This window comes from Roseateles sp. P2_H4 (assembly GCF_056403315.1).
On record NZ_JBFUFR010000040.1, the window covers coordinates 1 to 54,229 of the forward strand.

At 68.2% G+C, this 54,229-nt stretch carries 57 protein-coding genes (1 of these 57 cut by a window edge); 26 read left to right on the forward strand and 31 right to left on the reverse strand.

Annotated elements, in window-relative coordinates:
- Positions 1-58: 58 nt before the first annotated feature.
- From AC1DW3_RS24320 to hisF, 6 genes are all read right to left on the reverse strand, one after another.
- Entirely contained in the window at positions 59-1,393 is a 1,335-nt protein-coding gene (locus AC1DW3_RS24320) for a DUF1501 domain-containing protein (protein WP_477935743.1), read from the reverse strand.
- Positions 1,390-3,126, reverse strand: coding sequence for a DUF1800 domain-containing protein (locus AC1DW3_RS24325; protein ID WP_477935745.1), 1,737 nt, complete (start codon positions 3,124-3,126; stop codon positions 1,390-1,392). Before AC1DW3_RS24325 ends, AC1DW3_RS24320 begins: the two co-directional genes overlap by 4 nt.
- A gap of 77 nt (positions 3,127-3,203) precedes the next feature.
- Positions 3,204-3,461, reverse strand: a complete 258-nt coding sequence (locus AC1DW3_RS24330; protein ID WP_477935747.1) for a YfhL family 4Fe-4S dicluster ferredoxin — start codon at positions 3,459-3,461, stop codon at positions 3,204-3,206.
- 2 nt (positions 3,462-3,463) lie between these two features.
- A complete protein-coding gene (gene coaD, locus AC1DW3_RS24335; protein WP_477935748.1) occupies positions 3,464-3,964 on the reverse strand; it encodes a pantetheine-phosphate adenylyltransferase in 501 nt (166 codons plus the stop codon).
- Positions 3,961-4,509, reverse strand: coding sequence for a 16S rRNA (guanine(966)-N(2))-methyltransferase RsmD (gene rsmD, locus AC1DW3_RS24340; RefSeq protein ID WP_477935750.1), 549 nt, complete (start codon positions 4,507-4,509; stop codon positions 3,961-3,963). Before rsmD ends, coaD begins: the two co-directional genes overlap by 4 nt.
- Entirely contained in the window at positions 4,510-5,271 is a 762-nt protein-coding gene (gene hisF, locus AC1DW3_RS24345; RefSeq protein WP_477935752.1) for an imidazole glycerol phosphate synthase subunit HisF, read from the reverse strand.
- 111 nt (positions 5,272-5,382) lie between these two features.
- On the opposite strand from hisF, the gene AC1DW3_RS24350 reads away from it, so the two are divergent.
- Positions 5,383-5,985 carry a CHRD domain-containing protein gene (locus tag AC1DW3_RS24350; protein ID WP_477935754.1) on the forward strand — a complete coding sequence of 201 codons (603 nt, stop codon included), beginning with the start codon at positions 5,383-5,385 and terminating at the stop codon, positions 5,983-5,985.
- A gap of 4 nt (positions 5,986-5,989) precedes the next feature.
- Here AC1DW3_RS24350 and hisA read toward each other — a convergent pair whose 3' ends face one another.
- From hisA to AC1DW3_RS24385, 7 genes are read right to left on the reverse strand one after another with little or no spacing between them, the layout of a single operon-like run.
- Positions 5,990-6,739: a 1-(5-phosphoribosyl)-5-[(5-phosphoribosylamino)methylideneamino]imidazole-4-carboxamide isomerase gene (gene hisA / locus AC1DW3_RS24355; protein WP_477935756.1), complete on the reverse strand. Its 750-nt coding sequence runs from the start codon at positions 6,737-6,739 to the stop codon at positions 5,990-5,992.
- Positions 6,740-6,799: 60 nt separating this feature from the next.
- Entirely contained in the window at positions 6,800-7,447 is a 648-nt protein-coding gene (hisH, locus tag AC1DW3_RS24360; protein ID WP_477935758.1) for an imidazole glycerol phosphate synthase subunit HisH, read from the reverse strand.
- A complete protein-coding gene (gene hisB, locus AC1DW3_RS24365; protein ID WP_477935759.1) occupies positions 7,444-8,040 on the reverse strand; it encodes an imidazoleglycerol-phosphate dehydratase HisB in 597 nt (198 codons plus the stop codon). Before hisB ends, hisH begins: the two co-directional genes overlap by 4 nt.
- A complete protein-coding gene (gene hisC / locus AC1DW3_RS24370) occupies positions 8,037-9,116 on the reverse strand; it encodes a histidinol-phosphate transaminase (RefSeq protein WP_477935761.1) in 1,080 nt (359 codons plus the stop codon). Before hisC ends, hisB begins: the two co-directional genes overlap by 4 nt.
- Entirely contained in the window at positions 9,113-9,541 is a 429-nt protein-coding gene (locus tag AC1DW3_RS24375) for a PIN domain-containing protein (RefSeq protein WP_477935763.1), read from the reverse strand. The genes hisC and AC1DW3_RS24375 overlap by 4 nt, the downstream gene beginning before the upstream one ends.
- Positions 9,538-9,759, reverse strand: coding sequence for a CopG family transcriptional regulator (locus AC1DW3_RS24380; RefSeq protein WP_477935765.1), 222 nt, complete (start codon positions 9,757-9,759; stop codon positions 9,538-9,540). Before AC1DW3_RS24380 ends, AC1DW3_RS24375 begins: the two co-directional genes overlap by 4 nt.
- Positions 9,760-9,817: 58 nt before the next feature.
- Positions 9,818-10,669: a substrate-binding periplasmic protein gene (locus AC1DW3_RS24385; protein WP_477935766.1), complete on the reverse strand. Its 852-nt coding sequence runs from the start codon at positions 10,667-10,669 to the stop codon at positions 9,818-9,820.
- An 88-nt stretch (positions 10,670-10,757) separates the two neighbouring features.
- Between AC1DW3_RS24385 and AC1DW3_RS24390 the strand changes: the two genes are divergently transcribed.
- Positions 10,758-12,074 (forward strand): GNAT family N-acetyltransferase, encoded by a 1,317-nt coding sequence (locus AC1DW3_RS24390; protein WP_477935768.1) that lies wholly within the window; start codon positions 10,758-10,760, stop codon positions 12,072-12,074.
- Between the two features lie 3 nt (positions 12,075-12,077).
- On the opposite strand, the gene hisD is transcribed toward AC1DW3_RS24390, so the two are convergent.
- The 6 genes from hisD to AC1DW3_RS24420 all read right to left on the reverse strand — a co-directional run bounded on the left by hisD (position 12,078) and on the right by AC1DW3_RS24420 (position 17,824).
- Entirely contained in the window at positions 12,078-13,385 is a 1,308-nt protein-coding gene (gene hisD / locus AC1DW3_RS24395) for a histidinol dehydrogenase (protein WP_477935770.1), read from the reverse strand.
- The gene (gene hisG, locus AC1DW3_RS24400) at positions 13,382-14,050 is read right to left on the reverse strand and encodes an ATP phosphoribosyltransferase (protein WP_477935772.1); all 669 of its coding nucleotides are present in this window, start codon (positions 14,048-14,050) and stop codon (positions 13,382-13,384) included. The genes hisD and hisG overlap by 4 nt, the downstream gene beginning before the upstream one ends.
- The gene (locus AC1DW3_RS24405) at positions 14,047-14,289 is read right to left on the reverse strand and encodes a BolA family protein (protein WP_056193694.1); all 243 of its coding nucleotides are present in this window, start codon (positions 14,287-14,289) and stop codon (positions 14,047-14,049) included. Before AC1DW3_RS24405 ends, hisG begins: the two co-directional genes overlap by 4 nt.
- Positions 14,290-14,426: 137 nt before the next feature.
- The gene (locus AC1DW3_RS24410) at positions 14,427-16,001 is read right to left on the reverse strand and encodes an outer membrane protein assembly factor BamB family protein (RefSeq protein ID WP_477935774.1); all 1,575 of its coding nucleotides are present in this window, start codon (positions 15,999-16,001) and stop codon (positions 14,427-14,429) included.
- Between the two features lie 150 nt (positions 16,002-16,151).
- Positions 16,152-16,907 (reverse strand): ABC transporter permease, encoded by a 756-nt coding sequence (locus AC1DW3_RS24415; RefSeq protein WP_477935776.1) that lies wholly within the window; start codon positions 16,905-16,907, stop codon positions 16,152-16,154.
- Complete coding sequence (locus tag AC1DW3_RS24420) at positions 16,904-17,824, reverse strand: ABC transporter ATP-binding protein (protein ID WP_477935778.1); 921 nt, start codon at positions 17,822-17,824, stop codon at positions 16,904-16,906. Before AC1DW3_RS24420 ends, AC1DW3_RS24415 begins: the two co-directional genes overlap by 4 nt.
- 61 nt (positions 17,825-17,885) lie before the next feature.
- Here AC1DW3_RS24420 and AC1DW3_RS24425 point away from each other — a divergent pair, with 61 nt between their 5' ends.
- From AC1DW3_RS24425 to AC1DW3_RS24440, 4 genes are all read left to right on the forward strand, one after another.
- Positions 17,886-18,539 (forward strand): TetR/AcrR family transcriptional regulator, encoded by a 654-nt coding sequence (locus tag AC1DW3_RS24425; protein ID WP_477935780.1) that lies wholly within the window; start codon positions 17,886-17,888, stop codon positions 18,537-18,539.
- Between the two features lie 10 nt (positions 18,540-18,549).
- Complete coding sequence (locus AC1DW3_RS24430; RefSeq protein ID WP_477935781.1) at positions 18,550-19,323, forward strand: hypothetical protein; 774 nt, start codon at positions 18,550-18,552, stop codon at positions 19,321-19,323.
- Between the two features lie 204 nt (positions 19,324-19,527).
- Entirely contained in the window at positions 19,528-19,869 is a 342-nt protein-coding gene (locus AC1DW3_RS24435; protein ID WP_477935783.1) for a hypothetical protein, read from the forward strand.
- A 192-nt stretch (positions 19,870-20,061) separates the two neighbouring features.
- Entirely contained in the window at positions 20,062-20,415 is a 354-nt protein-coding gene (locus AC1DW3_RS24440; protein ID WP_477935785.1) for a hypothetical protein, read from the forward strand.
- Positions 20,416-20,544: 129 nt separating this feature from the next.
- Here the strand turns inward: AC1DW3_RS24440 and AC1DW3_RS24445 are convergent, their stop codons facing one another.
- The gene (locus AC1DW3_RS24445; protein ID WP_477935787.1) at positions 20,545-21,966 is read right to left on the reverse strand and encodes a wax ester/triacylglycerol synthase family O-acyltransferase; all 1,422 of its coding nucleotides are present in this window, start codon (positions 21,964-21,966) and stop codon (positions 20,545-20,547) included.
- Between the two features lie 98 nt (positions 21,967-22,064).
- On the opposite strand from AC1DW3_RS24445, the gene AC1DW3_RS24450 reads away from it, so the two are divergent.
- A complete protein-coding gene (locus AC1DW3_RS24450) occupies positions 22,065-22,316 on the forward strand; it encodes an acyl-CoA-binding protein (protein WP_477935789.1) in 252 nt (83 codons plus the stop codon).
- 40 nt (positions 22,317-22,356) lie between these two features.
- On the opposite strand, the gene AC1DW3_RS24455 is transcribed toward AC1DW3_RS24450, so the two are convergent.
- Positions 22,357-22,686 carry a polyhydroxyalkanoic acid system family protein gene (locus tag AC1DW3_RS24455; RefSeq protein ID WP_477935791.1) on the reverse strand — a complete coding sequence of 110 codons (330 nt, stop codon included), beginning with the start codon at positions 22,684-22,686 and terminating at the stop codon, positions 22,357-22,359.
- Positions 22,687-22,798: 112 nt separating this feature from the next.
- Between AC1DW3_RS24455 and AC1DW3_RS24460 the strand changes: the two genes are divergently transcribed.
- The 3 genes from AC1DW3_RS24460 to AC1DW3_RS24470 are packed head-to-tail and all read left to right on the forward strand — an operon-like array spanning position 22,799 to position 24,767.
- Positions 22,799-23,566 carry a tetratricopeptide repeat protein gene (locus tag AC1DW3_RS24460; RefSeq protein WP_477935792.1) on the forward strand — a complete coding sequence of 256 codons (768 nt, stop codon included), beginning with the start codon at positions 22,799-22,801 and terminating at the stop codon, positions 23,564-23,566.
- 2 nt (positions 23,567-23,568) lie between these two features.
- A complete protein-coding gene (locus AC1DW3_RS24465) occupies positions 23,569-24,531 on the forward strand; it encodes an aldo/keto reductase (RefSeq protein WP_477935794.1) in 963 nt (320 codons plus the stop codon).
- Positions 24,532-24,557: 26 nt separating this feature from the next.
- Positions 24,558-24,767, forward strand: coding sequence for a hypothetical protein (locus AC1DW3_RS24470; RefSeq protein ID WP_477935796.1), 210 nt, complete (start codon positions 24,558-24,560; stop codon positions 24,765-24,767).
- Positions 24,768-24,781: 14 nt separating this feature from the next.
- On the opposite strand, the gene AC1DW3_RS24475 is transcribed toward AC1DW3_RS24470, so the two are convergent.
- The 6 genes from AC1DW3_RS24475 to AC1DW3_RS24500 form a co-directional block, all read right to left on the reverse strand.
- Positions 24,782-25,315: a GNAT family N-acetyltransferase gene (locus tag AC1DW3_RS24475; RefSeq protein ID WP_477935798.1), complete on the reverse strand. Its 534-nt coding sequence runs from the start codon at positions 25,313-25,315 to the stop codon at positions 24,782-24,784.
- A complete protein-coding gene (locus AC1DW3_RS24480; protein WP_477935800.1) occupies positions 25,281-26,342 on the reverse strand; it encodes an aminopeptidase in 1,062 nt (353 codons plus the stop codon). Before AC1DW3_RS24480 ends, AC1DW3_RS24475 begins: the two co-directional genes overlap by 35 nt.
- 43 nt (positions 26,343-26,385) lie before the next feature.
- Entirely contained in the window at positions 26,386-28,377 is a 1,992-nt protein-coding gene (locus tag AC1DW3_RS24485) for a M30 family zinc metallopeptidase (RefSeq protein WP_477935802.1), read from the reverse strand.
- A gap of 142 nt (positions 28,378-28,519) precedes the next feature.
- Complete coding sequence (locus AC1DW3_RS24490) at positions 28,520-30,517, reverse strand: molybdopterin-containing oxidoreductase family protein (RefSeq protein ID WP_477935804.1); 1,998 nt, start codon at positions 30,515-30,517, stop codon at positions 28,520-28,522.
- Positions 30,518-30,569: 52 nt separating this feature from the next.
- Positions 30,570-31,469 carry an alpha/beta fold hydrolase gene (locus AC1DW3_RS24495; RefSeq protein ID WP_477935806.1) on the reverse strand — a complete coding sequence of 300 codons (900 nt, stop codon included), beginning with the start codon at positions 31,467-31,469 and terminating at the stop codon, positions 30,570-30,572.
- 12 nt (positions 31,470-31,481) lie between these two features.
- Entirely contained in the window at positions 31,482-32,216 is a 735-nt protein-coding gene (locus AC1DW3_RS24500) for an SDR family oxidoreductase (protein WP_477935807.1), read from the reverse strand.
- A gap of 116 nt (positions 32,217-32,332) precedes the next feature.
- On the opposite strand from AC1DW3_RS24500, the gene AC1DW3_RS24505 reads away from it, so the two are divergent.
- The 11 genes from AC1DW3_RS24505 to AC1DW3_RS24555 all read left to right on the forward strand — a co-directional run bounded on the left by AC1DW3_RS24505 (position 32,333) and on the right by AC1DW3_RS24555 (position 43,717).
- On the forward strand, positions 32,333-33,247 hold the full coding sequence (locus AC1DW3_RS24505; RefSeq protein ID WP_477935809.1) for a LysR family transcriptional regulator: 915 nt from the start codon (positions 32,333-32,335) through the stop codon (positions 33,245-33,247).
- A 241-nt stretch (positions 33,248-33,488) separates the two neighbouring features.
- Positions 33,489-34,673, forward strand: a complete 1,185-nt coding sequence (locus AC1DW3_RS24510) for a methyl-accepting chemotaxis protein (RefSeq protein ID WP_477935811.1) — start codon at positions 33,489-33,491, stop codon at positions 34,671-34,673.
- A gap of 23 nt (positions 34,674-34,696) precedes the next feature.
- Positions 34,697-35,065 (forward strand): response regulator, encoded by a 369-nt coding sequence (locus tag AC1DW3_RS24515; RefSeq protein WP_477935813.1) that lies wholly within the window; start codon positions 34,697-34,699, stop codon positions 35,063-35,065.
- 73 nt (positions 35,066-35,138) lie between these two features.
- Positions 35,139-35,459, forward strand: coding sequence for an STAS domain-containing protein (locus tag AC1DW3_RS24520; RefSeq protein ID WP_477935815.1), 321 nt, complete (start codon positions 35,139-35,141; stop codon positions 35,457-35,459).
- Entirely contained in the window at positions 35,449-37,632 is a 2,184-nt protein-coding gene (locus AC1DW3_RS24525; protein WP_477935817.1) for a chemotaxis protein CheA, read from the forward strand. The genes AC1DW3_RS24520 and AC1DW3_RS24525 overlap by 11 nt, the downstream gene beginning before the upstream one ends.
- Positions 37,633-37,657: 25 nt before the next feature.
- Complete coding sequence (locus AC1DW3_RS24530; protein ID WP_477935819.1) at positions 37,658-39,298, forward strand: methyl-accepting chemotaxis protein; 1,641 nt, start codon at positions 37,658-37,660, stop codon at positions 39,296-39,298.
- 19 nt (positions 39,299-39,317) lie between these two features.
- Positions 39,318-39,848, forward strand: coding sequence for a chemotaxis protein CheW (locus AC1DW3_RS24535; RefSeq protein ID WP_477935821.1), 531 nt, complete (start codon positions 39,318-39,320; stop codon positions 39,846-39,848).
- A 234-nt stretch (positions 39,849-40,082) separates the two neighbouring features.
- Complete coding sequence (locus tag AC1DW3_RS24540) at positions 40,083-40,886, forward strand: CheR family methyltransferase (RefSeq protein WP_477935823.1); 804 nt, start codon at positions 40,083-40,085, stop codon at positions 40,884-40,886.
- Between the two features lie 4 nt (positions 40,887-40,890).
- Entirely contained in the window at positions 40,891-41,385 is a 495-nt protein-coding gene (locus tag AC1DW3_RS24545) for a chemotaxis protein CheD (RefSeq protein WP_477935825.1), read from the forward strand.
- Positions 41,382-42,479, forward strand: coding sequence for a protein-glutamate methylesterase/protein-glutamine glutaminase (locus AC1DW3_RS24550; protein WP_477935827.1), 1,098 nt, complete (start codon positions 41,382-41,384; stop codon positions 42,477-42,479). The genes AC1DW3_RS24545 and AC1DW3_RS24550 overlap by 4 nt, the downstream gene beginning before the upstream one ends.
- Entirely contained in the window at positions 42,479-43,717 is a 1,239-nt protein-coding gene (locus tag AC1DW3_RS24555; protein ID WP_477935829.1) for an EAL domain-containing response regulator, read from the forward strand. The genes AC1DW3_RS24550 and AC1DW3_RS24555 overlap by 1 nt, the downstream gene beginning before the upstream one ends.
- 1 nt (position 43,718) lies before the next feature.
- Here AC1DW3_RS24555 and AC1DW3_RS24560 read toward each other — a convergent pair whose 3' ends face one another.
- Positions 43,719-44,168: a carboxymuconolactone decarboxylase family protein gene (locus tag AC1DW3_RS24560; RefSeq protein ID WP_477935831.1), complete on the reverse strand. Its 450-nt coding sequence runs from the start codon at positions 44,166-44,168 to the stop codon at positions 43,719-43,721.
- A gap of 107 nt (positions 44,169-44,275) precedes the next feature.
- On the opposite strand from AC1DW3_RS24560, the gene pdxR reads away from it, so the two are divergent.
- Positions 44,276-45,700 (forward strand): MocR-like pyridoxine biosynthesis transcription factor PdxR, encoded by a 1,425-nt coding sequence (pdxR, locus tag AC1DW3_RS24565; RefSeq protein ID WP_477935833.1) that lies wholly within the window; start codon positions 44,276-44,278, stop codon positions 45,698-45,700.
- On the opposite strand, the gene AC1DW3_RS24570 is transcribed toward pdxR, so the two are convergent.
- On the reverse strand, positions 45,697-47,079 hold the full coding sequence (locus tag AC1DW3_RS24570; protein ID WP_477935835.1) for a sensor histidine kinase: 1,383 nt from the start codon (positions 47,077-47,079) through the stop codon (positions 45,697-45,699). The genes pdxR and AC1DW3_RS24570 overlap by 4 nt on opposite strands.
- Complete coding sequence (locus AC1DW3_RS24575; protein WP_477935837.1) at positions 47,076-47,735, reverse strand: response regulator transcription factor; 660 nt, start codon at positions 47,733-47,735, stop codon at positions 47,076-47,078. The genes AC1DW3_RS24570 and AC1DW3_RS24575 overlap by 4 nt, the downstream gene beginning before the upstream one ends.
- A 76-nt stretch (positions 47,736-47,811) precedes the next feature.
- On the opposite strand from AC1DW3_RS24575, the gene AC1DW3_RS24580 reads away from it, so the two are divergent.
- Positions 47,812-49,056, forward strand: coding sequence for an ABC transporter substrate-binding protein (locus AC1DW3_RS24580; RefSeq protein WP_477935839.1), 1,245 nt, complete (start codon positions 47,812-47,814; stop codon positions 49,054-49,056).
- A complete protein-coding gene (locus AC1DW3_RS24585; protein ID WP_477935841.1) occupies positions 49,053-50,114 on the forward strand; it encodes an ABC transporter ATP-binding protein in 1,062 nt (353 codons plus the stop codon). The genes AC1DW3_RS24580 and AC1DW3_RS24585 overlap by 4 nt, the downstream gene beginning before the upstream one ends.
- Positions 50,115-50,121: 7 nt before the next feature.
- On the opposite strand, the gene AC1DW3_RS24590 is transcribed toward AC1DW3_RS24585, so the two are convergent.
- A complete protein-coding gene (locus tag AC1DW3_RS24590; protein WP_477935843.1) occupies positions 50,122-51,639 on the reverse strand; it encodes a hypothetical protein in 1,518 nt (505 codons plus the stop codon).
- Positions 51,640-51,805: 166 nt separating this feature from the next.
- Between AC1DW3_RS24590 and AC1DW3_RS24595 the strand changes: the two genes are divergently transcribed.
- Both AC1DW3_RS24595 and AC1DW3_RS24600 read left to right on the forward strand, forming a co-directional pair.
- Complete coding sequence (locus AC1DW3_RS24595; RefSeq protein WP_477935845.1) at positions 51,806-52,498, forward strand: energy transducer TonB; 693 nt, start codon at positions 51,806-51,808, stop codon at positions 52,496-52,498.
- Between the two features lie 177 nt (positions 52,499-52,675).
- Positions 52,676-54,229: the 5' portion of a GH39 family glycosyl hydrolase gene (locus AC1DW3_RS24600; protein WP_477935847.1), read on the forward strand. The gene runs 117 nt beyond the window's last position; 1,554 of the gene's 1,671 nt are visible here — the first part of the coding sequence; the start codon lies at positions 52,676-52,678; its stop codon lies beyond the right edge, outside the window.

Genomic DNA, 54,229 nt, shown 5'->3' on the forward strand with positions numbered 1-54,229 from the left:
TGCGGCCTTTCTGGCCACAACCCTTCGGGCAGGCCCATTGCCGTAGCGTTAACAGGCCCTAGGCCCAGCCGGCCAGGCGATCGAAGCCGCTGCCATGCGGCCACACGGCCGCCAGCGTCGTCGCATCGGCGCCGAACCAGCGCGCCAGCTCGGTGCCGAGCTGGTCGGTCGCCGTCGTCGGTAGCCACACGCCCTGGCCGACGTCGTCGGGGCCATTGATCGTCAGGTCGGGCATGCGGCCCAGCAGCTTGCCCCCATTTGACCCACGCGCCGCGCCGCCGACCACGAAGTGGTGGCTGCCCCAGCCATGGTCGGTGCCGGCGCCGTTGCTCGTCAGATTGCGGCCGAAGTCGCTGGCGCTGAAGAGGGTCACGCTGTCGGACAAGCCCTGGGCGGCCATGGCGGCGTTGAAGGCGGTGACGGCACCGTCGATCTCGGTGAAGTTCTCGTTCTGGCGCTGCAACTGGTCGTCGCCATGGGTGTCGAAGCCGCCAATGGACGTGAAGAAGCATTGGCGCGACAGGCCGAGCGCACTGCGCGCCGCGATGAGCTTGGCGGCCATGCCGAGCTGGCGACCCAGGCCGGCATCCGGAAAGGCGGTCGTGACGCTGCTGCTGGCCAGGGCGCCGGCCAGCGTGCGCTGCACCTCCAGGCTGCGGCTCATCATGTTGAGCCAGGTCTGCTCGAAGGGGTGGCTGCGCGCCTCGGCCAGCGTGGCGGCGACGGCAGCCGACAGCGGGTCACCGCCGGCCTTGGCATTGGGGTTGTAGAAGTCGAAGCCAAAGCGGCCCGAGGCCGACACCCGATAGGGCGTCAGCGCCTTGTCGCCGGCTTCCCAGATGTTGCCGCCGGACAGGCTGAGGGCCGCGTAGCCCCGATTCGTCTGGCCCTCGGCCACGGCCCGCTCCAGCAGCCGCCCGCCCCAGCCATTGCGCGGCGGCGCCTCGACGACACCGCTCTGCCAGGCGCCCTGCTGGTCGCTGTGCGAGAACAGGTTGTAGGGCAAGGGCACGCTGCGTGCGTCCCACTGCGCCTTGGTCGTCGGCACCAGCAGCGGGCCAATGTTGGCGATGACGCTGGCCTGGCCACCGTTGACCAGGCCTTGCAGGCCGGTGAAAGCCGGATGCAGGCCCAGGCCGGTAGCGTTGGAGAGTGTCAGCGGCAGCAGCGTGGCGCTGTCCAGCGCAAGGTTGGGCCGGGCGCGCTGGTAGGCGGCGTAGCGCGCGTCGGTCGGCACCAGCAGGTTGTTGCCGTCGTTGCCGCCGAACATGAAGACGCAGACCAGGGCGCGGTAGTCGCCCGCGGCTGGTGCCGTCTGGGCCAGGGCGCGCATCTGGGCCCAGGGGTTGAGCGCCGCGGCCGCGCCCAATTGGAGCAGGTGGCGGCGCTTCATCGTTGGATGACGTGGTCGGGGCTGAGGGCGGTCACGATCAGGGCAGCCTTGACCTTGTCGGTCTTGCCTTTGATCGCACCAACGAGGGTGTTGAGGCGCTCGCGCGTGCTGGCGCTCATGCCGAGGTTGAAGAACAGCAGGTCGAGGCGGTCGATCAGCGCCCCGGCGTCGAGGGCCGCGAGGCTGGCGAGATCGAGCTTGAGGCGGTGCTCCTCGGGCCAGCCATAGCCGCCGCCTTCGACGAGGTCGGCAAAGAAGTTCAGCGAACCGGCCACGGCCGCCTCGCCGCTGATCTGGAACTCGGGCGCCACCCAGCCCTGCGCCGCGATAGGCCCGGCGGGGCGGTAAGCGGGCGAATAGAAATTGAAGACGGAGGGCGCCAGCAACGGGCTCTGGCCGAGGGCGTCGTCGCTGCTGTCGAGGTACTGGATGCGGTTGAGGCCGCTGGCGCTCCTGGCCCCCAGGCCACGCAGCATGTTGGCGAAGCGGATGACGGGCTCGCGCTGCTTGGCGACATGGGCGGCGGGGTTGTCGCCGCGCGCCTCGGCGTCCATCAGCACGGCCCGCACGACCGCCTTCAGATTGCCACGCACGCCCGCGCCGTCGTTGACGAAGACGGCGGCGACGCGGCCCACATAGGCCGCGCTGGGATTGCTCGCCACCAGGCGCTGGATGAGCTGCTTGCTGAAGAAGGGCGGCACATTGGGGTGCTGGAAGATGGCGTCCAGCGCGTCCTTCATGTCCTGCTCGGGCGTCTGGCCGCCAGTCAGCGTCTTGCCGTCCAGCAGCAGCTTGTCACTCGGTGAGTGGTAGTTGGCCCAGGCCTTCATCGGCACCGTCCACAGCGCCTCGATGTTGTCGTCGTGGTTGTGGAACTGCGAGTTCTTGCTGTTGTCCAGCCCACCGAAGCTCCAGCCGCTGAAGGCCTTGGCAAAGCCCTTGACGACGGCCTCGTCATAGGTGGGCTGGCTCTTGCCTGCCGAGTCGAGCTTGGGGGTGCCGTCGGCATTGAGCTGGATGAGGCCGATGGAGAAGAGCTGCAGCACCTCGCGCGCGAAGTTCTCGTTGGGGTGGGTGCCCTTGCTCGCGTTCTCCTTCTCGCTCTCCAGCATGTTCAGGTAGTAGCCCATGGCAGGGTGCAGGGCCACATCCTGCAGCAGCGTGCGCCAGTTGCCGAAGGCGTTGCGGTTGAGCATGTCCAGATAGCTGCTCATGGCCGCGGGGCGGATGTCGGGCGCGATATTGCTGATGACGAAGATCTGCAGCAGGGCCCAGGTGACCCGCGCACGCAGTTGGTCCTCGCCGGTCAGCCATTGCTGCCAGATGGCCTCGTAGCTCATCTCCTCGCTGATCCGCGGCTTCTCGCCGGCGGGCTGGTCGCGGCCGCGCTGGGCGTTCAGATAGTCCAGGTGCAGGGCCGCGGGCCTGGCGAACTGCGCGGTCAGCCAGGCGTCGAAACCCTGGGCGACAAGGGCATCGACTTGGGGCCCGCCGGTCGCGCCGAAGCTCGCCTGGCTCAGGAAGCGGGCGGCGTCGCGCCGGCTGGGTGGCGGCGCGGGCGGTGCGCCCGGCGCGGGGTCGGGCGTGGCCGGCGTGGCGGTTCCGGGACCACCGCCACCGCCTCCGCCGCAGGCGGCCAGCAGCGCTACTGCCGCCAGGGCCGCCGAAGCCGTGCCCGCGCTCGGATCAGGCGGCGCCTGCTCGAGCTCCGTCGTATCTGCGTTGTTGTCCACCACGCTGCCTCCTGCGTCGCGGTGCGACTCTAGGCAGGCACGCCGCTTGCCGGCGTGAGCAATCGTGAGAGATGTTGCTAGGCCGCGGCCGTGCCCGTCAGGCGCTGGTACTTCTGCATCAGCGCCTCACGGCTCTCGATGTGGGCGGGGTTGATCGGGATGCAGGCGACGGGGCAGAGCATCACGCACTGCGGCTCGTCGAAATGGCCGACGCACTCGGTGCATTTGCTCGGCTCGATCTTGTAGAACTCTTCGCCCATCGAGATCGCGTTGTTCGGGCAGGCGGGTTCGCAGACGTCGCAGTTGATGCACTCATCAGTAATCATCAAGGCCATCGTCACTCCCCTTTCTTGCAGCGCTCATTCAAGCGCGCGAGAACTCCGGGCGACACGAACTCCGCCACCTCGCCGCCCAGCGTCGCGATCTCGCGCACGAAGGTGCTGGACGTGTACTGGTGATGTTCGCCTGGCGTCAGGAAGATGGTCTCGACCTCGGGCATGAGCTTGCGGTTCATGCCGGCCATCTGGAACTCGTACTCGAAGTCGCCGCCCGTGCGCAGGCCGCGCACGACGACGCGGCCGGCGTGGGTACGCACGAAATCGCGCAGCAGGCCGTCGAAGGCGATGACCTCGACATTGCCCAGCGGTGCCGCCACCTCCTGGGCCATGGCCAGGCGCTCCTCGAGCGTGAACAGGGTCTTCTTGTGGTGGCCGACAGCCACCGCCAGCACCAGGCGCTCAAACATGCCGGCGGCGCGGCGCATCAGGTCTTCGTGGCCCAGCGTGATGGGATCGAAGGTGCCTGGGTAGATGGCCGTGATGGTGATGCGCGAGGTCATGAGGTCGGATTGTCCTCGCGCCGCAGCAATTGGTAGTGCACGGCGCCGGCACGCCCCTGGCGCCAGGCGGTGAATCCGGCCGGTGCGGCGATCTCGTGGGGCGACTCGACATAGATCAGTCCGTCCTCCGCCAGCAGCGGCTGCGCAGCGGCCAGCGCGCGGCCGAACAGATCGTCCGCGAACGGCGGGTCCAGAAAGATCAGGTCGAAGCGGTCGGCGCTGGCCGTCATCCAGTTCAGCGCATTGGCGCGGTGGATGGTGATGGCCGTGGCCTGAAGGCGCTTCTGGCTGGCGCGCAGCCCGTCCACCAACGCGGCCTCGCGCTCGATCATCACCACCGCAAGCGCCCCTCGCGAGGCGGCCTCGAACCCCAGCGCGCCGCTGCCGGCGAAGGCGTCCAGCACGCGCCAGCCGTCCAGCGTCTGACCCAGCCAGTTGAAGAGGGTTTCACGGATGCGGTCGGCGGTGGGGCGCAGGCCCGGCAGGTCGGGAACCGGCAGCTTGGAGCGCTTCCACTGCCCGCCAATGATGCGAATTTCACCCATCTATTGCCGAACGGGGATGCCGCGAGCCGCCATCAGCGCCTTAGCCTCGCCCACCGTGTGCTCGCCGAAATGGAAGATGCTGGCGGCCAGCACCGCATCGGCACCACCCTTGGTGATGCCGTCGGCCAGGTCTTCCAGCGAGCCGACGCCGCCCGAGGCGATGACGGGCACGGGCACGGCGTCGGACACGGCGCGGGTCAATTCGAGGTCGAAGCCACTCTTGGTGCCGTCACGGTCCATGCTGGTCAGCAGGATCTCGCCGGCGCCGAACTCGGCCATCTTGCGGGCCCACACGACGGCGTCCAGGCCGACGTTCTTGCGGCCGCCATGGGTGTAGACGTCCCAACCCGAACCATCGGCACGGCGCTTGGCGTCGATGGCGACGACGATGCACTGGGCGCCGTATCGGTCGCTGGCAGCGCGGATCAGCTCGGGGTCGGCCACGGCCGCGGAGTTGAAGCTGACCTTGTCGGCACCCGCGTTCAGGAGGCGCCGCACGTCGGCCACGGCGCGCACGCCGCCGCCTACCGTCAACGGGATGAAGACCCGGCTGGCCACGGCTTCGATGATGGGCAGGATGAGATCGCGGCCATCGCTCGTCGCCGTGATGTCGAGGAAGGTCAGCTCGTCGGCGCCCTGCTCGTTGTAGCGGGCGGCGATGTCCACCGGGTCGCCCGCGTCACGCAGGCCGACGAAGTTGACGCCCTTGACCACGCGGCCGGCAGTGACGTCGAGGCAGGGAATGATTCGTTTGGCGAGCATGGGAGGGGGACGGAAAACCAGCCTGGATTATTCCTTTCCTGATTAGGTCTTCGCAGGGGCCGTGAAGCATCGCCCAATCGCGGCTGCTCAACCCACCCCACGGAGACGACGATGAGACTCACCGCCACTGCCCTGCTTGTCGCCGCGCTCGCGCTGGCTTTGCCAGCCGCCGCCCACGACACGGTGTACATCGGCAGCATGACCGGCGCCAAGGAGGCGCCAGCGAATGCGTCGCCCGGCACCGGCATGGCCACCGTCACGTTCAACGACCATGACCTGACGATGCACGTGCAGTTCGACTACACGGGGCTGCTGGGCACGGTGACGGCTGCACACATCCACTGCTGCACGGTGAACGCCGGGGCCGGCACGGCCGGCGTGGCCACCACCACGCCGACCTTCACGGCCATGGTGCTGGGCGGCACGTCTGGCAGCTACGACCACACCTTCGACATGACGCTGGCGGCCAGCTACAACTCCGCCTTCCTGAACAACGCCTCCACCTTCCACGGCGACACGGCGCTGGCCTTTGCCGGCCTGATGTCTGGCCTCGCGGACGGCAAGGCCTACCTGAACATCCATACCACCAACGTGCCCGGCGGCGAGATCCGCACCTTCTTCACGCTGGCCCCGGTGCCCGAACCCGAGACCTATGCGCTGATGCTGGCCGGCCTGGGCCTGCTGGTGCTGCGTCGCCGCAGCCTCCAACGCTGACCGGTCAGCCGGCCGCAGCGATCAACTCGTCCGCCCGCACCTGGGCGGCCGTGAAGTCCAGCGCGCCGGTGTAGATGGAGCGACCGCAGATGACGCCTTCGACGCCGTCGCCCATGACGGCGCACAGGCGTTCGATGTCCGCGATGTCCGAGAGGCCGCCCGAGGCAATCACCGGGATGGTGAGGGCCTGGGCCAGCTTGACCGTGGCCTCGATGTTGATGCCGGTCAGCATGCCGTCGCGGCCGATGTCGGTGTAGATGACGCCTTCGATGCCGTAGTCCTCGAACTTGCGCGCCAGGTCGATGACCTCATGGCCCGTGAGCTTGCTCCAGCCGTCGGTGGCAACCTTGCCGTCCTTGGCGTCCAGGCCCACGATGATGTGGCCGCCGAAGGCGCTGCAGGCGTCCTTCAGGAAGCCGGGGTTCTTGACCGCGGCCGTGCCGATGATGACGTAGGAGAGGCCGTCGTCCAGGTAGCGCTCGATGGTGTCGAGGTCACGGATGCCGCCGCCGAGCTGGATGGGGATCTCGTCCCCGATCTCCTTGATGATGGCCTTGATGGCCGGCTCGTTGACCGGCTTGCCCGCGAAGGCACCGTTCAGGTCCACCAGGTGCAGCCGCCGCGCGCCGGCGTCGAGCCAGCGGCGCGCCATGGCGGCGGGGTCTTCGCCGAAGGTGGTGGAGTCGTTCATGTCGCCTTGCTTGAGGCGGACACAGCGACCGTCTTTCAGGTCGATGGCAGGGATCAGCAGCATGGCCGGGGGCTGAGGGGCTGGAGGGGGAGGAAGGCGGAGGACGAGAAAGCGCAGACCCGTTCAGGGTTTCCAGTGCAGGAAGTTGCGATAGAGGGCGAGGCCCAGCGCGGCACTTTTCTCGGGGTGGAATTGGGTCGCAAAAATGTTATCCCGGGCCACCGCGCAGGTAAAGCGAGTGCCGTAGTCGGTCTCGCCGGCGCTGTGCTGCGGCAACGCGGTGGTCGCGTAGAAGCTATGGACGAAGTAGAACCAGCTCTCGTCCGGAATGCCATCCCACACCGGGTGGGCACGCGGCTGGTGCACGCGGTTCCAGCCCATCTGGGGCACCTTGAAGCGGCTGCCGTCCTCCTGCAGCCGGCCTTCCAGCCGGAAGCGCTGCWCGCGCCCCGGGATCAGGCCCAGGCCGGGGGTGTCCTGCTCCTCGCTGTGGTCCAGCAGCATCTGCATGCCGACGCAGACGCCCAGCAGCGGCTTGGTGGCGGCGGCCTCCAGCACGGCTTCCTTGACGCCCGAATCGGCCAATTCGCGCATGCAGTCGCGCATGGCGCCCTGGCCGGGCAGCACGACACGTTCGGCGGCGCGCACCACGGCGGGGTCGCAGGTGATGGCGACTTCGAAACCCTGGCCTTGGGCCGCATGGATGACGGCCTGGGACACCGAGCGCAGATTGCCCATGCCGTAATCGACGACGGCGACGGTTCGCGTCACAGCGATCCCTTGGTCGACGGGATGACACCCGCCGAGCGCGGGTCAGGCGTCGTCGCCATGCGCAGCGCGCGGCCGAAGGCCTTGAACATGGTCTCGGCCTGGTGGTGGGCGTTGTGGCCCTTCAGGTTGTCGATATGGACCGTGGCCAGCGCGGCGTTGGCGAAGCCCTGGAAGAACTCGAAGGTCAGCTGGGTGTCGAAGGCGCCGATGCTGCCGGCCGTGAACTTGACGTCCATGTGCAGGCCCGGGCGGCCCGACAGGTCGATGACGACGCGCGACAAGGCCTCGTCCAGCGGCACATAGCTGTGGCCGTAGCGCGTCAGGCCGGCCTTGTCACCGACGGCCTTGGCAACCGCCAGGCCCAGCGTGATGCCGACGTCTTCCACCGTGTGATGGCCGTCGATGTGCAGATCGCCTTCGCAGGCGATGTCCAGGTCGATCAGGCCGTGGCGGGCGATCTGGTCGAGCATGTGGTCGAAGAAGCCGATGCCGGTCTGCAGCTTGGACTGGCCCGTGCCGTCGAGGTTGATGCGCGCGGTGATGCGGGTCTCGCGGGTGTTGCGGGTGACTTCGGCGATGCGAGGGGCGTTCATAGACAGCTCGGGAGTTCAGCCAGCAGGCGGGTGTTTTCGTCGGGCGTTCCGACCGTGAGGCGCACACAGTTCGCGAGCAGCGGGTGCATGGCCGAGACGTTCTTGATCAGCACGCCCCGGGCCTTCAGTGCCGCGAAGGTGGCGGCCGCGTCCTGCACCCTCGCAAGGATCATATTGCCCTGGCTTGGCCATGGCGTGACACCGGGCATGGCCTGCAGGGCGCTGTAAAGGCGCTCGCGCTGCTGGCGCAGCTCGGCGGCTTGCGCGGCGTAGACGTCGGCATGCTCGAGCGCAAAGAAGGCGGCTTCCGCATTCAGCACGCTGATGTTGTAGGGCGGGCGCAGCTTCTCGACCTGCTCGACCAGCTCGGGCGCGCCCAGCAGATAGCCGATGCGCACGCCGGCCAGGCCAAACTTGCTCATGGTGCGCATGACCAGCACGTTCTTCTGGCGGGCCATCAGCGCCAGGCTGTCGGCGCTGGCGAAAGGCTGGTAGGCCTCGTCCATGACAACCAGGCCCGGCGCGGCCTGGGCGATGCGCTCGATGACGGCGGCGTCCCACAGCGTGGCGGTCGGGTTGTTGGGATAGGCCAGGTAGATCAGCGCCGGCTGGTGCTTCTCGATGGCCGCAAGCATGGCCACCTCGTCCAGCTCGAAGTCGTCGGCGCGCAGCGGCACGCCAATGAAGTCCAACCGTTGCTGGCGCGCCAGCGCCTCGTACATGACGAAACCGGGCAAGGGGGCCAGCACCGTCGCGCCGGGTTTGGCGACGGCGATGGTCAGCAGGCCGATCAGCTCGTCCGACCCATTGCCCAGGGTGACACCCACGTCGTCACCCACGCCGGCATGACGGGCCAGGGCCCGCGCCAGTTCGGCGGTGCGCTCGGCCGGGTAGCGGTTCAGCGCCAAGGCACCGAGGCGTGCGCCCAGGGCCTGCTGCAGCTCGGGCGGCAGGCGGTAGGGGTTCTCCATCGCGTCCAGCTTCAGCAGGCCGGTGCTGGGCTGCACGGCATAGGCGTGGGCGGCGCGCACGTCGGGGCGGATCCGGGCGAGGGCTTGGTCCAGCGAAGTGGTCATGGCGCGGTGACGAGAGGGTTGAGGACCTGCACGCTGTCGTAGACGGCGTCATGCGGCAGGGCGAGGCTGAGCAGGCGGGTGCAGCCCTGGGCCTTGGCGCTGGCGACGATGAGGGCGTCGGCAAACGGCAGGCCGAAGCGGCTTTCCAGCGACCAGGCGGATTCGACCGTCGCCTGGTCGACGCCCCAGGGCCGCCAATGCTGGTAGCGGCGCACCTCGGCGCGCACATCGCCCTGGGGCATGGGCGGGCTGATCTGGCGTGTGGCCAGCAGGTAGAAGTCGTTCAGCACCTGCACCGACACGCGGCCGGTGCGGGCGGCCCACAGCGACCGCAGCCAGGCCAGCACCTGCTCGCGCTCGGCGGGGCGGGCGCCGTCCTCGCTGAAGAGCAGGACCGAGGTGTCGACGAAGACGGGATCCTTCATCCCAGCACCTGTCTGCCGGGATAGGGATGCCCGTCCGAGGCCCAGGCGCGCTCACGATGCAGCCAGTCCTGCAAGGCGCGTTCATAGGCATCGTCATGCTGCATCTTCTCGGCCAGCAGTTCGCCGAGCAGGCGGGAGACGCTGGTGTTGCGTCGCGCCGCCTCCAGCCGGGCCCATTCGGCCACGGCGTCGTCCATAGACACGGTGACGTTCTTCATGAGCCGGAGATTACACGAAGTTCGTGTTGCACGAACTTCGTGTCCAAATAACCCGCACTTAAGGCCGATACCAGAGCTCGGGCTTGTCGAGTGGCGTCTGCGAAGGCATCAGTGGGTTGCGCAGCTCGATGATCCGCCGCGAGCCGAGCTTGGCGCGGGCCAGGTCTTCGCCGTGGTGTTTCATGAAGAGGCTGTCGAAGGCGCCGCTGGCGCGCAGGCGCTTCAGGCCCAACTCGATGGCGGCGGCCAGTTCGGGCTCCTCGAAGGAGACGAAGTAGTAGATGGCGGCCGGATAGTGCAGCCAGATGTTGGGCACGACGCTCAGGCCCTGGCCGTAGCGCTCCAGCTCCCACCAGACCTCCTCCACGGAGCGCGGGAAGCCGTCGGCGCGCCCCAGGCGCAGCTGCTTGAACATCGCGTCGTAGCTGGGCGACACGATGACGTTGAGGCCGTTGGCCTGCAGGATGCCCGTGTCGGGCCATTCCAGGCCCTGCACCATGGAGAAGCGCCGCAGCTCGTCGAGCGTCTGCACTTCGCCCATGCGTGAGGCCACCTCGGCCGATGCCAGCAACAGCCGCCAGCCGTACAGGCCCTTGAAGATGGGCACGCGGACGGGCTGGGCCTGCTGCTCGCGCTCGACCGAGGTCATGGTCCAGAGCACATCCAGCTGGCGGTGCCGGCCCAGCTCCTGCAGCGCGCGGTTCTGCGGAATCAACCCGGCCGTGGGATTCAGCGTGACCGGCATGCCGGCTGCGGCCAGGGCCTGCTCCAGCAGCACGGCGGCATAGCTGTGCTCCGTCTCGGCTTTGGGCGAGACATGCGGAATGCGCAGGCGACGCGGCGCGCCATGGGCGGCGGCAAGCGGAACGGCGCCCGAAGACAGCAGGAGATCGCGGCGACGCAGAGGCATGCGCCAGCGTAGCCGAATCGACACTGCCTATCCAATCCTGAGATGCCGCCTGCGTTAGCCTTTGCATCCCGTCGTCACCCCTTCATCGATGCCTTTGTCACCTCTCGCCAAGAAGCCCCTGCAAGCCACCGTCGCCAAGCTCAAGCGCACCGGCCGCGCCCTCGGCAAGCTCAAGCCCCAGCAGGTCAATCCCGTCCAGGCCCTGCAGGACATCAAGGCCCGGCGCGTCGCACGGCGCACAGCCTCCGGCCTGCAGCTGGTGCTGGCCGACCGCGTCGACTTCCTGAACCCCGTGCACTGGGACGCGCTGGCCGCGCAGACGGTCTTCCTGTCCCGCGACTATCTCCGCGTGCTGGAGCAGCATGCGCCAGACAACGTCGAGCCGCGCTATGCCATGGCCTATGCCGATGGCGTGCCGGTGGCGGCCCTGTTGCTGCAGCGCGTGGCCGTGGGCGGCGCCCAGTTGCGCAAGCCCGGCAGCAAGAAAAAACTGGTCGATGCACCCATGGCCGGGCTCAAGGAACATCTGCTGGTCTGCGGCAATCTGCTCGTCTGGGGTGCGCGCGCCATGGCGCTGGCGCCGCACGCCGATGAGGGCCAGCTCTGGCATGCGGTCTGCGAAGCCATCTACAGGCTGCGCCGCGCCGACAAGCTGGATGGCCAGTCCGACTTCGCGTTGATCAAAGATCTCGGCATGGCCCTCGAAGAAGTGCCGTCGGCGCTGCGCCTGCTGGGCTATCGCAGCGTCGAGACCGAGCCCGACATGGTGCTGACGCTGCGCCCCGAATGGCGCAGCTGGGACGACTACCTGGCCAGCATGACCTCGGGCTATCGCAGCGCCGCCAAGAAGCTCATCAAGGACTGCGCCGGCGCGGGACTGACGTTGCGGCTGGCGACCGCCGAGGAGATGCTGGCGCGCGCCGACGAGCTGCACGCCCTTTACGGCCAGGTACACCAGGCACAGGGCCTGCGGCTGGCGACGCTGTCACCGCACTACCTGCCAGCGATGGCGAAGGCGCTGGGCACGCGCTTCCGCTGCCGCGTCGCCGAAACGGCCGATGGCCGCTGGCTGGGCTTCGTGACCAGCGTGCATGACGGTGCCACGGCGCTGGGCTACTACATCGGCTACGACCGCGCTGCCAATGTCGATGCGCCCATCTATCTGACGCTGCTGCAATCCACCGTGCAGGACGCCATCGCCTTCGGCTCGGCCCGGCTGAGCCTGGGGCGCACGGCGCTGGAGCCCAAGGCCAAGATGGGCTGCAAGCCCGAGCCGCTGAGCTGCGCGGTGCGGCACCGCGTGTCGGCGCTGAACTGGATCACCACCGCCCTGACCAAGACGGCCGAACACGACGAGCCGCCGGAGCGCAGCCCGTTCAAGGCTGCGCCGAGCGAGTCGTCCTGAGAGTCATTTCAAGCGCATCTCGGCCGCACGTGCATGGGCCTGCAGGCCCTCGCCGTGAGCCAATTCGCTGGCGATACGGCCCAGGGCCTGCGCGCCCTCGGCGCTGACTTCGATAAGGCTGCTGCGCTTCTGGAAGTCGTAGACCCCCAGCGGCGACGAGAAGCGTGCGGTGCCGGCCGTGGGCAGCACATGGTTGGGGCCGGCGCAGTAGTCGCCGAGCGATTCGCTGGTGTAGGCCCCCATGAAGATGGCACCGGCATGGCGCAGCAGCGGCTCCCAGCGCTGCGGTTCGGCGGCGCTGATCTCCAGGTGCTCGGGTGCGATGGCGTTGCTGATCTCGCAGGCCTCTTCCATCGAGCGCGTCAGGATCAACGCGCCGCGGCCGGCCAGCGAGGCGCGGATGACGGCCTCGCGCGGCATCTCTTCGACAAGACGCTCCATGCTGGCGCTGACGGCATCCAGGAAGGCAGCGTCCGGGCTGAGCAAGATGCTTTGGGCCAGCTCGTCATGCTCGGCCTGGCTGAACAGGTCCATGGCCACCCAGTCGGGCGGCGTCGTGCCATCGGCAATGACGAGGATCTCGCTGGGGCCGGCAATCATGTCGATGCCGACCTGGCCAAACACATGCTTCTTGGCCGAGGCGACGTAGGCGTTGCCAGGGCCGGTGATCTTGTCGACGCGCGGGATGGTGGCCGTGCCGTAGGCCAGGGCCGCGACGGCCTGCGCGCCGCCGATGGTGAACACGCGGTGCACGCCGGCCACGGCCGCAGCAGCCAGCACCAGCGGGTTGCGCACGCCGTCAGGCGTGGGCACGACCATGATGATCTCGCCAACGCCCGCGACCTGTGCGGGGATGGCGTTCATCAGCACGCTGCTCGGATAGGCCGCCTTGCCGCCCGGCACATAGATGCCGACGCGGTCAAGCGGCGTGACCTTCTGGCCGAGCAGGTTGCCGTCCTCGTCGCGGTAGCTCCAGCTGCGCCCGCAGGCCTCCATCTGGCGCTCGTGATAGGCCCGCACGCGCTTGGCGGCGGCCTGCAACGCGGTGGCCTGGGCCGGCGTGATCGAGGCCAGCGCGGCCTGCAAATCCGCCTGCGTGATCTCCAGCGCGGCGACCTTGTCGGCCGTCACGCGGTCGAAGCGCGCGGTGTAGTCCAGCACGGCAGCATCACCCCGCTCGCGCACATCGGCCAGGATCTCGGCGACGCGGGCTTCGATGGCGGCATCGTCCGCGGCCGACCAGAAGCGCAGGCGCTCGAACTCGGTCGCGAAGTCGGCATCAGCCGTGGAGAGTTGGCGAACGAGTTTCATGCGATGGCCGAGGCAAAGGCGTCGATCAGCGGACGCAGCGCGTCGCGCTTGAGCTTGAGTGCGGCCTGGTTGACGACGAGGCGGGACGAGATGTCCATGATCTGCTCGACCTCGACGAGCTTGTTCGCCCGCAGCGTGCCGCCGGTGGAGACCAGGTCGACGATGGCCTCGGCCAGCCCCGTCAGCGGGGCCAGCTCCATGGAGCCGTAGAGCTTGATGAGGTCGACGTGCACGCCCTTGTCGGCGAAATGCTGGCGCGCGATCTCGGTGTATTTGGTGGCGACGCGGATGCGCGAGCCCTGCTTGACGGCCGCGGCGTAGTCGAAGTCGGCGCGCGTGGCCACGCTCATGCGGCAGCGGGCGATCTTCAGGTCCAGCGGCTGGTAGAGGCCATGCGAGCCGCCCTGGGCCAGGGCCTGCTCATGCAGCACGTCGCGGCCGGCCACGCCGAGGTCGGCGCCGCCGTATTGCACATAGGTCGGCACATCGCTGGCACGCACCAGCACCACGCGCACGCCGTCTCGGTTGGTCGGCAGGATGAGCTTGCGCGAGGTCTCGGGGTCTTCCAGCACCTCGATGCCGGCGGCGCGCAGCAGCGGCAAGGTCTCTTCGAAGATGCGGCCCTTGGAGAGCGCGAGGGTCAGGCCGCGGTCAACGGCGCTCATTGGGCGCTCCACTCTTCGGGGCTGAGCGTCTTCATCGACAGCGCATGGATCTGCTCGCGCATGCGCTCGCCCAGGGCCGCGTAGACACGCTGGTGGCGCTTGATGCGCGAGAGGCCGTTGAACTCGTCCGACACGATGGTGGCGAAGAAGTGGCGGCCGTCGCCCTCGACTTCCAGATGCGCGCAGGGCAGGCCTGCGGCAATGAAATCGCGCACTTCTTGCGGGGTCGGGTCGGCCATCACGGGTCCTTGGGAGAAACCCGGGATTTTAGAGAGGGTTCGCGCGGCGCCCTTCGGCGCTGCGCAAAGCACCCTTTAGAGAGGGTTCGCGCTGCCCTCTTCGGGCATGCGCAAAGCACCCGTCAGAAACGCCGGCCTCACTGCAGATTGAAGGCCCGCATGCCGCCGTCGAAGTGCCTCTGGACATACAGGGCACCGTTGGGCGACAACGTCATGGGGCCGCCGCCGTTGTCCCGCCAGACTTCCTTGCGCGTCGTCAGGTCGACGGCAAGGGTCCGCCAGAAGTTGGACACGAAGGCGTGCTTGCCGCTGACCACCAGCCCACCCTCGAAGTCACCCAGCCCCGACTCGCCGCTCATCCACGTCCACAGCACTTCTCCGGTGTCCGGTGAACGGGCTTCCAGCCAGGAGCCGTTGACGATGTAGATGGCGTCGTTCCCGACCACGGCATGGCTGCTGAAACGCGAGCCGACCACATTCCACAGCACGCTGCGCTTCACGGTGTCGAAGGCGATCAGCCGGGAAACGAAGGGAGTCCCGCTCCAGGGGGACCACAAGGCGAAGTAGACGCGGCCATTGGGGCCCAGCACGGGCGCCTGCTGCAGAGACGGCGGCACATAGCCTTCGCTGGGTGCTGCGATCCAGAAGAGCCGCACCCCTGTGTCCCGGTCGAAAACCTGCAGGCTGGGCTGCTGGATGAAAAAGCCTGCCTGCTGATAGATGTAGACATGGCGGTCATCCACCGCCGGTGAACACAGCGGGTTGCCGCCAATCCCGTCCAGACTCGCCGTCCACTCCTTCGTCAACGTCTTCGCATCGAAGCGGCTCATCGAGTAGGCGGACTCGCATACGTAGACCTTGCCGTCGCGAACGACTGGGTTGGCGCTGGTCGACACACGGTCTCTCAACTGGACCTGAGCCAGCGGCTGGCCCGACGTGACGTCGAAGCTGCGCAAGGTGCTGACGGCGGGAGACTCGCGCGAGGTGGTGATCATGAACACGCGATCTCCGGCCCAGGTGGGGCCAGTGACTGGCGCGTCCTCAAAATTGCGCTGCCAGGTCTGCGTGCCGTCGCGCTCGCTGTACGCCGTCAGCGTCGTCCAGCCCGTGACAAACAGCTGGCCGCCGCCCGCAGCCGAAGGCAGGCTGGCAAAGGCATTCGCATTGCTCCAGCGCCTGTTGAAGCGGGAGGGGTCGAGCACGGCGCTCGACAGGGCGTTGTGACCGGCGCTGCCGAAGTGGTTGCTCGAGTCCGGCAGGGGAGCCAGCACATGCGCATCCGTCTCGGGCCGCACCGTGAAGCTGTAGCTCAGGTTCCAGGGGGAACCGGCGACGGGCCTGGCGCAGGTGCGGGGGTCGTCCAGACAGGCGCGCACGACGATGGCGCCCTTGTGCACGCCGGCACCCAGGGTCGGCGCCACCTTGAGCGTGGCCTTGAACGTCGTGCTGCTGGTTTGCATGATCTGCGCGTCGGGCTGCAACACGCCGGTCGCGTCGACCACACCGACATTGACCTGGCTGCCCGGGTCCGGCAGCACGCCCCCAGCGGTTGCGGCAACCTCGAAGGTCGGCCCTTCGCCTTGGTAGAAGCTCGCTTCGAGCGTCCCCGGCGTGAAAGCCAATTGCATGCCTTGCGGCGCTGGCGTCGACCCCGAGCCGCCACCGCCGCAGCCGACCAACACCAGGCCCAGCAGGGCATATCCAAGCTTCAATCCCACAGTCCTCCCTCGCGCGCCGGCAGCGTCATGCGGTGCCGAGTCAGCGCTGATCTTTTTGGTGAATCCGAAATCGTAGGGGCGGCAGCCCGGCGAAATGGCCGCGGCGCACCGATACGAGGGCCCCTCAGTCGAGGGTCTCGCCCCTCATGACCTGATCTTGTAGCCCCGCTTCAGCAGCGACAAGGCCAGCCCGGCGGTGACCGCGAAGCTCACGCCGACGACGCCCAGGCTCAGCCACGGCGACACATCGCTGACCCCGAAAAAGCCGCGACGGAAGCCGTCGATCATGTAGAAGAAGGGGTTCAGGTGGCTGATGCCCTGCCAGAAGCCGGGCAGCGAATGCACCGAGTAGAAGACGCCCGACAGGAACGTCATCGGCATGATGATGAAGTTCTGGAAGGCCGCGAGCTGATCGAACTTCTCGGCCCAGAGGCCGGCGATGAGCCCAAGCGTGCCCATCAGGCCGGCGCCCAGCACCGTGAAGGTCAGCACCCACAGGACGTTGTCCAGGCCCGGCGGCGCGAACCAGGCCGTCACCAGCAGCACGCCCGCCCCCACCGCCAGGCCGCGCACGACGGCGGCGCCCACGTAGGCGACGAACCAGGCCGAAGGCGACAGCGGCGTCAGCAGCAGGAAGATCAGGTTGCCGGTGATCTTGCTCTGGATCAGGCTGGACGAGCTGTTGGCGAAGGCGTTCTGCAGCACGCTCATCATCACCAGGCCGGGGATCAGGAACTGCGTGTAGCCGACGCTGTCGTAGACCTTCACATGGTCTTCCAGCGTGTGGCCGAAGACGAGCAGGTACATGACGGCCGTCAGCACCGGGGCGCAGACGGTCTGGAAGGCAACCTTCCAGAAGCGCAGCACTTCCTTCTTGAAGAGGGTGGAGGCGCCATTCATGCGTGTTCTCCCTGCATGATTTCAAGGAACACGTCTTCGAGGTCGGCACGGCCGATCTCCAGGTCTTCGACGGGCACGCCCGCGGCGCGCAGCGCGGCCAGCGTGGTCTCGACCTCGGCGGCGTCATGCGCCGTCACCTGCACGATGCGGCCCGTCACCCGGGCGCGCGCCGCAATGTCCGGCGGTAGCGCCGCATCGGTCTTGAAGCGCAGCATCGTCGATGCGGTGCCGGCCAGCAGCTGCGAGGTGCGGTCCAGCGCGACGATGCGGCCGTTCTTCAGCATGCCGATGCGCTGGCACAGGGCCTCGGCTTCTTCGAGGTAGTGCGTCGTCAGCAGCACCGTGTGGCCTTCCTTGTTGAGGCGGGCGATGAACTGCCACAACGTCTGGCGCAACTCGACGTCGACACCGGCCGTCGGCTCGTCCAGCACGATGACGGGCGGGCGGTGCACGAGGGCCTGAGCCACCAGCACGCGGCGCTTCATGCCACCCGACAGCTGGCGCATGTTGGCGTTGGCCTTGTCGGTCAGGCCCAGGTTGTGCAGCAGCTCGTCGATCCAGTCGTCGTTGCCATGCACGCCGAAATAGCCGCTCTGGATGCGCAGCGACTCGCGCACGCTGAAGAAGGGGTCGAACACCAGTTCCTGCGGCACCACGCCCAGGGCCTTGCGGGCAGCGGCGTAGTCGTCGACCACATCGTGGCCCATCACGCGCACACGGCCCTCGGTGGCCTTGGCCAGGCCGGCCAGCACGCTGATCAGCGTCGTCTTGCCGGCGCCGTTGGGCCCCAGCAGGCCGAAGAATTCACCGCAATGGATGTCGAAGCTGACGCCGTCCAGCGCCTTCACCTGCCCTCCCCGGTATGTTTTCTTGACGTTCTCGAAGGAGATGGCGGGCGGGGAGGCTGAATTCGGCATGGGGCGCGATTCTAAAAGTCGTCCCTATTTCGGTGCTGATCGCTGCCAGAATGCCCTGAGCATGCCGACCCCCAAACGCCCCCGCCGCACCGCCGAACGCATCCTGGAGGTCACCCTGGAGCTCTTCAACAGCTTCGGTGAGCCCAATGTATCGACGACGCTGATCTCGGCCGAACTGAAGATCAGCCCGGGCAATCTCTACTACCACTACCCGGCCAAGGACGAGCTCGTCAATGCGCTGTTCGGCCGCTACGAGGCCGAGCTCAACGAGTTGCTGGCCGCCGCCGACAACGTGCGCAATGTGGAGGACGCCTGGCTGTTCTTCCACATGCTGTTCGAGCTGATCTGGAAGCACCGCTTCCTCTACCGCGACCTGAACGACCTGCTGTTCAAGAACCGCCGACTGGAGACGCACTTCCAGACGCTGCTCGCAGGCAAGGAGCAGGCCATGCGCCATGTGCTGTCGGGCCTGCACCTGGGCGGCGCGCTGAAGATGGACCTGCGCGAAGCCGCACCAACGGCCAACGCCATGGTTGTCGTCGTCAGCTACTGGCTGAGCTACGAATACGTGCGCGACCCGCGCCGTGCACTGGAGCCCGACCGCGCGGGCGCCGCACTGATGCGCGGCGCCTTCCACGCGCTGAGCCTGCTGCTACCCTACCTTGAGCCCGCATCCAAGGATCATCTGTTCAAGCTCGCCGGCAACTACCAATAGGAGACAAGCCATGGCCAAATGGACCGCCTTTCCCTACGACAACAGCGCCTTCGTCTACACCCCAGCCACGCTGAAGAAGCACTGGGCGCGCCTGCATGCCGGCGATGCCGAGCCCTTCCCCAAGGACGCAGTCGTCGTGCAGGCCTGGATCCATTTCCACGCCGGTGAATTCCAGGCTGCCTATGACGCGGGCCTGGCCGCCGGTGGCGCCGGCATCACGGTCGCCAACAAGGCCCAGGGCATCTACGCCAACTACCTCGAGAAGAAGGAGAAGGTGAAGCTGGAGATGTTCCTGGAGATCGCCGAGCGTGCCGAAGCGCAGCAAGGCGAGGAGCCCAAGAATCCCAACGCTTACTACTGGCAGGCCTATGCGATCGGTCGCTACGGCCAGGGCATCAGCGTCGCCAAGGCGCTGGCCCAGGGCCTGGGCAGCAAGGTCAAGAACGCGCTCGAAACCACCATCGAGCTCGCACCCAAGCATGCCGACGCCCACATCGCGTTGGGCGCCTTCCACGCCGAGGTCATCGACAAGGTCGGCAAGCTGCTGGGCCGCACCCAGGGTGCCGACACGGCCACCGGCCTGAAGATGTTCGAGCAGGCCATCAAGCTCAACCCGACCAGCGCCATCGCGATGATCGAGCGCGCCAACGGCCTCGTCATGCTGGAGGGCGACAAGCGCATGAAGGAAGCCGAAAAGCTGTACGCCGACGCGGCCGGCTGCGACGCGATGGACGCAATGGAGCTGCTCGACATCGAGCTCGCGAAGGAAGAACTCGAGGAGTGAGCGCGGACCGAGGACAGGACCTGCGTCCTGTCCGACGCCTCGCGAACGCCCGCTTCTTTGCAAAGAAGCGGGCATAAGTCACGATGCCGACAACCGGTCGTGAACTCCGTCACAACCCGATCTCCCGCGCCTCCGGGGGTGCAAGTCTGCGCACGGCGGCGTAAGCTTCGTCTCCATCAGCCACCCCCCAAACGAGACCGCACCATGAAGTTCCTGATCCCCGCTTTCGCTGCCGTCACCGTCTTTGCCGCCCAGGCCGCCAACAACGCGACCCCCGAGCAAGCCGAGCTGCGCGCCGAGTGCGCCAAGAGCTACACCGACACCAGCAGCATCGGCACGCCGGTCTCGTCCAACGAATACCAGTTCGTCTACGCCAACGGCAAGTACAAGGGCGAAGCCAAGCCCGGCAAGCTGCTGGCTTGCACCGAAGGCCAGTACGCCGCCTACCTGGACAAGGCCGATCCGGCCAAGGTGATGGCTGCCTACCCGACCGCCGCCGGCCGCCCGACCGCGCCCAAGAAGAAGGCCGAGCCCTTCCGTCTGTGATTCGCTCGTGAATCGCTGCTGATCGTTTAGACCCTTCGGCAAAACAAGGCGCTCTTCGGAGCGCCTTTTGTTTTTTGCGGCGCGTCCCCCGACAAGCTGCGAGCCGTTGAGAACGGGGGGCACAGCACGCGTGCATTTGCGGCCGGCTAGGCGTAATCTCCCACCACTGCCTCTGGCAGTTTGGAGGTCGCCATGAGAACCCTCGCAGCCGCAATTGCCGCTCTGGTGTCTGCCCTCCCCGCCTTTGCCGACACGCCTGCCGACTACGCGCAGGCGACGTTGCGCGAAGGCTGCGCGCAGAGCTACGCCAGCTACAGCGCCTACTACCCGACCGGCAGCCCCGCCCCGGCGTTCAGCGGTGAACGCTACAAGGGCGACAACCGCTACTACAACAACGCCCAGCCCTGCGACGAAGCGCAGTACGCCGCCTACCTCGAGAAGGCGGACCCGGCCACGGTGACGATGGCCTACCCGACCGGGGCCGGCAAGAAGGCCAAGGCGAAGAAGCCCGGCGCCGCGGCGTCTGGGCCCGTGAAGGCCAAGTGAGTTTGCCCCCCGGGCCGAGCGCCGGGCCGCTCCCTAGCCGGCCCGCCACGGCGATGTGCGTGTCGGTCGATCCGACACGCATCGCCGTCACCTCGGGGGACCGGCCAAGGTACTCCTTGGACGAGGGGCTCAGGCTTCCCAGGGCATCATCAGCGACAGCATCAGCAGCTTCTCGAACTCCGGTGCGAAGTTGGCGATGATGGCCTCGGGGTCGGGGCACAGGCCGGTGTCGGTGATGAGGCCGAACTGAACGCGGCCGGCATAGGTCAGGATGCTGACCCCCATGCCGATGTCGCCGGACTGCGGCACCCAGAACATCACCTTCTCGACCGTCGAGCCGCAGAACTTCAGCGCCTCGGCCGGGCCGGGCACATTGGTCATGACCGCCGTCGCCTTCTTGGCGAAGAGGTTGAGCATCGCGTGCTGCACCGGCTTGATCAGCAGGCCGGCCACCGACAGCAGCCCGAAGGCCATCACCGGCTGGAAGCTGCCCTTCAGCTCGCTCATGCGTGCCCGCACCGCGAACAGCCGCTCGATGGGGTTGGCGATGCCGATGGGCAGCACCAGCGGCACGAGGCCGAAACGGTTGCCGAGCTGCCAGGCCTGCTCCAGCGGGCGCAGGTTGACCGGCACCATGGCGCGGATCTCCTTGCCCGCCGGGTCCTCGCCCTTGTCGGCGAGATAGCGGCCGATGGCGCCGGCCGCGCAGGCCAGCAGCACGTCGTTGATGGACGCGCCCAGCGCCTTGCCGACGGCCTTGACCTCGTCCAGCGCCAAGCTGTCGTCCCAGGCCACCGTCTTGGTGGTGCCGGGCTTGCCCTTGAGGCGCGTCGGCGAGTCGTCGGGCATCAACGCAAAGGCCGCCACGTCGGACACGGCCTGGTAGCCCATGCGGGCCATCTCCAGCGATGAATCCATCGGCGTGTCACCGCGCATGGCCAGGTCCACCCCTTTGGCCACGCCCTTGCCCGTCATGCCGATGGCCTTGACGGTCAGGTTGCTCATGGGGCGCAGGAAGGCGTCCAGCAGCCAGTCGGCTTCTTCCGGCTCCTTCGCCGCGCGCTTGGGCGGCGCCTTGCCGCCGTCGGTGATGGACAGCATGACGGCGATCAGCGCAATGCCGTCGGCGATGCAGTGATGGATGCGGGCGATCAGCGCGCTGGTGCCGTCACCCATGTCCTCGATGAGCTGGAACTGCCACAGCGGGTGAGCCGGGTCCAGTGCTTCAGAGCACAGCTCGCCCACGCGCTCACGCAGCACCTCGTCGCGGCTCTGGCCGCGCAGCGGCAGCGGCACCTCGGCGACGACATGGCGGGCGATGTCGAAGTCGCGGTCCGTCACCCATTGGGCACCGAGCAGGGCGTCCTCGACGACCCTCTGCCGGAAGCGCGGGTACTGCAAGAGCCGCTCGGCCACCCGCTCGCGCAGGGCGGCCAAAGTGATGCCGGGGCGGATGGACCAGACCCCGACGATCATCATCAGATTGGCCTCGGTGTCCATGCGCAGCCAGGCGGTATCCACCTTGGACATGCGTTCGCTGCTGGGGCCCATGCGTCTCCTCGGAATCGTTATTGGCCGGGCCTAAACTCGGCGGCCCGTCGTTCGATTGTGACCAAGTCGAACCCCGCGAATCAGCCTGGAGAACCCCCGTGAGCCTGAAAGACCAATTCGAAGCCGCCGTTGCCGGCTCCAAGGACCTGCCCGAGCGGCCGGACAACATGACGCTGCTGAAGCTCTATGCCCTCTACAAGCAGGGCAGCGCCGGCGACGTCGACGGCAAGCGCCCCGGCTTCACCGACATGGTCGGTCGCGCCAAGTGGGACGCCTGGAACGAACTCAAGGGCACGTCGACCGATGACGCGATGCAGCAGTACGTCGATCTCATCGAATCTCTGAAGTAAGCGGCTCCACCGCCTCACCAGGAACCGGCCGGGCGTTTGCTCAGGCCGGTTTCTTTTTGGCCGCCGCCTTTTTCTTGGCCCCGGCCGCCAGCAGCGCGTCGAGTTCCTTCTCGATCTCGCCCTCGATGGTCTTCTTGAAGGCCCCGAGCAGGAAGCCGAGCTGGGCGACCAGGTCGAAATGATCGGCCGCCACGGTCAATTCGCCCTTCACGCCGGAGCGCGTGAACTCCACGGTGTCGCCGTCGTCGCCCTCGTGCACCGTGCATTCCATGTCGAACTTCTCTTCGACCTGCTCGGCCCACTTCCAGGCAATCTCGCGGGCCTTCTTCAGGCCCAGCTCGTGGTCTCGGTGGATGCGGATCTCAGCCATCGGCGGCTCTCCTTGTCTCGTGCCGCGCACTCTACCGCCGGCGTCGCATTTGCACGCATACTTCGCCGCCTAAAAGCCTGGCGCCAAGCCAGCTGAAGTCCAGGGAGGATCCATGCGCCTTGCCGACCCCGACCCGCTCGTCCAGGACCCGCTCATCGAGGGGCTGGTGCATTTCCGCGCGGCCGAGCCCGATCACGAGCAGGCCGTCTACTGGTTCCGCGTCGCCGCCGATGCGGGCGACGCCGAAGGCATGGCGCTGCTCGCCCTTTGCCAGCTCGAGGGCACGGGCCTGCCGCGCGACCCCGCCAAGGCTCGCGAGGGCATGGAGAACGCGTCCAGGGAAGGCAGCCTGACGGCCAAGTTCCACCTGGGCCGCATCCTCGTTGCCGGCTGGGGAGGCGACCCGGACGCGCCGCGCGGCGTGGCCCTGTACACCGCCGCCGCGGCCATGGGCCATGCCGACGCCACCTTCAACCTCGCCAGCTGCCTGGACGCCGGCTGGGGTTGCCAACCGGACAAGCTGGCTGCCAAGGCCTTGTTCATGCGCGCCCGCGCCATGGGCAGCCCGCTGAAGGCGCCGGGCCTGCGCATCCGGGAGCGCGAACTGGACGCCGTGCGCGAACTCGCGCGCCGCCTCGAGGTGGGCAGCGAACTGGGCCGCATCATCGAAGAGCGCCAGCACGAGATCGCGCTGATTCACGACCTCTCCGGCAACCCGGCACGCAAGGCCATGCTGAACGCCCGCCAGCGCCGCCGCCTGCTGCACCTCGCCAGCATCACGGCCGTCATCGCCGGCCTGGCTGCCGCGCTGGCTGGCCTGTTCGGCTGGCGTAACAACCAACCGCTGGGCCATGATTCCGGTCCCACCTCCATCGCCTGAACATGACCCGCCCCCTGCCCCTGAACGCCCACCTAATTGACGTYGGCCCCCTCGTCTACGGCTGCATGGCCCTGGGCGGTGACTGGGGCGGCGGCCCCATCACCGAGGCCGATGTTGCCCAGGCCCACGAAGCCGTCGAGGCGGCTCTGGAGATCGGCGTCAAGCTTTTCGACCACGCCGACATCTACCGGCGCGGCAAGGCCGAGGCCGTGTTCGGCGAACTGCTCAAGCGCGATCCGGGTCTGCGCGCCAGGATCAGGCTGCAAAGCAAATGCGGTATCCGCTTCGCCGACGACAGCAACCCCGGCCGCTATGACCTCAGCGCCGACTACATCGAGTACAGCGTCGACGGCATCCTGAAGCGCCTGGCCGTCGAGCGCATCGACATCCTGCTGCTGCACCGCCCCGACGCGCTGATGGAACCCGCCGAGGTCGCGCGCGCCTTCGGTCGCCTCAAGGCCGCGGGCAAGGTCGGCCACCTGGGCGTCTCGAACATGCACGCCGGCCAGATGCGCTGGCTGCAGACGGCGCTGGCCGAGCCCATCGTCGCCAACCAGTTGGAGCTGAGCCTGGCCAAGCTCGATGCCATCGACGTCGGCACCACCTTCAACGACCCGCAGGCCGCGACGCGGCCCGGTGGCATCGCCTGGGGCGGCACGCTGGAATATGCGCAGCAGCACGGCGTGCAGCTGCAGGCCTGGGGCTCGCTGGCCCAGGGACGCTTCAACGATCCGGCAGCGTCGACCGCGGCCAAGGTCGTGCATGAGATTGCCGAGGCGCACAGCACGACGGCCAATGCCGTGCTGCTGGCCTGGCTGCTGCGCCATCCGGCGGGCATTCAGCCGGTCATCGGCAGCGGCAATGCGGAACGCATCCGCGCTTGCGGCGACGCAACCAAGATTCAGCTGAGCCGGGACGAGTGGTATCGGCTGTACGTGACGGCGCGGGGGCAGGCGCTGCCTTGAGCGCGCTGGCAGACCCAGTCATTCGCATGCTTCGTCACCTGGTCATCGCCATCGTGGCTCTGGTTGGCTACCCCACCTGGGGGCGCCCAAGTCTCTGTGTGGGCATTGCAGCCGTCTTGCTTGCAATCTCGTATTGGCTGGCGCTGCCCACCGAACTGCCGACCTGGCCGATCTATGTCACGCTAGGCGTCGCTGCAGGCATCGGATTCATCTGGGATCACCGCTCGAATTCTTAGCAGCTTCCAATGTCTCAAGCCGTCGAGGTGCGCACCAGCGGCTGCCTCGGATGCAGCCTCGCCATCGCCAGCGCGTCCACGTAGACACCATCACGCAAGGCATAGGCCTTGAGCCGCCCCTCGTGCTCGAAGCCATGGCGTTCGTACAGCCGGATCGCGCGCTCGTTGTCGCTGAACACCGTCAGCTCGACGCGCAAGACCTGGGCCCAGTTGTCGGCGTAGTCCAGCAGCGCCTTCATCAACGCGCTGGCCACGCCCTGGCCCTGGGCTTCCGACAGCACCGAGATACCCATCATCATGGCGTGACGCCGGCGCAGCTGGGTGGCCGCGGGATGCAGGCCGGCGCTGCCGATGACGCGGCCTTCGCGTTCGGCGACGAGGAAGAGCTCGGGCGAGCCCGCCACGGGCGGCGTCTTGAGCCTTTGCTCCCACAGCTCCACATGCGCAAAAGGCACTTGCAGCAGGCCGGGAAAGATGTCGGGCGCGGCCAGTTGCTCCGCCACGGCCTGCGCGTCAGTGGGCCGTGCGCGTCTGAGGATCAGGGACATCAGGACCTCCTTGGCTGCGCAATGTAGCCCGACGCTCCTCACGCGGCAGCGGTTTCAGCCGCTCGACGGCAGCGTGAAACTTCACCCAGTCCCGCCCTTCGCGCTCGAACAGCCGCATGAAGGCCGGTACCAGTTCGTCATAGGCCGACAGGATGGCAAAACTGGCGTTGTTGGCGCGCTGGAACCAGGCCTCGTAGCCCGGCGCTTCCTTGGGCGCGCGTTCGCGCAGCTCGGCCATGACGGCGGCCTTGCCCGTGGCGCGGGACTCGGCCGGGCCGGCGTAGACGGCCTTGAGCTTGTCCCGCCCTTCGCGCGCCAATGCGAGGAAGCGTGCCCGCCGCGCACGGCCGGCCTCGAAGGCGGCCAGCGCCTCGGGCTTGGCGGCCAGCCATTGGCGCGCGCCGAGCATCTCGACGGCGCTGGCATAGGCCTCGTTGAAGCCTGTGTCGTCGCTGGTGTAGACGCGCTGGTGGGTGAGCTCGTGGAAGATCATGGCCGCCAACTCACCCTCGGGGTAGCGGATGAAGGTGTTGAGCAGCGGGTCGCCGCCGAGCCAGCGGCTCCAGCCCAGCGTCGAGTAGGCGGGAATGGGTTGCACCTGCACCTCCCAGCCCTCGGCCTTGAGTTCGTCGGCATGGGCCTGGGCGGCATCGCGGTCGAACCAGCCCTGGTAGCCGGCGCAGCCCATGATGGGATAGCACCAGGTCTTGAGCTGGAAGCCGAACTCGGGGGCGGCGACGATGTTCCAGACGACGGCCGGCCGCTTGAGGTCGGCGTAGCGGCGGTAGCTGTTGTTCTCCGGCAGGGCCAGCTGGCTGCTGGCGTAGTCGCGCATCTGCTGCGACAGTTTGAGACGCTCCGCCAGCTCGGGTGGTGTTGCCGGGTCGGCCAGCCACTCCTCGACCGGCTTGGCCGCGCGCACGATGCCCAGATGACCACCGGCCGCCTGGCCCCAGTGGCCGACGGCGCTGCAGCCACTCAAGGCCAGCACGGCGGCGGCGGCGAGCAAGGCGCGGGAAAACGTCATGCGCCCAAGGTTACCGTCAGTCCACCACGCCAGGCTCATCCCCTCAGCGCAGCACCACCGTCAGCACGGTGCCCGCGGGCACGCGCACGCCACGGCGCACATAGCGCGTGGCGCCCACCGGCACGCTGTCGTCCAGATAGGTGTGGCCGGTGCTGCCGAAGCGTGTCAGGCCGTCCAGGGGCGCGGCCTTGCGGCTGTTGGCCTGTTGTGCGGTGTCGGCGCCCATCAGCCAGAAGCCGTCCCATTGCACCTGCGGGAAGCCATAGCCCCAGGGTGCATGGCGCTGGGGCATGCCACCGAACACGCTGCTGCCCAGGCGCTCCCACTCGTCGGCGAGGCCATCGCTGCCGGCGCGCTTGAGCAGCGTGTCCAGGCAGGTGTAGCTGGTGGCGCTGCTGCCGCAATCGGTCACCAGTTGCCGCGCCCAGATGCTGCCGTAGCGGCGGTTCAGGAAGGCTGCCAGGCTGCCGCCGACGCCGTAGTTCACGGTGTCCGCGCTGTCCAGCCAGTCGATCATGGACGTGCTGCCACCCGAACGCAGATAGCTGGGCAGTCGAGAGCCGACGATCTTGTTCACACCCGGCGTGACGGTCTCGGCCAGCAGGTCCTCGGTGGCCATGGCCGAGGTTTCCTCCAGCCAGGTGTCGTGGGCGACGCCGCGCTGGATCGAGCGCTGGTGGTAGTTCACCATGTGTGTCAGCTCGTGCACCAGMGTGGAGGTGTAGAAGGTCGGGTTGCTGGCCAGGCCGGTGCCGCTCATGAAGAAGGCCAGCGCCTCGTTGGAATTCGCATAGCGGCTGCTGCGCCAGCGATAGGAGTTGTTGAGGCCGTAGAAGTAGCCGGCGGCGCCACTGTCGGCACCCATGTGGTTGGTGATGACGATGTTCATGTCCTGGGGCTGTGCGGCGCTTTCCTGCACCAGCCAGGGCCGGTTGGCCACCTCGCTGCCGCCCCACACATCGCCGAGCAAGGCAATGACGCGCGCATAGCCGCCCTGGTCGCCGCAGAAGCTGCGCTTGAGCGGCTCGACCTGTGCAGCCTCGATGGTGCGGGCCGAGGTCAGTTCCTGATCCACCCAGAAGACGAGGCGGCGGCTACCGCCTGCGCCTCCGGTGCTGCAGGTGCTCAGCACGCTGGCCGTGAAGGGCACTGGCTTGGCGGGGTCGTCGTAGAGGTCGTTCCAGACCCGCGTGCTGCCCACCTCGGTGGCCGCCAGCGCACGGCGGCGCGGCTCGCCGGCCGGCGGGGCCTGCGGCGGCCGAAGCTGGTCCTGCTGGTCGTCAAGCCACTGCTGGCGCATCTGGCTGAGCATGCGGGCGTGCCTGGCGTCATGGCGGGCCTCGCCGGCCTGCGCGCCGTCCGAATCAAGCGCCGCCAGCGTGCGGGCGCCCGGCACTGCGCTCAGGCCGGCCAAAGCGATGCTGCCACCCTTGGGCAGCTCGGTGGCATCACTGGTGCGGCCGTTGCTGAAGACCAGCGTCACGGCCTGCCCGGCCTTCACATTGGCGATGTCCACGTCGACCAACTGCGACGTGGTGCCGGCATTGCGCAGACGCCAGACGCCCGTGCCGCTGCCGGCATAGCGCCCATCGGCTGCGACCGCGCAGTGCAGGCCGCTGCAGCCCGGCAGCACCGCGCCGTCGGCGCGCGCCAGCTTCGCGGGTGCCGCCTCGACCTGCACGGTGGTGCTGGCCCGCACCGTCGTGCCGGCACTGTTCTGACCCACGGCCGTGGCGGTGAAGCTGCCCGCCTGGGCGAAGCGCCGCTCCACGACCAGGCCATCGGCCACGCCACCATCGCTGAATTCCCAGCGCCAGCTGACGCCGGACTGGACGTCGCCGGCGGTGAACTGCACATACTCACCCGCATAGAGCTGGCTGGCCGAGGCACTGGGGCGCACGACCGGGTCGGGCACGACCGGCGCGGGGGGCGTCGGCGTGCCGCCTCCGCCACCACCACCGCCACAGGCGGCAAGCAACACCAGCCCACAGGCCGCCAGCGCATGGCGCAGCCCACCGTTGAAACGGCTCTTCATGGTTCTCCCTGTCTTTTTCATTCCTGCGCCGCACCCTTGTGCGCACGCCGCGGCGCGCATTGTGCGGGAGCCACCCTGGCGTCAAACCGTTAGCCGCCCCTAGCCCGGGCGTTAAGAATCACCAAAAAAATGGAGTAGGCGTTCAGGCCGCTTCGACCTGCACCAGGCAGTCGTAGAAGGCCGGCGCATTGCCCATGTCGGTCAGGCGCTGGTGCGTGACCTCGTTGACATTGCTGCCCTGCACGCCCAGCTTGCGCCACCACACGCCCAGGCCGTTGACGACGCCGGGGCGGGCGCGCTTGCTGACCTTGAGCGTGGCCACATAACGGCCGCGGTCGTTGAAGGCTGAGACCAGCGCGCCATCGGCCAGGCCGCGCGCCGTGGCGTCGTCGGCATGCATCTCGATGATGGGCTCGCCCTCGATGTCGCGCAGGCTCTTCACGTTCACGAAACTGCTGTTCAGGAAGTTGCGCGCCGGCGGCGAGATCATGGCCAGCGGGTAGCGTGCGGCCAGCTCCGGTGAGCTTTGCGCACTCTCATAGTTCGGCACGAAATCCGCACCCGCCGCCTGGGCGCGGCCATTGGGGGTGCGGAAACCGCCTTGCGCAAACGGGGCCTCGGCAATGGGCAGCGGCTGCCAGCCCTGGCTGCGCAGCAAGTCCATGTCGATGTCGGACGTGAAGGCCTGGGCGGCCAGGTCCTCGTCGCTGTCCATGAAGCAGGGATCGGTCAGGCCCATCGCCGCGGCCAGCTCGCGGAAGATCTGCGTGTTGGTCTTGGCCTCGCCGAGCGGCGCTATGGCCGCCTGGTTCATCAGCACATCGGTGTGGCCGTAGGAGGTGTGCACGTCCAGATGCTCGAGCTGGGTCGTGGCCGGCAGCACATAGTCGGCCAGGTCGGCCGTGTCGGTCATGAAGTGCTCGAGGACGACTGTGAACAGGTCTTCGCGCTGGAAGCCCTTGATGACCTTGGGCGACTCGGGCGCCACGGCGGCCGGGTTGCTGTTGTAGACGATCAGCGCCGCTATGGGCGGGTCGGCCTGCAGCAGTGCGTCGCCGATGGTGCTCATGTTGACCATGCGCGGGTTGCGGCCGGCGAGCAGGTCGGGCCGCTCCAGATTCGCGTTCTTGTAGGGCGCGTTCCAGCCCGAGGCCGACAACAGCACGCCGCCGCTCTGGTGGCGCCAGGCACCGGTCAGGCAGGGCAGCAGCGCGATCAGGCGCACCGCATTGCCACCGCCACGCACGCGCTGCAGGCCGTAGTTCATGCGGATGGCAGCGGGCTTGGTGGTGGCGTAGTCGCGGGCCAGGGCGCGCACTTCGTCAGCTGTGATGCCACAGGTCTCGGCCACACGCTCCGGCGGCCAGGCCAGGGCCTTGGCGCGCAGCTCGTCCCAGCCGTCCACGTAGTTGTTTATGTAGTCATGGTCCAGCCAGTCGTTCTGGATCAGCTCGTGCATCAGGCCCAGGGCCAGCGCGCCATCGGTGCCAGGCAGCACGGCGATGTGCTGGTGGCATTTGTCGGCCGTCTCGGTCTTGCGCGGGTCGATGCAGATCAGCTTGGCGCCTTCGCGCTTGGCCTGGTTGGCATAGGTCCAGAAATGCAGATTGGACGCAATGCTGTTGCTGCCCCAGATGACGATGAGCTTGGCGCCCGCGAAGTGCCGCGTGTGCATGCCCAGCTTGTGGCCATAGGTGGCGGCCAGGCCGGCGCCGCCGGCGGAGGCGCAGATGGTCCGGTCCAGGCGCGCGGCGCCCAAAGCGTTCCACAACCGGCCGGCCATCGCCTCGCCCTGGATCAGGCCCATGGTGCCGGCATAGCTGTAAGGCTGGATGGTCTGCGGGTCTTTCACTGCCTTGAGCCGCGCGGCGATGTCGGCGATGGCCTCGGCCCAGCTGACCTGCACGAAGGCCGGCGCCTCGGTCTTCTTGCTGACGCGCTTGAGAGGGTGCAGCAGGCGCTCGGCGTGATAGGTGCGTTCGGGGTAGCGCGAGACCTTGGTGCACAGCGCGCCATGGGTGTTGGGATGGTCGGCGCGGCCCTGCACCTTGATGACGCGTTCGTTCTCGACGGTGATCTGCATCGCGCAGGTGTCGGGGCAGTCGTGAGGGCAGGCGCCGAAGACGGTACGGGTGGTCATGGCAATCGAGATTCAGGCAGAACCTCGATTGTCGCAACCCGCACCGCCAAGGTCAGCGGCGGTTCAGGAAGTCCACCAGCCTGGGTATGACTTGCGCCGGCGCTTCCTCCATCAACCAGTGGCCCGAGCCCTGGATGACGACGCCTTCGACCTTGTCATCCACCAGCTTGGCCTGCTCGATCAGGAAGCTGCCCGAGGCCTTCTCGCCGGTCAGCACCAGCATGGGCTGCTGCAGCTTGACTTTTGCGAAGCCGGCGAAGTCGGCCGCATCCTGCTCGAAAGCCTTGAAGTAGCCGAAGCCCGCCTTCATGCCGCCCGGTTGGGCATAGGCTGCCGTGTAGAACTGCCGGTCGGCCTCGGACAGCGAGCGCGTCTTGTCGGCCGCGAAGTCGTTCCAGAAATGCTCGAAGTAGATGCGCTCGCGGCCCGCCACCAGCTGCAGCGCGGTGTCGCCGTGGAAGTGGAAATGCCACAGGTCGCGAAGCAGCCAGACGTTCTTCCAGTCGCCCACGCCAGGCAGGAAGGCGTCCATCAGCACGATGCTTTCCACCTCGTCCGGGAACTGCGCCGCGTAGGCATAGGCCACCATCAGGCCGATGTCGTGGCCCACCACCTTGACCTTGCGATGGCCCAGGCCCTTGACGAGGGCGTGCACGTCCTGCGCCAAGGTCTTCTTGTCGTAGACGCCGTCGGGCTTGGCCGAGCCACCAGCGCCGCGCAGGTCGGGTGCGATGACGATGCGGCGGTCGGCCAGCTTGTCGATCAGCGGCCGCCACATATGGCTGGTCTCGGTGTAGCCGTGCAGCAGCACGACCGGCGTCTCGCTGCCGGCACCGGCCTGCAGATAGCGCAGTTGCACGCCGTTGGCGGTGGCGCTGCGGTCTTCGATGGTGGCGGCATGCACGCCTGCTGCGAACAGCAAGGCGGCGATGGTGGAGATGAAGCGCTTCATGGCTCTCGCTCCTTAAAGTTGGCTCATGCCGCCGTCGACAATGATTTCCGTGCCGACGATGAAGGCCGATTCGGGCGCGGCCAGATGCAGCACGGTGGACGCGATCTCATCCGGTGTACCGAAGCGGCCCAGCGGCACCTGACTCTGGATCTGCGCGGCGACCTGCGTCAGCGTGTCGGCGTCAAAGCCCAGCTTGCCGTACAGCGGCGTGGTCACCGGGCCGGGGCTGATGACGTTGACGCGGGCGCCTTGGGGCAGCAACTCGGCCGACAGCGTCTTGGCCATGGAGATCAGCGCGGCCTTGCTGGCGGCGTAGATGGCCGAGTTGGGCATGCCGATGTGGGCATTGATGGAGCCGTTCAGCACGATGGACGCGCCCCTGGCCAGCACCGGGCGCAGTGCCTGGATCAGGAAGAAGGCGCCCTTGGCATTGGTGTTGAACGTGCGGTCCCACAGGTCTTCGCTGGCATCGGCCAGGGAGGCGAACTCGGCGATGCCGGCGTTGACGAAGACGGCATCCAGCTGACGGCCGGCGGCGGCGAGGTGGGCACCCAGCGCGCGGGCGCCGAGCACGTCAGACGCATCCAGCGCCACCAGCTCGAAGCCTTCGGCCTCGTGCTGCTTGCCCGGGCGGGCGGTGACGATGACATGGGCGCCTTCGGTCTTGAAGGCGCGAGCGGCGGCCAGGCCGATGCCGGAGGTGCCGCCGGTGACGAGGACGGTCTTGTGGGTGAAGCGTGTCGACATGATGGTTTCCTTTGGGTTTGCGGTTGAGCGGCTTGTCTGCCGTGGACTCGATACTCGGCCGCGCACCCTTTTTTGACGTCCGGCCGCGTTGGTCAACACGTGCAAGGCTTTCGAACATGCTCAGCGACGACGAGATCCAGTTGATGGAGGCCATCCTTGCCAGCGGCAGCCTGACGCGCGCCGCGGCCAGCCTGGGCAAGGCCCCGTCGACCGTCTCGTACACGCTGCGCCAGATCGAAGGCCGCTTCGACGCCCTGCTCTTCGACCGCCGCCGCTACCGGCTGCAGCTCACGCCCGCCGGCGCCCTGCTGGTGCGCGAGGCCACGCGGCTGCGCGACGACATGCAGCGCCTGACGCGGCGCGTCACCCAGGTGGCCAAGGGCTGGGAGGACCGGCTGTGGATCGTCACCGACGAGCTGATCGAGTTCGACAGCCTGCTGCCCGTCATTCGCGACTTCGATGCGCTCGACTCCGGCGTCAGCCTGCGCATCACTCACGAGGTGCTGGGCGGCACCTGGGAGGCTCTGGCCGAGGGTCGGGCCGACCTCGTCATCGGCGCCACCAACGAGCCGCCGGCCGGCATGAGCGTGCAATGGCGCGAGCTGGGCTCCCTGCGCTGGGTCTACGCCGTGGCGCCGCGTCACCCCCTGGCCAAGGCGCGCGAGCCGCTGAGCGCCGAGCAGATGCAGTCCCACCGCGCCGTCGTCGTGGCCGACACCTCACGCCGCAACGACGGCCGGGCCTATGGTCACGGCGCCGGCCAGGCCCGGCTGGCCTTGCCCAGCATGGCCGCCAAGATCGCCGCCCAGCGTGCGGGCCTGGGCGTGGGTTGGCTGCCCGAGGCGCGCGTGGCCTCGCTGCTCAAGCGCGGCGAGCTGGTGCAAAAGCAGGTGGCCGTGCCGCGCGAGCCCAACACGCTTTACGTCGGCTGGCGAGCCAGCGACGGTCGCGCCCTGGCCTGGTGGCTGGAGAAGCTGACCGACGCGCGGCTGTGCCAGCGCCTGGTCGATGGCCTGGACGCCCACGCCTGAAACCCTGCGCGAGCGCCGGATGGCGCCACGCACAGTGACGTTTGGCACGCCCGCTTCAAGAGAGCAGGCTCAGCAAGGGATTCCCTGGGGAAGGATTCGCCCCGCCGGGGGACCGGCAGGGGTAAATTGCCGGCTTGCCAGGGCCTCGAAAGGGACCGAGGCAGGTCGAAACAATGCGATCCAGCTCAAGGCCGCCCGGCGCTGATACCCCCGGACGGGAGAAGCCAACGGGAGACAGCGCATGCGAGTTCACGACAGCTCGGCCAGCACCTCGGCCCCGGCCGCCTGGCAGCGCTTTGCGCCATTGGGCCTGGGGTTGGCCGCGGCCCTGGCGGTGCTGGGCTGTGGCGGCCTCGGCCCGCTGCCCATCATCCTGGCCCTGGCCCTGGCAGCCGCCGGCCTTGCGCTGACGAGCAGCCTCGGCCGCTGGCAGGCGGGTCAGCGCGCCGACGTCCAGGCTTATCTGGACGGCGAACGGCAGCTGGGCGAGACGCTGTTACCGGTCTGGAGCGGCCACATCGAATCCACCCGCGGCCAGGTCGAGACGGCCATCTCGGCCCTGGCCGAGCGCTTCGCCGGCATCGTCCAGCAGCTGGACCAGACTGCACGCCTGTCTGACATGGCGGCCGACTCCATCGCCAACGGCGAGGGTGGCCTGGTGGCGGTGTTCGCCCAGGGCGAGCGTGATCTCGGCCAGGTCGTGAAGTCGCTGGAAGAGGCCATGGGTGGCAAGGCCGAGATGCTGGCCAAGATCCAGGCGCTGGAGCAATACATCCGCGAGCTGCAGGACATGGCGGCGGCCGTGGCCCGCATCGCCCAGCAGACCAATCTGCTGGCGCTGAACGCCGCCATCGAGGCCGCGCGCGCCGGCGAGCAGGGACGCAGTTTCGCCGTCGTGGCCCAGGAGGTCAGGCAGCTGTCGCAGATGTCGGCCGACACCGGCCGCAACATCGCCGCCAAGGTGACGATGATCAGCGAGGCGATCGCGGCCACCAGCGCCGCTGCCGCCAAGTCACGGGTCCAGGACGACGCCGCCACCACCCATTCGGCCCAGATCATCGACACCGTGCTGCAGCAGTTCCGACGCTCCACCGACGCACTCGTCGAGTCCGGCAGCCACCTGAAGAGCGGCCGCGACTATCTGCAACAGGAGATCAGCGAGGCCCTGGTGCACCTGCAGTTCCAGGACCGCATCAGCCAGGTCATGAGCCATGTGCGCGACAGCATCGACGCGGTACCGCCAGCCATGCGCGCCTTGCAGGACGAGTACGAGAGCCAGGGCCGGTTGCGCCCGCTGGATGCAAAAAGTCTGCTGGCCTCCCTTGAGAAAACCTATGCAATGGCCGATGAACGCAAGGTGCACCGCGGCGGCGCCAGCGCCAGCGCGCCCGCCCCGGCCGCTGCAGACGAGATCACTTTCTTCTAGGCCCTCTTCTAGGAACAACCAGCATGAGCAAGACAATCCTGGTGGTGGACGACTCCGCCTCGCTGCGACAGGTCGTGGGCATCGCTCTCAAGGGTGCGGGCTACACCGTCATCGAGGGTTGCGATGGCCGTGACGCGCTGACCAAGCTCAACGGCCAGAAGATCCACCTCGTCATCAGCGACGTGAACATGCCCAATATGGACGGCATCAGCTTCGTCAAGGCCATGAAGGCCATGCCGGCCTACCGCTTCACACCGGTCATCATGCTGACGACCGAGTCCGCAGAGTCCAAGAAGGCGGAGGGGCAGGCTGCGGGCGCCAAGGCCTGGGTGGTCAAGCCCTTCCGGCCCGAGGTCATGCTCAACGCCGTGCAGAAGCTGGTGCTGCCGTGAGCGCCGCGCCGGGCCGCCCCAAGCAAGCTCGCTCCCGCTCGGCGGGACAGCGCGCAGCGCGAAGGGTGCACCAGTGAGTGCCGCGCCCCTGCGCCTGGACGGCGAGCTCAGTATCTACCGTGCAGCCGAACTCAAGCCCGTGCTGCTACAGGCGCTCGGGGCGGCCGAAGGCGGGCTGGAGATTGACCTGTCCGCCGTCACCGAATTCGACACGGCCGGCCTGCAGCTGCTGATGCTGGCCAAGCAGCAGGCGCGTGCGCTTCAGCGCGAGCTGCGCCTGGTGGGCCACAGCCCGGCCGTGCTGGAGGTGTTCGAGTTGCTCAACGTGGCCGCCTATTTCGGCGACCCGCTGATCGTGGCCGCGCCAGCCGCCGGAGGTCGCCATGGATCTTGATGCCGCCCTGCAGACCTTCATCGCCGAATGCCGCGAACTGCTGGCCGACATGGAGACCGCCCTGCTCGGCATCGAACAGGCCAGCCAACCGGAGGAGGCGGTCAATGCCATCTTCCGCGCCGCCCACACCATCAAGGGCTCGGCCGGCCTGTTCGGCCTGGACCATTTCGTCAGCTTCACCCATGTGGTGGAGAGCCTGCTGGATCAGGTCCGCGATGGCAAGCTGGCCATAGGCGACGAACTCGTCGTGCTGCTGCTGTCCTGCTGCGACCACCTGACCGTGCTGACCGACCGGCTGGAGGCCGGCCAGACCGAAGAGGATGCCGCCAGCGCGCGCAATGCCGAGCTGCTCATCGCGCAGCTGAGCCGCTGGCTGGAGTCCGGCTCCTCGGCCCTGGCCGTGCCGGAGGTGCCGCTGGCCGAGGTGGAGAGGATCGCCCGCCAGGACGAGGCTGGCACGACGGAGGAACTGTGGCATCTGTCGCTGCGCTTCAGCCGCGACGTGCTGCGCATCGGCATGGACCCGCTGTCCTTCATCCGCTACCTGGGCCAGATCGGCCGCGTCGCCGCGCTGGTGACGCTGGCCGACGCCCTGCCCGCGGATGCCGACGACATGGACCCGGAAAGCTGCTATCTCGGCTTCGAGATCGCGCTGCAGAGCAAAGCCGACAAGGCCACCATCGAAGGCGTGTTCGAGTTCGTGCAGGACGACTGCAGCCTGCGCATCCTGCCGCCGAACAGCCGCGTCGAAGACTATGTGGCCCTCATCAAGGGCCTGCCCGAGGAGCCCGCGCGCCTGGGCGAGATCCTGATCAACTGCGGCAGCGTCACCGCGCGCGAGCTCGAGGCCGCGCTGGCCGCCCAGGCCGAGAGCGGCGCTGCTGGCGGCGTGGAACAAAAGCTCGGCGCCATCCTCATCGAGCAGCAGGCCGTGCCGCCGGCCGTCGTGGATGCCGCCCTGGCCAAGCAGCGCCAGAGCAGCGAGACGCGCAGCCAGGAAAACCGCTCCATCCGCGTCGATGCCGACCGGCTGGACCATCTCATCAACCTGGTCGGCGAGCTCATCATCGCCGGCGCCAGCGCCGACCTGCTGGCCCGCCAGGTGCGCAACCCCGAACTGCAGGAGGCCACCTCGCGCATGGCGGGCCTGGTGCAGGAGGTGCGCGACGGCGCGCTGCAGCTGCGCATGGTCAAGATCGGCGCCACCTTCAACAAGTTCCAGCGCGTCGTGCACGACGTGTCGCGCGAGATCGGCAAGGACATCGCGCTGCAGGTCAGCGGCGAGGACGCCGAGCTGGACAAGACCGTCGTCGAGAAGATCGGCGACCCGCTGCTGCACCTGGTGCGCAACGCCATCGACCACGGCATCGAGCCGGCCGAGGCCCGCCTGGCGCGCGGCAAGGCAGCCAAGGGCCTGGTCAAGCTCAACGCCTTTCACGACTCGGGCAGCATCGTCATCGAGGTCAGCGACGATGGTGGCGGCCTCAAGCGCGAGCGCATCCTGGCCAAGGCCATCGAGCGCGGCCTCGTCGATGCCGAGGCGCGGCTGAGCGACGCCGAGGTCTACGAACTGATCTTCGAACCGGGCTTCTCGACGGCGGAACAGGTCACCAATTTGTCCGGCCGCGGCGTCGGCATGGACGTCGTCAAACGCAACATCACCGCGCTGCGCGGCACCGTGGGCATACGCAGCGCCGAGGGCCAGGGCACCACCGTCAGCGTGCGACTGCCGCTGACGCTGGCCATCATCGACGGCTTCCTCGTCAAGGTCGGCGACTCCGTCTTCGTCGTGCCGCTGGACCTGATCGAGGAATGCATCGAATTCAGCACCGAGTCCGGCCACGACTATTGCAATCTGCGCGGCGAGGTGCTGCCTTTCGTGAAGCTGCGCGAGTTCTTCGACATCGACGCCGCGCCGGCACGGCGCGAGAGCGTCGTCGTCATCCAGCACGCCGGCCAGCGCGCCGGCCTGGTGGTCGACGCGCTGCTGGGTGAGTTCCAGACTGTCATCAAGCCGCTGAGCCGGGTCTTCCAGCAGGTCAAGTGCATCAGCGGTTCGACCATCCTCGGCAGCGGCGCCGTCGCGCTGATCCTGGATGTCGCCGCGCTGCTGCACCAGACCAGCCAGCGTCACCAGCTCGCCAACATCGCTCACGCCGCACGAGCCCATTGAGTCCGCCCCTTCGAAAGGAAGAACCATGCTCAACAAGATGACCGTCGCGATGCGACTGGGCCTGCTGGTCGCCGTGATGGCGATTGCAATGCTGCTGATCGGCTTTGCCGGCCTGCGTGGCATGCAGTTCAGCAACGACAAGCTCAAGACGGTCTACGAAGACCGCACGATCGCGCTGGTCCAGCTCAGCAAGATTGCCGATGCCGCCTATCAGATCCGGATCAACACGCAGAAGTCTGCCGAGGCCGACAAGGCGCAGGAAGCCGAACCCTTCATGCAGACCATCGTCAAGCAGGAAGAGATCTTCAACGGCCAGATGAAGGCCTATCTGGCCACCACTCTGACGCCCGAGGAGAAGCGGCTGGCCGACGAGCTGCAGCAGAGCTGGGGGGCCTACACCGAGGCACGCGGGCAGGTTCTGTCGCTGGTCAGAGCCGGCAACCTGAAGGCTGCGGTGGAGAAGGTGCCGGGCAGCGAGTCCCCGTTTCGCACCGCCCGCACCGCCTTGTCCAAGCTGCGCGAGCTGCAGGAAAACGTCGCCAAGCAGGAGTACGAGGAGGCGACCGCGCAGGCCGCTGCAACCTTCAAGGTCAACATCGCCCTGATCGTTGGCGGTTTGGTGCTCGGCGCGCTGTTTGCGTTCGTCATCATCCGCAATCTGATGGCACAGCTCGGTGGCGAGCCCGGCTACGCGGCGGCCATGGTGAGTGAGGTGGCGGCCGGCAACCTGACCGTCGACATCCAGACCAAGCCGGGCGACACCAGGAGCCTGCTGGCTGCCATGAAGACCATGGTCGAGAAGCTCAGCCAGGTCGTCTCCGAAGTGAGCAGCGGCGCCGAGGGCATCACCGGCGCCGCCGAGCAGGTCAGCGCGACGGCCCAGTCGCTGTCGCAGGCGACCAGCGAGCAGGCCGCCGGCGTCGAGGAGACCAGCGCCTCGGTCGAGCAGATGACCGCCTCCATCGCCCAGAACACCGAGAACGCCAAGGTCACCGATGCAATGGCCAGCAAGGCCGCCACCGAGGCGGCCGAAGGTGGCGACGCGGTCAAGTCCACCGTTGCAGCCATGAAGCAGATCGCCAAGAAGATCGTCATCATCGACGACATCGCCTACCAGACCAATCTGCTGGCGCTGAACGCGGCCATCGAGGCGGCGCGCGCCGGCGAGCATGGCAAGGGCTTCGCTGTCGTCGCTGCCGAGGTGCGCAAGCTGGCCGAGCGCAGCCAGGTCGCGGCCCAGGAGATCGGCGAGGTCGCCAGCAGCAGTGTCGAACTCGCCGAGCGGGCCGGCACGCTGCTGGACGCCATCGTGCCCAACATCAGGAAGACCTCCGACCTGGTGCAGGAAATCACCGCCGCTTCCGAGGAACAGTCCAGCGGCGTCGCCCAGATCAATTCGGCCGTCAGCCAGCTCAGCCAGACCACGCAACAGAATGCAGCCGGCTCCGAGCAGCTCGCCGCCACGGCCGAGGAGATGAGCAGCCAGGCCGAGGAGCTGCAAGCCACCATCGCCTTCTTCAAGGTAGACGGCGGCGGGCGTTCGATGCCGCTGCGCCGCCGCCCTGCTGCACCAGGCAAGCGACCGATCGCTCGCGCCGGCCTGGCCGACACCCGCGCCGGCTTCTCCGACGTCGAGCCGGACGAGTCGCAGTTCGTCAAGTACTGAGCCCCGAGGACCCGGTCCCATGAACGCCCTCGTCACCCAGGCCGGCGGCCGTCAGCTCGCGGCGGGCGCCGCCGCCGAACCCCAGCAATACCTCACCTTCATGCTCGGCGGCGAGGTCTTCGCCATCGGCATCCTGGCCATCAAGGAGATCATCGAATACGGCGGCCTGACGCCCGTGCCGATGATGCCGAGCACGATACGCGGCGTCATCAACCTGCGCGGCGCCGTCGTGCCCGTCATGGACCTGGCGGCGCGCTTCGGCCGGCCCAGCTCCGAGCCCAGCAAGCGCACTTGCATCGTCATCGTCGAGCTGCGCGCCCAGGAGGAGCAGCAGGTCATCGGCGTCATCGTGGACTCGGTCAACGCGGTGCAGGAGATTGGCCCCGCCGACATCGAGCCGGCGCCGGGCTTTGGCATGCGCATCGCGCCGCATTTCATCGCCGGCATGGGCAAGGTCAACGGCAAGTTCGTCATCCTGCTGGACATCGAACAGGTGCTGTCCATGCACGAGATGGACCAGCTGCAGGCGCTCAAGCCCGCGGAAACATGAGCCCCTCGTCCAAGGATTACCTTGGCCGGTCTTGCAGACCGCGCTGCGGCTTGAGCCGCAGCCCTTCGGCAGGCACGTCACGCCCACCGGGCGTAACGTGTCCGGCCTCAGCCCCCGCGGGGACGGCGATGCTTGCGGCATTGAGCCGCAAGCACATCGCCAGCGCGGGCCGGCTAGGGAGCGGCCCGGCGCCTGGCCCGCAAACTCCATGCGACGCGCGGTGGGGCGCCTGATGTGATCGAGCTCGGCGACAAGGAGTTCACACGCTTCCAGGCCTTCATCTACGAAGCGGCCGGCATCAGCCTGTCCGACAGCAAGAAGGTGCTGGTCAGCGGCCGCCTCGAAAAGCGCCTGCGCCACCACCACCTGAACAGCTACGGCGACTATCTGGCCCTGCTCAGCCAGCCGGGCCAGGCGGCGGAGCGCCAGATCGCCATCGACCAGCTGACCACCAACGAGACCTATTTCTTCCGCGAGCCGCGTCATTTCGAGCTGCTGCGCGAATGGGCCCTGGCGGCACGCGACGCGGGCCGCGGCCTGCGCGTCTGGAGCGCCGCCTGCTCCAGCGGTGAGGAGGCGTACAGCATTGCCATGGTGCTGGCCGACTGCCTGGGCGAGCACCGGCCCTGGGAGGTCGTGGCCTCGGACATCAGCAGCCGCGTGCTGCAAAGGGCGCGTTATGGTCACTACCCGGTCGAGCGCACGACGCAGATCCCGCTCGGCTATTTGCAACGCTTTTGCCTGCGCGGCACCGGCGAGCAGGCCGGCACCCTGCTGGTTCAGCGCACACTTCGGCAGCGCGTGCAGTTCACGCAGATCAACCTCGACCAGACGCTGCCGCCCCAGGCCGCCTTCGACGTGATCTTCCTGCGCAACGTGATGATCTATTTCAGCAACGACACCAAGCGTCGCGTCGTGGCCCGGCTGGTGGGCCAGCTGCGGCCGGGCGGCCACCTGCTGATCGGGCATTCCGAGACGCTCAACGACATCAACAGCCAGGTGCGGCCGCTGATGCCATCGGTCTACTGCAAACCTTGACGCCATGGCTGCCGCCAAGACCATCGTGCTGCTGCCCGGCGAACACTTTGCCGGCGACGAGAGGTTTCGCGTGCGCACCCTGCTGGGCTCCTGCGTGTCCATCGTGCTGTGGCAACCGCACAGGCGCATCGGCGCGATGTCGCATTTCGTGCTGGCCGGCGGCAGCGCCGTGAACGACGGCGAGCTCAACGGCCGCTACGGCAACGAGGCGCTGGCCCTGATGCTGGCCGACCTGCGCGAGCTGGGCGTCGCGCCGGCCGACTGCCAGGCCAAGGTGTTCGGCGGCGGCGCGATGTTTGAGACCGGTACCAAGCTGCCCGACGTCGGCCGCAAAAACGGCGAAGCGGCCCGCGAACTGCTGCTTCAGCAAGGCATCCCCAWCGTGTCGGAGAGCTTGTTCGGCGAGGGTCACCGGCAGATCATCTTCAGCATCCGCACCGGCGAGGTCTGGATGCGCCATGGCCATCAGGGCGCCGGCGCCGCCAGGAGCCCGGCATGAGCATCAAGGTGATGGTGGTTGACGATTCGGCGGTGGTGCGCCAGGTGCTGTCCGGCCTGCTCAATGCCGCGTCGGGCATCGAGGTGCTGAATGCCGTGTCGGACCCGCTGCTGGCCATGGAGCGCATGAAGACGGCCTGGCCCGACGTCATCGTGCTGGACGTGGAGATGCCGCGCATGGACGGCATCACCTTCCTGCGCAAGATCATGGCCGAGCGGCCCACGCCGGTGGTGATCTGCTCGACGCTGACCGAAAAGGGCGCGCAGACTTCGATGGACGCGCTGGCGGCCGGCGCCGTGGCCATCGTCACCAAGCCCAAGCTCGACCTGAAGAACTTCCTGCAGTCCAACGCGGCCGAGCTGGTCGCGGCCGTGCGGGCCGCGGCGGGTGCAAACGTGGCCCGGCTGGCTCCGCGCGCTGGCCCCGCCCCAGTGGCGCGCGCCAAGCTGACGGCCGATGCCATGCTGCCACCCGCCGAAGGCCGCGCCATGGCCCAGACCACCGAGCAGGTCGTGGCCATCGGCACGTCGACCGGCGGCACCCAGGCCTTGGAGGAGGTGCTGACGGCCCTGCCACGGGTCTGCCCCGGCATCGTCGTCGTGCAGCACATGCCCGAGAAGTTCACGGCCGCGTTCGCCGCTCGGCTCAACACCTTGTCCGAGATCGAGGTCAAGGAGGCCGCCAACAACGACCGCGTGCTGCCGGGCCGAGCCCTGATCGCACCGGGTGGCAAGCACATGCTGCTGCGCCGCAATGGTGCGCAGTATTTCGTCGAGGTCACCGACGGACCCCTCGTCAACCGCCACCGGCCGTCGGTGGACGTGCTGTTCCGCTCGGTCAGCCGCTGCGCCGGTGCCAATGCGCTGGGCATCATCATGACCGGCATGGGCGACGACGGCGCGGCCGGGCTGCTGGAGATGCGCCAGGCCGGTGCCCGCACCCTGGGCCAGGACGAACGCAGCTGCGTCGTCTACGGCATGCCCAAGGAGGCGGTCAAGCGCGGCGCCGTCGAGCGCAGCTTGCCGCTGGGCAGCATCGCCGCCGAGATCGTGCAGCAGATGTCGCGTGGCGGCGGCATTCGGGGAGAGTCCTGATGACGGACGAGGCCATGAGCCAATTGGTCGCCCTCGTCGTCGAGGACAGCGCCGTGCAGCGCAACCATCTGGTGTCGCTGGTGCAGGAGCTCAAGATCGGCACGGTGCTGCAAGCCGCCGATGGCCTGGAGGCCCTGCGCATGCTGGAGCAGCAGCCGCAGCAGCGCATCTTCCTCGTCATCACCGACATCGACATGCCGGGCATGGACGGCATCGAGCTGATCGGCCGCCTCGCCGAGGGCCGCCAGGTGGACAACCTCATCGTCACCAGCGCGCGCGACCCGCGCCTGCTGGAGACCGTCGAGAGCATGGGCGCTGGCGACGCGCGCCTGAAGCTGCTGGGCACCCTGCCCAAACCGGTCACGGCCGCTGCGCTGGCGCGCATGCTGGACCATGCCCGCCCCCGCAAGGGTGGCGCGGGTCTGCGCCCGCAGTTCGAACCCAGTCAGGAGGAGATCGGCCGGGGCCTGGACGCCGGGGAATTCATCCCCTTCTTCCAGCCCAAGGTCAGCATCGCGACCGGGTTGATCAAGGGCGTCGAGGCGTTGGCCCGCTGGCAGCACCCGCAGCATGGCCTGCTCAGCCCCGCCACCTTCATCGCCCGCATCGAGGGCACGCCGTTGATGGCGCGTTTCACGCTGTCCATGGTCGAACAGGCCCTGCGTCAACTGCAGGAATGGGCACGTTCGCTGCCGGCACTGACGCTGTCACTGAACCTGTCGGCCGATGACCTGGCCGACCGCGACTTCATCGATCACCTGACCGCCCTGGTCGTCCAGCACGGCGCGGCGCCCGCGTCGGTGATCTGGGAGGTGACCGAGACCATGATCATGAACAGCCAGGCCATGGCCAACCTGGCGCGCCTGGGGCTGAAGGGCTTCGGTCTGTCGATGGACGACTACGGCATCGGTTATTCGTCTATGCAGACGCTGTCGCGCAGCCCCTTCACGGAGCTGAAGATCGACCGCATCTTCGTCAACGGCGCCAGCGAGCGCAGCAACCGCCGCGCCATCCTGAACAGCTCGCTGGACATGGGCCGGCGCCTGGGCGTGTGCACCGTGGCCGAAGGCGTGGAGACCGTGGAGGACTGGCGGCTGCTGGCCGAGCTGGGCTGCGACGTCGCCCAGGGCTATCTGATCGCGCGGCCCATGCCGGCCGCGGAACTGATCGGCTGGTACCGCGGCGAGCGCGCCCGGCTGCGCGCCCTCGCGGCCGGCGCCGTGGCGCCGCGCGCCTGATTCATTGCTCGGCGGGAAGCTGGCTGCGAAAGCCGATGGCGAAGCGGTTCCAGGCGTTGATGGTGACGATGGCCAGCGTCAGGTTCACGAGCTCCGCTTCGCTGAACTCGGCCTTGGCGAACTCGTAGTCGGCGTCGCTGGCATGACCCTGCGTCACCAAGGTCAGCGCCTCGGTCCAGGCGAGAGCCGCCTGCTCGCGCGGCGTGAACAGCGTAGTCTCGCGCCAGGCCGGCAGCACGTAGAGGCGCCGCTCGCTCTCGCCGGCCTTGCGCGCGTCGCGGCTGTGCATGTCCAGGCAGAAGGCGCAGCCGTTGATCTGCGAAGTGCGCATCTTCACCAGCTCGATCAGGCTGGCCTCCAGGCCCAGCTTGCCGATACTGCCCTCCAGGGTCAGCATGGCCTTGATGGCGGCGGGCGAGGCGCTGTAGAAGTCGATGCGGGGGGTGGTCATGAGATGCTCCAGAAGCTGGTGTTGGGGTGAGCAAATGGTGAACGCGCCCCGGCGCCGCGAGCAGTCCAATCCCGACCAAATCAACCAGTCCACCGCCGTCCCGTCGCATGGATCTCCACATCGTCATCGACCGCGACCAGCCGCTGGGCGAGCAGCTGCTGCGCCAGCTGCGCGGCCTGATCCGCAGCGGGCGGCTGGCCACCGGCGCCCAGCTGCCGCCGACGCGCCTGCTGGCCGAGCAACTGGGCCTGGCGCGCCAGACCGTGGCCGAGGCCTATGAGCGGCTGACGCTGGAGCAGCTCATCGAGGCGCGGCGCGGGCGCGGCAGCTTTGTGCGAGCGCTGCCGGCGGCCGAGGCCGAACGGCCCGTGGCAACCACCGTGCGCCTCGCCAGCGCCGAACGCATCGCCGCCTTCCAGGCCCTGCCGGTGCCGCTGCTGCGCTTTGCCGACAACCCGCTGGCGCGCTGGGATTTCATCGGCGGCTCGCCCGAGCCCGCCCTCTTCCCGCACGAGGACTGGCGGCGCCACCTGCACGCGGCGCAGCGCCAGCTCGGCCAGGGCGGCGCGCATGCCCCGCCGGCCGGGCTGGCCGCGCTGCGCGAGGCGATTGCCGAACACCTGGCCTATGCCCGCGGCGTGCGCTGCTCGGCGGCGGATGTCATCGTCACGCAGGGCGCGCAACAGGCGTTTGACCTGCTCATCCGCGTGCTGGTCGGGCCGGGCGATGTGGCGGCCATCGAGTCGCCAGGCTACCCGCCCATCATCGGGCTGCTGCAGGCGCAGGGCGCGCGCATTGCGCCCGTGCCGGTGGACGAACAGGGGCTGGTGACCGACGCGCTGCCGCCCGACGCCAAGCTCGTCTACACGACGCCGGCCCACCAGTTCCCGCTGGGCGTGGCGATGAGCGCGTCGCGGCGGCGCGCGCTGCTGGCCCGGGCCGCGCGCACCGGCGCCGTCGTCATCGAGGACGACTACGACAGCGAGTTCCGCTTCGAAGGCCAGCCGCGCGACAGCCTGCAGGGGCTGGACACGGACGGCCGCGTGGCCTTTGTCGGCAGCTTTTCCAAGACGCTGGCGCCGTCGCTGCGGCTGGGCTATGTCATCGCGCCGCCGGCCTTGCGCGACGCCCTCTTGCACGCCAAGCACCTGACGGACGTGCACGGCCCCAGCCTGCTGCAGAACGTGCTGGCCCGCTTCATGGCCGAGGGCAACTACCGCAAGCACTTGCGCCGCTGCGTGGCCGAGTACGCGCTGCGGCGCGAGCGACTGATGGCGGGCTTTGCCGGGCCACTGGCGCCGTGGCTGACGCTGCTGCCCGCGGAGGCTGGCTTCCACCAGGCGGCGCTGTTCAAGCCGGGCGTTGCCATCGACGCACCGCAGCTCGCGGCGCTGGCGCGCCGGGTGGATGTCGGCCTGTATCCGCTGCAGGCATTTGCGGCCGGGCGGGATGGCTTGCTGATGGGCTTTGGGCGCGTCCCGCCCGAGGGCATAGCCGAGGCACTGGGCCGCGTCGCCGAGCTGCTGGCCTAAGCCGCCGGCAACGTCAGCCGCGCGATGCAGCCCTGTGGCGCCGCCGGCAGCAGCTCGGCGCTGCCGCCATGGCGCTCGGCAATCTCGCGGACGATGGCCAGGCCCAGGCCGCAGCCCTCGCCGGTCGTCGCGCCGCGCACGAAACGCTCGAAGGCGCGCTCGCGCAGCTCGGGCGCGAGGCCGGGGCCGTTGTCTTCGACGTCCAGCCACACGTCGTCCCCCGCGCGGCGCAGCTTGACGGTAATGGCCGCACCCCGGCCGGCATAGCGCACCGCGTTGTCGATCAGGTTGACCAGGGCCTCGCGCAGCAGCAGCTCAACGCCCTGCACTTGCAAGCCCTCGTTGACGATGTCCACGCCCAGGTCGCAACCCGCGGCCAGCGCGCGCGGCACGCTCTCCGTCGTCACCTCGTGCACCAGCCGGTCGCAGTCCACGGTCGCCCAGCCTTGAGCCGCGACCGCCTCGGGCTCGGCGCGGGCCAGCACCAGCAGCTGCGACACCAGCCGTGCGCCACGCACGGCGCTCTCGTGCACGCGCTCCAGGCGCTGGCGCAGGGCCGGGTCGGTGTTGGCCTCCAGCGCCAGCTCGGTCTGGCTCTTCAGCCCGGCCAGCGGCGTGCGCAGCTGATGCGCCGCGTCGCTGATGAAACGGCGCTGCGTGGCCAGGCTGTGCTGCACCTGGCCGAGCAACTCGTTGACGGCGCCGGCCAGCGCGCTGACCTCGGGCGGCGCGGCGCGCAGCTGCACCGGGTCCAGCGCATCGGCGCGCCGGCCTTCCACCTGCTGCTGCAGTTCGGCCAGCGCCTTGAGCCCCTTGCGGATGCCGGCCCACACCACCATGCTCATCAGCGCGATCAGCAGCGACAGCGGCAGCGCCGTGTCCAGCAGCATGCGCCGCGCCAGCAGATCACGCGGCGCGCTGGAGCGGGCGATCTGCACGCGCAGCGCCGAGTCCGCCGCGCCGGCCGCACCCAGGTGCAGGTCCAGCGACACGACGCGCATCGCCTCGGGCACGGTGGCGTCGTAGAACAGCGGCTCGTTCAGCGCCGGCAGCCCCGGCGGCGGCGGCATGCGCGCGTCGCCCAGCAGCAATTGGCCCGGCGGCGAGCTGACCATGTACATGACCCGGTCGTCGGGGTCGGCAGCCAGGATGTCCTGGGCCGAGCGCGGCAGGTCGACGAAGAGGCCGCTGGCGGTGGGCTTGATCTGGCGCGCCAGCGCGCGGGCGGCCTGCAGCAGGCTGGCGTCGACCAGCTCGTCGGCATGGCGGGTGGCGAGGCGGTAGGCCCCGAAGGCGGCGACGAGCCACAGCACGATCTGCGGCAGCAGCAGCCACAGCAGCAGTTGCCGGTGCAGGGAACGACCGGCCGGCGCGCTCACGGTGACGCGGTGGCTTCGAGCAGATAGCCCAGGCCGCGCACGGTGCGCACGGCCAGGCCCGAGCCTTCGAGCTTCTTGCGCAGGCGGTGGATGTAGACCTCGATGGAACCGCCCTCGTCGGCACCCCAGGCGTCGACGATCTGCTGCTTGGTGACGACGCGGTCGCGCTCGGTCAGCAGCAGGTCCAGCAGCGTCCACTCGCGCGGGCTCAACTCCAGCGCCTCACCGCCGATGCTGGCGCGGCGTGCGGCGCGGTCAACGCTGAGGCGGCGCAGCTGCTGGGTCTGCGAGGCCGGCCGGCCGCGGCGCAGCAGGGCATGCAGGCGGGCCTCCAGCTCGGGGAAGTCGAAGGGCTTGGTGAGGTAGTCATCGGCACCGGCCTGCAGGCCGGCGACGCGGTGCTCCAGCGCGTCCAGCGCCGTCAGCACCAGGATGGGCAGGGTGCGGCCGGCCTCGCGCACGCGCTTGAGCACCGTGAGGCCATCCACCAGCGGCAGGCCGAGGTCGAGGATGGCGACGTCGAAATCCTGCTTGCGCAGCAGGTACTCGGCCACGGCGCCGTTCTCGGCCCACTCGACCTTGAACGAGGCGTTCAACAACTGCTGCTGCAGCGCGTCGGCCAGCAGGGGGTCGTCTTCGGCGAGCAGCAGGTTCATGGGCCGGACTTTAGTCGCGCAGAGCCTCATGGTTAATACGATATTAAGTTTCTTAATTGTCGGTAATGATGCCGGCATGCTGCGCGCTTTGCTCCGTGTCGCCCCTGCCTTGCTTGCCGCCACGGCCCAGGCCGGTACGCCAACGGACGTCGTGCATTGGTGGACCTCGCCCGGCGAGATCGCCGCCAAGCAGGCCCTCGCCGAGTCCTATCGCGCCGCCGGCGGCCAATGGCGCGAACTGGGCGTCGGGGCTTCGGAGCAGGCCCGCACGGTCGTTTTCGCGCGCATCGCCGCGGGCAACCCGCCGCTGGCCGCACAGTTCAACCCTTCCCGGGCGCTGGCGCGGCTGGCGCGCGAAGGCCGGCTCAACGCCATCGACGACGTGGCGGCCCAGGGCCGCTGGGCCGAGGTGCTGCCCGCCGTGCTGCTGGACGCCGTGAAGGTGGACGGCCATGTCTATGCCGCCCCCGTCAGCATCCACATGCCGATATGGCTGTGGAGCTCCAAGGCGGCGCTGGCCAAGGCCGGCGTCAAGGCCGAGCCGCGCAGCATGGACGAGCTCTTCGCCACGCTGGACAGGCTGCAGGCCGCCGGCCTGATCCCGCTGGCCCATGGCGGCCAGCCCTGGCAGGACTTGAACCTCTTCATCGCGCTGCTGGCCAACCAGGGCGGGCGCGACCTGTATCTGGCCGTGCTGCGCAACCGCGATGCGACGGCCGTGCAGGGCGGCGCGTTGCGCCAGGTGCTGTTGAGCTACAAGAAGCTGCGCCGCTATGTCGACCCCGCCTCCCCCGGGCGCAGCTGGGCCGACACGACAGCCCTGCTCGTCAGCGGCCGCGCCGGCCTGCAGTTCATGGGTGACTGGTCCAAGGGCGAGTTCACGCAGGCCGGCCAGCAGCCGGGCCGCGACTTCGGCTGCATGCCCGGCCTGGGCCCGCGCTCGCCCTATATCGTCAGCGGCGACGTGCTCGTCTTCCCGAAGGACAAGGACGGCAGCGCCCGGCCCGCTCAAGCCTTGCTCGCCCGCGCGGCGACGGCGCCCACCACCCAGCTGGCCTTCAGCGCCCGCAAGGGCTCGGTGCCGGTGCGCACCGACATCGACACCCGCACGCTGGACGCCTGCGCCCAGGCCGGCGCCGCCGCCCTGCGCGATGCCGGCCGGCTGGTGGGCAACACCGAATTGCTGCTCGCGCCCGAGCAATTGACGGCGCTCGAACGTGCCGTCAGCGACTATTGGAACCGCGACATCCCCGTGCAGACGGTGCAGCAGACCCTCGCCAAGATCTTGCAAGACAACACAGACAACAGGAGACAGCCTTGACCCGCGTACACATCCAGGACCTCAGCATCCGCTTCGGCAACCACGAGGTCATCAAGGGTCTGGACCTCGACGTCAACAGCGGCGAGTTCCTCGTGCTGCTCGGCCCCTCGGGCTGCGGCAAGTCGACGCTGCTGCACACCATCGCGGGGCTCAACCAGGTCAGCGGCGGCAGCATCCACATCGGCGAGCAGGACATGACGCGCGCCGAGCCCAGCCAGCGCGGCGTCGGCATGGTGTTCCAGAGCTATGCGCTGTACCCGACGATGACGGTGAAGGAGAACCTCGCCTTCCCGCTGAAGATGGCCAAGACGCCCAAGGCCGAGCTGGAAAAGCGTGTCGCCGCGGCCGCCGACATGCTGCAGCTGACCGCGCTGCTGGAGCGCCGCCCCGGCCAGCTCTCCGGCGGCCAGCGCCAGCGCGTCGCCATCGGCCGCGCCGTCGTGCGCGAGGCCAAGGTGCTGCTGCTGGACGAGCCGCTGTCCAACCTCGACGCCAAGCTGCGCACCGACCTGCGCCGCGAGCTCAAGCTGCTGCACAGCCGCCTGGGCAACACCATGATCTATGTGACCCATGACCAGGTCGAGGCGATGACGCTGGCGACGCGCATCGTCGTCATGCACCAGGGCGTCATCCAGCAGATCGGCACGCCGGCCGAGGTCTACGAGAAGCCGAAGAACCTGCGCGTGGCGGGCTTCGTGGGCTCGCCGGCCATCAACCGTGTCGAAGGCCAGGTGGGCGAAGGCGGTGTGTTCGCGTCTCCCGCCTTCAGCGTGCCGCTGCCCGCCGTGCTCGCGGCGCGCCCGCAAGGCGAGGTGCTGACGCTGGCCATCCGGCCGGAGAACGTTCGCGTCGGTGCCGGCGAGTCCTTCGAGGCCGAGGTCCAACTCGTCGAGCCGCTGGGCAACCAGCATGTCGTCTGGCTGAGCTGTGCCGGCTCGACCATCTCCGCCGTGTTGCCGGGTCAACCGGAAGTGCAGGAAGGCGCCAAGGTGCGCTTGGGCTTCGATGCCGGCAAGACGATGTGGTTCGACGCGGCCGGAGACCGCATCGAGGTGTGAGGGTCTGTTAACGCGTCGGGATCGAGAACCGGTAGTCCAGCCCCAGCGCCAGGTTGTCGGCCTTGAACCGGCCGCCGCCAGCGCTGCGCGCCTCGATGCGGCCGACGCTGAAGTTCAGCGCCAGGCGTTCATCCAGCAGCCAGCGCACACCCGCACTGGCCTTGGCGGACTTGCCGTGCACATTGGCGCCAGCCATCAGCTGGCCGAAGGCCTGCAGGCGCTCACCGGGCCCCGCCAGCGTCTGCACGCCCAGGCCGCCGAGGATTTCGGCATAGCCCGGGTAGCCCAGGTAGGCGTTGTAGGCCGCCGAGGCCTGCAGCGGCAGATACCAGCGCTGGCCAACGGGGATGTCGAGCTGCAGGCCCAGCATCTGCACGGAGGGGCGGTCGGTCTCCCGGTAGCTCAGGTGCAGGTCCGTCTGGTGCAGCACCGACAGGCGCAGGCCCTGGTAGCGGGCCGGATCGGTCGCCTCGGCGCTGCGACCGGAACGCAGATGATGCGTCAGGCTCAGGCCCCAGGTCTGGTTGCGCGAACTGCCCTTGGGCGCCGTCATATAGCCCAGCGACAACGCCAGCCCCAGGTCGCGCGTCAGCGAATATTCGGCGGCCAGCCTGGGATACACGAGCAGGCCGGAGCTGGTGTCGATCACATCCGACGAATAGCCCCCCGAACCGAAACCGAGCTGCCCGTACAGCGTGAGTTCGGGCGTGAGGCGCCAGCGCTGGCCCACGCCGCCCAACAGCTGGTTGTACAGCGGCAGGCCGCTGTAGCCCATGCCGAGAGCGGCGAACCAATAGCTGTCGGCGGCGAAGAAATGGGCGTACTGCAGGTCGGCCAGCCGCACCGTGTTCCTGTTCGAACCCTGGGGATCCTGCTGCCGATAGTTGTCCAGGGACAGCGTCAACATGTTCTCGCCCATCTCCAGCCCGGCGCGGCGATCGTCCGCGGCCGGCAAGGGCTGGCCGTGGCCGGAGAACGGCCCCGTGAGGTAGCTGAAGGGCACCTCCAGCAGCAGGCTGGCCTGGGTACCGTCGATGATGGCCTGGCGGAACTTCAGCCGCGAGACGGTGGCGCCCAAGGTGAACTCGCCGAAGTCATAGCCGAGGCCGGCATAGCCCTTGGCAAAGCCGCCGCTGCCCGACAGCAGCTTGCTGTGCTCGACGCTGCGCCCGCCGCCGCCACCGCCGGCCGACAGGCCCGCCATCGCGAATACCGGCCCGGCCAACGGGCGCCTGAAGTGCAGACCCAGGTCCGCGGCCACGAAGCCGCCATAGGCACCCCTGACAAGCGGCGCATAGAAGCCGCCGCCCACATAGACGCCGTCGAGCAGCTTGCGGTAGGCGTGAAAGCCCAGCAGGTCGATGGACTGGTCGCCTGGCACCTTGACGGTCTGGTATTCCAGCGTCAGCAGCGCGTCATTGCGGCGCAGCTCGGTGGGTTCGGCCGGGGGCTGCGCCTGTGCGGCGGCGCACAGCGCGATGCCGAGGCTGGCAAGGGTGAAGAGGCGCAACGGGAGACGAAACATGCGAGGCGGCGTGAACGGCCGGGCATGCTCTCACGGACTGCGCCTCGTCCAGCGCCACGCGGACTGTGAGCTTGGGGGTGCCGCCGGCACGCGGCTTGCATGGGTCAACCACCCGAAGTTGTCACGAAGACCTGCTGCAATCGGCGCCCCGCCGCTCGACACCGCCATGCCCGAACGCTCTAACCTTTCAAGCCTGCTGACCGCGCTGGCCCTGGCGCTGCCCCTGCTGGCCGCCGCCCAGACCAGCCCGCCTCCCCTGACCGCTGCCGAGCGCGCACAGCGCGAGGCCGACCGCGTGTTCAGCGTCATCAAGTTCCACACCATCCGCAGCAAGCCGGCGGCCGAAACGACCAGCAAGCCGGCGCGCGCGCCTGCGCCCGCCGCACATCGCCCCGCGCCGAGCCCGGTCAACGCCACGGCGCCGGCTGCCGAGCCCACCGAGACCAACCCCGTCGTCAGCACGGGCGCGGCGCAAGCCAGCCCCCTGACCGCGGCCACCTCGCCCACGCCTGCTGCCGCCCCGTCGGTTCCAGATCAGGCCGATGAGCCGGCCGGCGCAGCGCCGACGATGGAGCCGGCGCCGGAAGCGGATGAACCGGAGGAGGTGCCGCTGCGCATGCAGAACTTCGTGGCCCCGGTCCTCACGCCTGCGGTGCAGGCCACGCTGGGCGCTGGCACGCGGCATATCCGGGTGCGGCTCACGGTCGAGGCCGACGGCACGGTCCGGCAGGCGGAGGCCGCGGCCAATGTGCCGCGCCGCCTGGCCAAGCCCGCAACCGACGCCATCCTGCAATGGCGGTTCGCGCCGCTGCCTCAGGCGCGCACGGCCGACGTCGAGATCGCCTTCCTGCGCGACTGACGCAGCGTTCATTGCAGCGCCGATATCCATTTCGGCATCGAAGCGCTTGGAAAAGTGACTGGCTTTCCAGCGGCGTCCACGCCTATCGTCCGCGCTCGGTGTGCAGGCACATCGATATTCGCGATGCCTTGGGTGATATCTCGGCAACGCCACCCCAAGCACAACGATAGAAGAGACATGAAAACCCATATTCTTTCGGCCTGCCTGCTGCTCGCCTCAACGCTTTGTTTTTCCCAAACCCCGAGCGTCAATTTGCAGGTCGACTTGAATATCGACAAGGGGCCGCTCAAGCCGATGTGGGCCTGGTTCGGCTATGACGAGCCGAATTACACCTATATGAAGGACGGCAAGAAGCTGCTGACCGAACTGGCTGCCCTCAGCCCGGTACCCGTGTATGTCCGCGCCCACAATCTGATGACCTCGGGCGATGGCACGGCGGCGCTCAAATGGGGTTCGACCGGCATGTACAGCGAGGATTCAAACGGCAAGCCGATCTATAACTGGACGATCGTCGACAAGATTTTCGACAGCTATATTGAACGCGGCATGAAACCGCTGGCCCAGATCGGCTTCATGCCGGAGGCGCTTTCGGTAAAACCCCAGCCCTATCAGCACCACTGGGCGCCGGGCACGCCCTATCCGGAAATCATGACCGGCTGGGCCTACCCGCCGAGCGACTACCAGAAGTGGTCGGAGCTGATCTATCAGTGGGTCAGGCACAGCGTCGAGCGCTACGGCCAGAAGGAAGTGGAAAGCTGGTATTGGGAGCTTTGGAATGAACCCGACGGCTTCTATCTGATCGCGCCGAATGTCGAGCAGGAATACTTCAAGATGTACGACTACGCCGCCGACGCGGTGAAACGCGCCCTGCCGACCGCGCGCATGGGCGGCCCGCACACGGCCCATGGCGGCAAGTTCTTCGATCACTTCATCCAGCATTGCCTGAACGACACGAACCACGCCACCGGTGCAAAAGGCGCGCCCGTCGATTTCCTGGCCTATCACGCCAAGGGGCGGCCGACGGTGGTCAATGGCGTGGTGCAGATGAGCATGAAGACGCATTTCAAGAATCTCGATGACGGCATGGCCATCGTGGCGTCCTACCCTCAGCTCAAGGGGATTCCCGTCATCATCGGAGAATCCGACCCGGAAGGTTGCGCGGCCTGCGGCATGGCTACCAACCCGGAAAATGCCTATCGCAACGGCACCCYGTATGCCAGCTACACGGCGGCATCGATCGCACGCGAATACGACCTGGCTGCCGCCCGCGAGGTGAATCTGCTCGGCGTGGTGAACTGGTCGTTCGAGTTTGAAGACCAGCCCTGGTTTGCCGGCTTTCGCGATCTGGCCACCAACGGCGTGGACAAACCCGTGCTGAATGTGTTTCGCATGCTGGGCATGATGACGGGCAACCGGGTTGGCGTCGCGGGCGACGGGGCCTACGACGCCGCGTCCATCCTCAAGTCAGGCGTGCTGGGCGAGCGCACCGACATCAATGCGCTGGCGGCAAAGAGCGGCAAGGGTGCGACCGTGCTGGTCTGGAATTACCACGACAAGGACATCATCGACGCCGGGTCGCCGGTCGGCATCACCATCAAGGGCATCCGTGCCAAGAAGGTGGTGGTGACGCACTACCGCATCGACCAGGAACACAGCAATTCCTACGCGGCCTGGAAAAAGATGGGCTCGCCCGCCGCCCCCAGTCCGGCACAGATTGCAGAGCTGGAGAAG

Bases quoted from the DNA above. Each gene is read 5' to 3' on its own strand.
- AC1DW3_RS24320 (WP_477935743.1), bottom strand. From the start codon at position 1,393: ATGAAGCGCCGCCACCTGCTCCAATTGGGCGCGGCCGCGGCGCTCAAC.
- AC1DW3_RS24330 (WP_477935747.1), bottom strand. From the start codon at position 3,461: ATGGCCTTGATGATTACTGATGAGTGCATCAACTGCGACGTCTGCGAA.
- coaD (WP_477935748.1), bottom strand. From the start codon at position 3,964: ATGACCTCGCGCATCACCATCACGGCCATCTACCCAGGCACCTTCGAT.
- rsmD (WP_477935750.1), bottom strand. From the start codon at position 4,509: ATGGGTGAAATTCGCATCATTGGCGGGCAGTGGAAGCGCTCCAAGCTG.
- hisF (WP_477935752.1), bottom strand. From the start codon at position 5,271: ATGCTCGCCAAACGAATCATTCCCTGCCTCGACGTCACTGCCGGCCGC.
- AC1DW3_RS24350 (WP_477935754.1), top strand. From the start codon at position 5,383: ATGAGACTCACCGCCACTGCCCTGCTTGTCGCCGCGCTCGCGCTGGCT.
- hisA (WP_477935756.1), bottom strand. From the start codon at position 6,739: ATGCTGCTGATCCCTGCCATCGACCTGAAAGACGGTCGCTGTGTCCGC.
- hisB (WP_477935759.1), bottom strand. From the start codon at position 8,040: ATGAACGCCCCTCGCATCGCCGAAGTCACCCGCAACACCCGCGAGACC.
- hisC (WP_477935761.1), bottom strand. From the start codon at position 9,116: ATGACCACTTCGCTGGACCAAGCCCTCGCCCGGATCCGCCCCGACGTG.
- AC1DW3_RS24375 (WP_477935763.1), bottom strand. From the start codon at position 9,541: ATGAAGGATCCCGTCTTCGTCGACACCTCGGTCCTGCTCTTCAGCGAG.
- AC1DW3_RS24380 (WP_477935765.1), bottom strand. From the start codon at position 9,759: ATGAAGAACGTCACCGTGTCTATGGACGACGCCGTGGCCGAATGGGCC.
- AC1DW3_RS24385 (WP_477935766.1), bottom strand. From the start codon at position 10,669: ATGCCTCTGCGTCGCCGCGATCTCCTGCTGTCTTCGGGCGCCGTTCCG.
- AC1DW3_RS24390 (WP_477935768.1), top strand. From the start codon at position 10,758: ATGCCTTTGTCACCTCTCGCCAAGAAGCCCCTGCAAGCCACCGTCGCC.
- hisD (WP_477935770.1), bottom strand. From the start codon at position 13,385: ATGAAACTCGTTCGCCAACTCTCCACGGCTGATGCCGACTTCGCGACC.
- hisG (WP_477935772.1), bottom strand. From the start codon at position 14,050: ATGAGCGCCGTTGACCGCGGCCTGACCCTCGCGCTCTCCAAGGGCCGC.
- AC1DW3_RS24405 (WP_056193694.1), bottom strand. From the start codon at position 14,289: ATGGCCGACCCGACCCCGCAAGAAGTGCGCGATTTCATTGCCGCAGGC.
- AC1DW3_RS24415 (WP_477935776.1), bottom strand. From the start codon at position 16,907: ATGAATGGCGCCTCCACCCTCTTCAAGAAGGAAGTGCTGCGCTTCTGG.
- AC1DW3_RS24420 (WP_477935778.1), bottom strand. From the start codon at position 17,824: ATGCCGAATTCAGCCTCCCCGCCCGCCATCTCCTTCGAGAACGTCAAG.
- AC1DW3_RS24425 (WP_477935780.1), top strand. From the start codon at position 17,886: ATGCCGACCCCCAAACGCCCCCGCCGCACCGCCGAACGCATCCTGGAG.
- AC1DW3_RS24430 (WP_477935781.1), top strand. From the start codon at position 18,550: ATGGCCAAATGGACCGCCTTTCCCTACGACAACAGCGCCTTCGTCTAC.
- AC1DW3_RS24435 (WP_477935783.1), top strand. From the start codon at position 19,528: ATGAAGTTCCTGATCCCCGCTTTCGCTGCCGTCACCGTCTTTGCCGCC.
- AC1DW3_RS24440 (WP_477935785.1), top strand. From the start codon at position 20,062: ATGAGAACCCTCGCAGCCGCAATTGCCGCTCTGGTGTCTGCCCTCCCC.
- AC1DW3_RS24445 (WP_477935787.1), bottom strand. From the start codon at position 21,966: ATGGGCCCCAGCAGCGAACGCATGTCCAAGGTGGATACCGCCTGGCTG.
- AC1DW3_RS24455 (WP_477935791.1), bottom strand. From the start codon at position 22,686: ATGGCTGAGATCCGCATCCACCGAGACCACGAGCTGGGCCTGAAGAAG.
- AC1DW3_RS24460 (WP_477935792.1), top strand. From the start codon at position 22,799: ATGCGCCTTGCCGACCCCGACCCGCTCGTCCAGGACCCGCTCATCGAG.
- AC1DW3_RS24470 (WP_477935796.1), top strand. From the start codon at position 24,558: ATGCTTCGTCACCTGGTCATCGCCATCGTGGCTCTGGTTGGCTACCCC.
- AC1DW3_RS24475 (WP_477935798.1), bottom strand. From the start codon at position 25,315: ATGTCCCTGATCCTCAGACGCGCACGGCCCACTGACGCGCAGGCCGTG.
- AC1DW3_RS24480 (WP_477935800.1), bottom strand. From the start codon at position 26,342: ATGACGTTTTCCCGCGCCTTGCTCGCCGCCGCCGCCGTGCTGGCCTTG.
- AC1DW3_RS24490 (WP_477935804.1), bottom strand. From the start codon at position 30,517: ATGACCACCCGTACCGTCTTCGGCGCCTGCCCTCACGACTGCCCCGAC.
- AC1DW3_RS24495 (WP_477935806.1), bottom strand. From the start codon at position 31,469: ATGAAGCGCTTCATCTCCACCATCGCCGCCTTGCTGTTCGCAGCAGGC.
- AC1DW3_RS24500 (WP_477935807.1), bottom strand. From the start codon at position 32,216: ATGTCGACACGCTTCACCCACAAGACCGTCCTCGTCACCGGCGGCACC.
- AC1DW3_RS24505 (WP_477935809.1), top strand. From the start codon at position 32,333: ATGCTCAGCGACGACGAGATCCAGTTGATGGAGGCCATCCTTGCCAGC.
- AC1DW3_RS24510 (WP_477935811.1), top strand. From the start codon at position 33,489: ATGCGAGTTCACGACAGCTCGGCCAGCACCTCGGCCCCGGCCGCCTGG.
- AC1DW3_RS24515 (WP_477935813.1), top strand. From the start codon at position 34,697: ATGAGCAAGACAATCCTGGTGGTGGACGACTCCGCCTCGCTGCGACAG.
- AC1DW3_RS24525 (WP_477935817.1), top strand. From the start codon at position 35,449: ATGGATCTTGATGCCGCCCTGCAGACCTTCATCGCCGAATGCCGCGAA.
- AC1DW3_RS24530 (WP_477935819.1), top strand. From the start codon at position 37,658: ATGCTCAACAAGATGACCGTCGCGATGCGACTGGGCCTGCTGGTCGCC.
- AC1DW3_RS24535 (WP_477935821.1), top strand. From the start codon at position 39,318: ATGAACGCCCTCGTCACCCAGGCCGGCGGCCGTCAGCTCGCGGCGGGC.
- AC1DW3_RS24550 (WP_477935827.1), top strand. From the start codon at position 41,382: ATGAGCATCAAGGTGATGGTGGTTGACGATTCGGCGGTGGTGCGCCAG.
- AC1DW3_RS24555 (WP_477935829.1), top strand. From the start codon at position 42,479: ATGACGGACGAGGCCATGAGCCAATTGGTCGCCCTCGTCGTCGAGGAC.
- AC1DW3_RS24560 (WP_477935831.1), bottom strand. From the start codon at position 44,168: ATGACCACCCCCCGCATCGACTTCTACAGCGCCTCGCCCGCCGCCATC.
- pdxR (WP_477935833.1), top strand. From the start codon at position 44,276: ATGGATCTCCACATCGTCATCGACCGCGACCAGCCGCTGGGCGAGCAG.
- AC1DW3_RS24575 (WP_477935837.1), bottom strand. From the start codon at position 47,735: ATGAACCTGCTGCTCGCCGAAGACGACCCCCTGCTGGCCGACGCGCTG.
- AC1DW3_RS24580 (WP_477935839.1), top strand. From the start codon at position 47,812: ATGCTGCGCGCTTTGCTCCGTGTCGCCCCTGCCTTGCTTGCCGCCACG.
- AC1DW3_RS24590 (WP_477935843.1), bottom strand. From the start codon at position 51,639: ATGTTTCGTCTCCCGTTGCGCCTCTTCACCCTTGCCAGCCTCGGCATC.
- AC1DW3_RS24595 (WP_477935845.1), top strand. From the start codon at position 51,806: ATGCCCGAACGCTCTAACCTTTCAAGCCTGCTGACCGCGCTGGCCCTG.